Genomic DNA, 57,671 nt, shown 5'->3' on the forward strand with positions numbered 1-57,671 from the left:
CAGGGGCGGGCCGCCGCACACGGCAGGGGCGGGCCGCCGCACACGGCAGGGGCGGGCCGCCGCACACGGCAGGGGCCCGGCGCCGAAGTGCGGCGCCGGGCCCCTGCCGTCGATGGCGGCGATCAACTGGCCCCGGAGGCAGGCTCCTTGACCTCACCACTCGGCTGCGCGGGGACCGCCTTGACGGTGCTCGGGGAAGCGCCGGGGTCGACGGCGGCGACCGAAGCGGCAGACGCCGCACTCGTGTTCTCCTCGCCCGCGGTGTCTTCCTCCACGAACTCGATCTCCCCGTCCAGCATCTTCTTCGCCCGTACGGTGTCCAGCGCGCCCTCCCACTTGGAGACGGCGAAGACGGCGACGCAGTTGCCGAGCAGGTTGGTGGCGACGCGCATCGAGTCCATGATCCGGTCGACGCCCAGGAGCAGCGCGACGGCACCGGCGGGGATCGCCCCGAGCGAGGCGGCGGTGGCCGACAGGGCGAGGAAAGCCGAACCGGGGATGCCGGCCATACCCTTGCTGGTCAGCATGAGGACGAGGACGACGGTGACCTGCTGGCCGAGGCTGAGGTCCACCCCCACGGCCTGCGCGATGAACAGCGTGCCGATGGAGAGGTAGATGGACGCGCCGTCGAGGTTGAACGAGTACCCGGTGGGCAGCACCAGCCCCACCGCGTCGTCCCGCGCACCCGCCTGCCGCAGCTTCTGCATCATGCGCGGCATGACGCTCTCACTGGAGGCCGTGCCCAGCGCGAGCAGCATCTCGGCACGGGTGTAGCGGACGAACTTCCACAGGCTCAGCCCGGTCATCAGCTTCAGCGCGACACCGAGCAGCACGAGGAAGACAGCGGCGACGGCGTAGCAGAGGATGATCAGCTTGGCGTAGGTCTTCATCACGCCGAGGCCGTACTCCCCCACGAGGTGGACCATCGCGCCGAACACGGCGAGCGGGGCCAGCCTCATGACGAAGCCGACGATCGCGAAGATGACCTCCTGGGCCTGCTCGATGGCGGGCAGGATCTTCGGCACCTTGGTGTGGCCGAGGTGCAGCAGCGCAGCGCCGGTGAGGCAGGCGAGCACGAGCACCTGGAGCAGCGCGTTCTCGGCGAACGCGCCGATCGCGCTCTGCGGCAGCGCGTTCAGGATGAACTCGCCCGTCGTCGGCAGTTCGCCGCCCGCCGTCTTGGCGTCCACCGCCGATGTGTCGAGCTTCGAGGGGTCGACGTTCATGCCCACGCCGGGGCCGAAGACGTTGGCGGCGATCAGACCGATGAGCAGCGCGGCCGTGGACGCGACCTCGAACCAGATCAGCGCCTTGAGCCCGATCCGCCCGAAGGCCTTGAGATTGCCGGCCTTGGCGATGCCGACGACGACCACGCAGAACACCAGCGGCGAGATGACGGTCTTGATGAGCCGGATGAAACCGTCGCCGAGCGGCTGGAAGGTCGTGGCCGTGTCCGGCCACAACCTCCCGACAACGATGCCGAGCACCAGCGCGACAGCGACTTGGGCGAACAGTGAGGTACGCAGCATGCGTGCGACGCGTCGCGGCAGGGACGGTACGGACTGCGGCACGGGCACTCCTCCGATGGGACTTCTGTTATGCGGAAAAGCATTTCCGCGCTGATCACTATCGGGGAGTCGCCGCTCACGGGGAAGACCGCCGCGTTTCCGCGAGGTAAATCATCGAACAGACGTCACATCACACGCTTTTGGTGTCAGCAGGCCATTCGGTCCTCCGTCAGCACTCCCTGTACCGAGACCAGCGAACGGTCGTAGCAACCGCCCGTTCCGTACAGGCGGTAGCGCTCCCTGGTCGTACCGACGGCATGCCGCTGGTCACGCGGCACGAACGCCGTGTACGTGGCGTCACCCGTGTAGGTGTCGTCGAGCCGGGACCACGCGGTGCGCCGACCGCCGTACGTCTCGGTGACCGTCGCCCGGTCGCCGAGCGTGAGCACCGTCCGCAGCCGGTCGCCCGCGCCGAGCGTCGTCGTGCCGTCCATCGTGTACGACCGCTGGGTGCGGGTGGTTCGGGTCGGGCCGCGCCCATCGACGGTGACCGTCTCGTCGTCGCTCCAGCGCGCATCGAGGGCGTCGGGGTTCTCGCCGTCCGACCAGGTGTGCACGGAGGTGTTGGCGAGGCTCCGGCGCACGGTGGTCGTCACCCTGCCGTGCGAGGTGTCGACATGTCCGGTGACCGTCAGCCGGTGGCTCCCCTCGGTGTCGAGCCGGTGCTCCGTACCGGGTGTGTACGTGGATGCATTGGCGAGGTCACCCGCCCTCACCTTCGTCAAAGCACCGGTGACGTGTGCGCTCTTCTCGTCCTGCCAGACGAGCACGTTGACGGGGGTGCTCCAGCCGCTCTGCCCCTCGGGTACGCCGACGACGGAGACCTCGACCCGGTGCGGGCGCCCGTCGTTGAGGAGGCCGGCGAAGGGGGTGAGGTCGTAGCGGATGGGCTGGATGTCGAAGGCCCGGGGGCCAGGGATCACGTACCAGAGGAAGGGGTTGGACCAGCCACCGGTCCACACCGTCGGGAACGGCGCGGCGATCCCGGCCAGTTGCTCGTCAACCTTGATCTGCACCTCGCGGTACGGCCCGTCGTGAGCCTTGCAGGAGTACGGCGCCGTCTCGGGCACCGTCAGATACCAGTACTCCTCGCAGCCGCCGCCGGAGCCGGTGGCGTACACCTCGGCGACGACGCGTTCGCTGTTGCGCGGAGTGACGAGGGTGTTGCCGTCCCCGAGGGTGAGGACGCGGTCGGGGACGACCGCGGCGGCCTTCGCCATGGGCCTGCCCGCGTAGAACGTCAGCGTCACCTTGACGTCGAGGACGCCGGTGTAGGTGTCGTCGACGACATTGCCGATGAGCATCTCCACGGGCTGCGCCGCCCGCAGGGTGTCGCTGTAGCGGGTGACGTCCTTCTCGACGGACCACGCGATGCCGTCGGGCGAGGGCTGCGGGGTGGAGGTACGGAAGACCTCGACGCCGCCGATGTGGAGATAGCCGAGACGGTCGTACTGGCGGCCCTTGACCTTGCCGTCGAGGCGCAGGACGACCTTGCTCCAGCGCTTCCCGCACTCGGCCGGGGGCGCGTAGGTGCCCTTGTAGGGCGTGAAGTCCCTGAACTGCGCCTCGGCGAGCGTCACTTCGCAGGACTTCACGCCCTCGGGCCTGATGACGGGCGGGGCGGCGGTGACGGGGTCGTGCCAGTCACTGCCGAACTCGGCCGGGGCGTCGACCGCGGTGTCGGCGGTGGCGGCGGCCGTCGCGGCCACCGTGGCATCGACCGTCGCGGTGGCCGGCGCGGTGGCCGATGCGGTGGCCGATCGGGCCGGGGCGGCCCCCAGGAGAGTGCTCGCCAGGACGGTCGCCCCGGTGAGCATGGACATGATGATCTGGTTTCTCATGGCCGGAGTTCTACGGGCAGTGGACGCCGCGCACAATGACACCCCAGGCCACATGAGTGGCCGGAGACACCTCCTGGATCCGTGGCCGAGACCTCCTGGATATCAGGCCTTCAGCGCCGCCTTGTCCCCCATCACGATCACCGGGTGCGCGGCCGGATCGAGGGTGCGCAGCAGGTACTCCATCCCCGACTTGGACAGGCTGACGCAGGCCGACGTTCCGCTGCCGTGGTCCATGTGCAGCCAGATGCTGCCGCCCTTCGACTGGCCCTCGGGACGCGTCGGGTCGATCGGCGAGGTGCCCTTGACGCGGTTGTAGTCGATGGCGATGACGTAGTCGAAGTCGTTCCAGTGCGACTTCGCCCAGTAGTGCGGCGCCTGGAACGACGGCGACTGGCTGTACGGCAGCTTCGCCCCCGGATCGGCGAGGACGCCGCCCGCGTCACTGAGCGTGAACACGCCCACGGGGCTGCGCTTGTCACCCTCGTGGTGGTCGGCCGTCCAGCCCTTCTTGCCGTTGTGACCCAGCCAGGTCCTGGTCTCCTTCCAGGCGGTACCGCTCTTCGTGTACAGGACGATCTTGGAGTCGGCGTCGTTCACGCCCTCTCCGTAGACGGCCACGACCTGACGGGAGTCGGCGGGGATCCGCTTCTGAAGGCGGTCACCGACGTCGGGGATACGGGTCGGATCGGCCTTGCGCGCCTCGGAATGCCCGGCCCTGTCACCCGAGTGCGTGTCGCCCTTGCCCGCCCTGCCCGTCTCGTCCGAACCGCCGCACGCCGCAAGCGACACCACCAGCACCCCGCAGACCACCATCGCCGCCCCGGCTCGCCTCACGCCCTCGACCCCGCTCGCACCGCCGACCGCCCCACACCTCGTACCGCCTATTCGCATGCGCTCCATCGTCGCACCGCGCGCCTGCTCTCCGCGTCCACCGCCCCCGCGCGCCCGGCGTCACAAGGACGATGCAGGCCGAAACTTTGCCCGGCGACGGAAAACCGTTTGCCTCCGACCATGCGGTGACGCGAACCTTTCACGGCCGGTCGCCGGGCCTCGTCGCCCCTTTTGCACCCTTATCCCCCCTCCTCTGACACGACCCACAGGGACGTCATGCAGATTCAAGACCTTCCGTTCCAAGACCCCGGCGTGCCGGACGCACGCTCGGGTCCCCGATTCCTGTGGTGGCTGGGCCGCAACCAGCTCGGCGGACAGTTCAAGGCGCTGGCGTGGGGACTGCTGCACTTCACCTCCGTGGCCGGACTGCCGTTCTGTGTCGGGGTCGCCATCGAGGCCGTGGTCGCCCGCTCCGGCACCCGACTCGCCCTCGCGGGCGCGCTGCTGGCGCTGTGCGGCTTCACCATCGCGCTCGGCGACACCTTCCTGCATCGCACCGCGGTCACCAACTGGATCACCGCCGCAGCCCGCGTCCAGCAACTCCTGTCCCGCAAGGCGGCGCAGCTCGGCTCCGCGCTGACTCGCCGGGTGGCGGCCGGCGAGGTCATCGCCGTCTCCACCGGTGATGTCGAGAAGATCGGCTGGTTCGTCGAGGCCGTCTCCCGCTTCACCGCGGCGGCGCTCACGGTGGTGCTGGTCTGTGTCGCCCTGGTGGTCTACCAGCCCGCGCTAGGCATCGTCGTCGCCATCGGCGTGCCCGTGCTCGCCCTCGCCGTGCTGCCGCTGCTGCCCCGCGCGACCCGGCGCGCCGACGAACAGCGCGAGAAGGCCGGACGCGCCACCGAACTGGCCTCGGACACCGTCGCGGGCCTGCGCGTGCTGCGCGGCATCGGCGGCGAGGACCTGTTCCTCGACCGCTACCGCCGCGCCTCCCAGGAGGTCCGCCACGCCGCCGTCCGCAGCGCGCGTATGTGGGCCCTGATCTCCGCCATCCAGGTCCTGCTGCCGGGAGTGCTGATGATCGCGGTCGTCTGGTACGGCGTCGGTCTCGCCCGCGACGGCCGGATCACCGTCGGCGAACTCGTCACCGTGTACAGCGCGGTGATGCTGCTGGGATACCCCCTCAGGCACTTCGAGGAGATCGCGATGGCGTACTCCTTCTCCCGCCCCTCCGCGAAACGGGCCGCCCGAGTGCTGTCCTTGGAACGGGCCACCGCCACCGAGGGGTCACGCGAGGCCGCCGTGCCGTCCGGGGACCTGTACGACCCGGCGACCGGACTGCTCGCCCCCTCCGGCTGTCTCACCGCCGTGGTGTGCGGCGACCCGGACGCCGCCGGGCGGCTCGCGGAACGGCTCGGCGGGCACGCCCCGGAGGGGGGCATGTCGGTACTCCTGGCCGGTGTTCCCCTCGACGAACTGCCGCTCGACTCCGCCCGCACGGCCGTCCTGGTCCAGGACAAGGACCCGGTGCTGCTCTCCGGCACCCTCCGCGAGCTGCTCGACGTACCGGCCTCCGGCGGCGTCATCGCCGAGGAGGCACTGGCCGCCGCCCAGTGCGGTGACGTGCTGGAGGCCCTGGCGCAGGGCTCGTTGGACGCCGAGGACCCACTGGACGCACGCATCACCGAACGCGGCCGGTCCCTGTCCGGTGGCCAGCGCCAACGGCTGGCCCTGGCCCGCTCCCTGATCACCGACCCGGAGGTCCTGGTCCTCGACGAGCCGACCTCCGCCGTCGACTCCCACACCGAGGCGAGGATCGCGGACGGCATCCGGTCCCTCCGCGCCGACCGCACGACGGTCGTTTTCACCTCCTCCCCGCTCCTCCTCGACCTCGCCGAACGCGTGGTCCTGGTGCACGAGGGCGACGTCGCCGCGGTGGGCGTGCACCGCGAACTCGTGCGCAAGGAGCCGCGATACAGGGCCGTCGTCACCCGCGAGACGGACGAGGAGACCGCTTCGGACGCCCTGTGGAAGGACGGCGCCGTCCCGCGCGAGGACACCGTGCCGAAGGACCGCAGGACCGCGCTCAGCGATGTGCTGGACGAACTGGAAGAAATCGAGGAGACCGCATGATCGGCGTGGCGCCACCGACGTACGACCCGGCCGCCCCGACGACGGCGAACACCCTGCCCGTCGGCGCCCCCGCGACCGTCCGCGCCTACGTGGCCGAACTGTTCCGCCGCCACCGCCGGGCCTTCGCCCTGCTCATCACCGTCAACACCATCGCCGTCGTGGCCTCGATGGCGGGCCCCTACCTGCTGGGCGAGCTCGTCGAACGGGTCTCCGACGGGGCTCGCGAACTCCATCTGGAGCTGACCGCCGGCGTGTTCGTCGTCGCCCTCGTCGTCCAGGCGGTGTTCGTACGGGAGGTACGGCTGCGCGGAGCCATGCTGGGTGAACGGATGCTGGCCGATCTGCGCGAGGACTTCCTCGTCCGGTCGGTCGGCCTGCCGCCGGGGGTCCTGGAGCGGGCCGGAACGGGTGACCTGCTGTCCCGGATCACCACCGACATCGACCGCCTCGCCAACGCGATGCGCGAGGCCGTGCCGCAGCTGGCGATCGGCGTGGTCTGGGTGGCCCTCCTCCTCGGCGGGCTCGCCGTGACGGCCCCGCCGCTGGCGCTCGCCGTCCTGCTGGCCCTGCCCCTGTTGGTGGCGGGCTGCCGCTGGTACTTCAAACGGGCGCCCTCCGCCTACCGCTCCGAGTCCGCCGGGTACGCGGCCGTCGCCGCCGTCCTCGCGGAGACCGTCGACGCCGGACGCACCGTCGAGGCCCACCGCCTGGGCGCTCGCCGCATCGAGCTGTCCAACCAGCGCATCCGTGAGTGGACCGCATGGGAGCGGTACACCCTCTGGCTGCGCTCGGTGCTCTTCCCGGTCATCAACTTCACCCACACCATGGTCCTCGGCGCGGTGCTGATCGTCGGCGGTGCGTTCGTGCTCCAGGGCTGGATCGGGCTGGGCCAGCTGACGACGGGCGCCCTCATCGCCCAGATGCTCGTCGAGCCGGTGAACCTCATCCTGCGCTGGTACGACGAGCTGCAGGTCGCCGAGGTGTCGCTGGCCCGGCTGGTCGGCGTCCGGGACATCGAACCGGGCGCGGGCGACCCGGACGTGGCCCCCGACGGACGCCACGTCCACGCCCAACAGGTGCGCTTCGGGTACCGCGAGGGTGTCGACGTGCTGCGCAAGGTGTCCCTGGAGGTCGCGCCCGGCACCCGGCTGGCCCTCGTCGGCCCGTCCGGGGCGGGCAAGTCCACCCTGGGCAGGCTCCTCGCCGGCATCTACGCGCCCCGCGACGGACGGATCACCCTCGGCGGTGCCGAGCTGTCCCGGATGCCCGCCGAGGACGTCCGCTCCCATGTGGCCCTCGTCAACCAGGAGCACCACGTCTTCGTCGGCTCCCTGCGCGACAACCTGCGGCTCGCCCGCACCCACGCCGAGGACGCCGAGCTGTGGGCGGCGCTCGGCGCGGTCGACGCCGATTCCTGGGCGCGGGCGCTCGACGACGGTCTGGACACCGAGGTCGGCTCGGGCGGGTTCACGCTCACCCCGGCGCAGGCCCAGCAGATCGCGCTGGCCCGGCTCGTCCTCGCCGACCCGCACACCCTGGTCCTGGACGAGGCGACCTCGCTCCTCGACCCGCGTGCGGCCCGGCATCTGGAACGCTCCCTCGCCCGCGTCCTCGACGGCCGTACCGTCGTCGCCATCGCCCACCGTCTGCACACCGCCCACGACGCCGACGTCATCGCCGTCGTCGAGAACGGCCGCATCAGCGAGCTGGGCAGCCATGACCAGCTCGTCGCGGCGAACGGCGCGTACGCGGCACTGTGGCGGTCCTGGCACGGCTGAGCCGGTTCCTGACCGGCTCCGGGGGCCGCCGCCTCCGAGCCGGTCCTCACCGACAGCGCCGCCCGTCGAGCCGCCCGTCGATCGGCCGCGCTCTGTCGGCTGTCGCGCACGCCCTGTCGCGGGCCGGCGGGTGTTTCGCCGAATCGCCACCGGCTCGCGGGCCACGGCCGCCTTCTCCACGCCGTCCCCGGTCGGGACCGTCGGGGGCGGTGCGGGCGAGGGCGCCGGGGGCGGTGCGGGCGACGCCTCCGAGGGCAGTAAGGGCGACGGCCCCGAAGGCCGTGCGGGCGACGGCGCCGGTGACGCCGCACGGTCGCCGCACCGGCACGACGCGGGCCGCGCGGCCGAGGCCGGGAGCCCGCTCGCTTCGGGGGCCTGTCCCCTGACGTTGCGTGGTGCCGACGGCGAGTGGAACTCTGGTGGTGGGCACTGATTCGGGGGACGCCCGTGAACCGCCCGGTTCGCGGGGGTCGGACCGTCGCCCAGGGGTTCGCACGCCCACCGTCGCCGCACGGTGGCACCGGGCCCGTCCCACCACTGGAGGTACCCGTGGACAGAGCCGGCGGATGGGGAGACGACGTCTACCAGCCGGATGGATCGGAGATCCAGGACGACGCCGGGCTGCTGGACGCCGAGGACACCCTGGTCGCCGACGGTGTGGACGACCCGCTCGACCGGGGCTGGTCGCCACCGGAGCGACCATGGGCGGTGGAGCACACCGGTGTGACCGCCGCGGAGCGGCTGCGCGGCGAAACCCTGGAGCAGCGGCTCGCGGAGGAGCTGCCGGACGTCACCTCGGTCGACGGGGACGGCATCGGCGATGCCCAGGACACCGACGGTGAGCCTCTGGACAACGAGGTGGGAGGACTTCGCTCGGGCCGTCTCGTCGCCCCCGACGAGGGTGCGCACGAGGACGAGGAGAGCGGGCTGATCGCCACCGACGTGGGCATCGACGGCGCGGCTGCCTCCGCCGAGGAGGCCGCGATGCACATCGTGGACGAGGACTCGTTGTAGGGCTGCCCCCGCCCGGCCGCCCGCCCGCGCTGTCAGATGACGTTCAGGGCTGCGGCCGCTCCCACACCCCCGAGCACCATGAACACCGGCATGAGCACCCTCAGCTCCACCCAGCTGCCGGCCCGGAACCGCATCGCCTTGGGCGGGCCGATCGGGTACCAGCGCTTGCGGCCCACCGGTATCGGCCACAGGATCGGGCAGCCCGAGACGGTCAGCGAATCGCCGATGTCGTGCACCAGCGCGCCCAGCAGGATCGGCAGACCGAGCCACAGGTACTCCTGGCCCGGCTCCGTGAACAGCCAGTCCGCCCCGTTGCCCGGCTTGTCCAGGACACCGGCGATGATCCAGGCGCTGGTCGCCGCCAGCAGCCACACCAGCACGTCGCTGCTCGATCCGCGGGCCGCCCGCCACAGCAGTCCTTCGATCGCCAGCACCATGTGCACGAACAGGATCGCCAGCACCGCCCAACGGCCACCCAAGATCGCCATGGCGGAGGCTCCCGCGCCGAGCAGCACCGCCCACAGCCAGGTGTGGGTGAGCGTGCGGTGCCCGCCTGAGCGGCGTGGGTCGCCCTGCTTCTTCGTCGCCTTGTAGACGGCGTAAGAGAGCTTGTCGACGATCTCGCACACCCAGCGGGACAGCGGGCCGAAGGAGCGGGAGATCGTCGCCGCCTTGTGGTCCAGGTCCGGGGCGAGCGCGGCGCCCGCACAGATCAGCGCACCGGCCAGGAGGACCGGCCAGGGCATGGTGTGCCCGGTCGCGGCTGCTGCCGCCCCTACGCCGAGCCAGGCCGCGGCCCCGGACAGTGAGTGTGCTGGTCCCATCATGGCCGTGCCCCGCCCCATTCCTTCTGTGCCGCTGTCCAGTTGCCCCGGGCCGCTGTCCAGTTGTCCACGTGCGTCGACGCTCCGTCGGCGCCACAGCGTAGCGTTCGCGATCTTCGGCCGGGTATCCGATTCCCGCCTTGAGGGCGCGGGCAGGCAAGATGGGGGCGTGACCCTCATCGATCAGCTGCCGCGGACCGCCGACCCCGACGCCCTCTACGAAGCCTTCGAGTCGTGGGCCGTGGAACGCGGTCTCACCCTCTACCCCCATCAGGAGGAGGCGCTCATCGAGGTGGTCTCCGGCGCGAACGTGATCGTGTCGACGCCCACCGGCTCCGGCAAGAGCATGATCGCGGCAGGCGCGCACTTCGCCGCCCTCGCCCGTGACGAGGTCACCTTCTACACCGCCCCGATCAAGGCGCTGGTCTCGGAGAAGTTCTTCGAGCTGTGCAAGATCTTCGGTACCGAGAACGTCGGCATGCTCACCGGCGACGCGTCCGTGAACGCCGACGCCCCGGTCATCTGCTGCACCGCCGAGGTCCTGGCGTCCATCGCGCTGCGCGACGGCAAGGACGCCGACGTCGGCCAGGTCGTCATGGACGAGTTCCACTTCTACGCCGAGGCCGACCGCGGCTGGGCCTGGCAGATCCCCATCCTGGAGCTGCCGCAGGCCCAGTTCATCCTGATGTCGGCGACCCTCGGCGACGTCTCGATGTTCGAGAAGGACCTCACCCGGCGCACCGGCCGCCCCACCTCCGTGGTCCGCTCGGCCACCCGCCCCGTGCCGCTGTCGTACGAATACGTCCTGACGCCGCTGACGGAAACGCTCACGGAGCTGCTCGCCACCAAGCAGGCGCCCGTCTACATCGTGCACTTCACGCAGGCGCAGGCCGTGGAGCGGGCGCAGGCGCTGATGAGCATCAACATGTGCACGCGGGAGGAGAAGGACCGGATCGCCGAGCTGATCGGCAACTTCCGGTTCACCACCAAGTTCGGCCGCAATCTCTCCCGTTACGTCCGGCACGGTATCGGTGTCCACCATGCCGGGATGCTGCCCAAGTACCGGCGTCTGGTGGAGAAGCTGGCCCAGGCCGGTCTCCTGAAGGTCATCTGCGGCACTGACACGCTCGGCGTCGGCGTCAACGTCCCCATCCGCACGGTGCTGTTCACCGCGCTGACCAAGTACGACGGCAGCCGGGTGCGAACGCTGCGCGCCCGTGAGTTCCACCAGATCGCGGGGCGCGCCGGGCGGGCGGGCTTCGACACCGCCGGGTTCGTGGTGGCTCAGGCGCCCGAGCACGTCATCGAGAACGAGAAGGCGCTCGCGAAGGCGGGCGACGATCCCAAGAAGCGCCGCAAGGTGGTCCGCAAGAAGGCACCCGAGGGGTTCGTCGGCTGGACGGAGAACACCTTCGAGAAGCTCATCGCCTCCGACCCGGAGCCGCTCACGTCCCGTTTCCGGGTGACGCACACGATGCTGCTGTCGGTGATCGCCCGGCCCGGCAACGCGTTCGAGGCGATGCGACGGCTGCTGGAGGACAACCACGAGCCGCGCAAGCAGCAGCTGCGCCACATCCGGCGGGCGATCGCCATCTACCGTTCGCTGCTCGACGGCGGCATCGTCGAGAAGCTGGACGAGCCGGACGCCGAGGGCCGCATCGTCCGTCTGACGGTCGATCTGCAGCAGGACTTCGCGCTCAACCAGCCGCTTTCCACGTTCGCGCTGGCCGCGTTCGAACTGCTCGACCCGGAGTCGCCGTCGTACGCCCTGGACATGGTCTCCGTGGTGGAGTCGACGCTCGACGACCCGCGGCAGATCCTCGTGGCCCAGCAGAACAAGGCGCGCGGTGAGGCCGTGGCGGCGATGAAGGCGGACGGCGTCGAGTACGAGGAGCGCATGGAACGGCTCCAGGACGTCACCTACCCCAAGCCGCTGGAGGAGTTGCTCTTCCACGCGTACAACACGTACCGCAAGAGCCACCCGTGGGTCGGCGACCACCCGCTGTCCCCGAAGTCGGTGATCCGGGACATGTACGAACGGGCGCTCTCCTTCACCGAGTTGGTGTCCTACTACGAGCTGGCCCGCACCGAGGGCATCGTGCTGCGCTACCTCGCCGGCGCCTACAAGACCCTCGATCACACCGTCCCCGACGATCTGAAGTCGGACGACCTGGAGGACCTGATCGCCTGGCTCGGCGAGATGGTCCGCCAGGTCGACTCCAGCCTCCTCGACGAGTGGGAGCAGCTCGCCAACCCCGCGGAGATGACCGCCGAGGAGGCCCAGGAGAAGGCCGACCAGGTCAAGCCGGTCACCTCCAACGCGCGTGCCTTCCGCGTCCTCGTCCGCAACGCCATGTTCCGGCGTGTCGAGCTGGCCGCCCTCGACCAGGTCGACGAGCTGGGCGAGTTGGACGCCGAGTCCGGCTGGGACGCCGATCGGTGGGGTGAGGCGATGGACAAGTACTGGGACGAGTACGACGAGCTCGGCACCGGTCCCGATGCCCGCGGTCCTCGCCTGCTGATGATCGAGGAGGAGCCGCAGAACGGGCTGTGGCGCGTCCGTCAGACCTTCGCCGACCCGAACGGCGATCATGACTGGGGCATCAGCGCGGAGATCGACCTTGCGGCCTCCGACGCCGAGGGTCGCGCCGTCGTCCGGGTCACCGACGTCGGTCAACTGTGAGCACTGGAGAGTCCGGCAGATGACGACCAACCCCGCCGAGCGGCTCGTCGACCTCCTCGACCTGGAGCAGATCGAGGTCAACATCTTCCGCGGGCGCAGCCCGCAGGAGTCCTTGCAGCGGGTCTTCGGTGGCCAGGTGGCCGGCCAGGCGCTGGTCGCCGCCGGACGCACCACCGAGGGCGACCGGCCCGTGCATTCGCTGCACGCGTACTTCCTCCGCCCGGGGCGTCCGGGGGTGCCGATCGTGTACCAGGTCGAGCGGGTCCGCGACGGGCGGTCGTTCACCACGCGTCGGGTCACCGCCGTGCAGCAGGGCCGCACGATCTTCAATCTGACCGCCTCCTTTCACAAGCCTGAAGAGGGGAGCTTCGAGCACCAGCTGCCGCCGGCCCGCGAGGTGCCGGACCCGGAGTCGCTGCCGACGCTGACGCAGGAGATCACCGATCATCTGGGCGTGCTGCCCGAGCAGTTGCAGCGCATGGCGCGGCGTCAGCCTTTCGACATCCGTTATGTGGACCGGCTGCGCTGGACCCCCGAGGAGGTCGAGCACGCGGAGCCGCGCAGCGCGGTGTGGATGCGGGCCGTGGGCCCCTTGGGGGACGATCCGCTCGTCCACACCTGCGCGCTGACGTACGCCAGCGACATGACCCTGTTGGATGCCGTCCGCCTTCCCGTCGAGCCGTTGTGGGGACCGCGTGGCTTCGACATGGCGTCGCTGGACCACGCCATGTGGTTCCACCGGCCGTTCCGTGCGGACGAGTGGTTCTTGTACGACCAGGAGTCGCCGATCGCGGTGGGCGGACGTGGTCTGGCCCGTGGTCGCATCTACGACCTGGAGGGGCGTCTGCTCGTGTCGGTCGTCCAGGAGGGACTGTTCCGCAAGCTCGGTTCCTGAAGCGTCCGTCGGTCGGCGCCCGCGGTCGGTCGCATCGCGTCCGGTCGACGGATCAGGGGTGTCTGCGCGTCAGCCAGCCGAGCAGGCCGTGGCGCTTCTCGGATGCCGGACCCGGCGTCTCGGGGCGGTTCGTGGGACGCCTGACGTTCCTCGCCGGGCGCGGGGCCGGTTCCTTCCTGCGGGGCCTCGGCGCGAGGCGGTGAGCGCGGGCCTCGACGAGAGCCTGCCGGAGGTCCGCCCGGAGCCACTCGATCTCGTCGGGGTCGTCCGCCGTCATGATCGTGGCGGTGATCCGGGCGGCGGGTGAGTCGGCCGGCCCCTGGTCGGTCCGTGCGGGCCGGTGGCGGTTGAGATGGGCGCGCTCGTAGGGATCCCGGACGATCTCCGCGAGATGAACGGGATCGAGGAGGCAGGCCGGCGCGGCGGCGCGGGCCCAGGGGTCTTCGGCCTGCCGGAGCAGGAACCCCAGATGTCGTCCTCGCCAGTTCCTGGGCCGCAGGTCGAGGCCGTCGTCCAGTTGGGTCCTCAGCTCCTGGGGGAGGCGCCCCGTCAGCCAGGGGGCGTTGTTCTCGTCGGCGGCGAACCGCCGTACTTCTTCCGCCAGATAGAGCCAGACGACGGCACGGTAGCGGTTCAGATAGAACTTCACCGGTGTGACGAGTCCCAGCCGTGCGAGGCGCACGAAACGCGTCGGCGCCACCTCCAGGATCGCTGCGGCGTCCTTGGAGCCGACGGCTTCGACCCGTGCGCGCAGCGTCTGGGGGAAGCCCTCCTCGGCGCGGAGCCGGTCGATCTCGCTGCGGGCGACTCGGCGTCCTCCGCCTCCCTCGTCGGGGACGGTTCGTACGCATCCGAGGTGCACGGCGAGGTCGAGTTCGCTTCGTTTCAGGCTCAGTTCACGTGCGGCGCGGCCCTGGGTGAGGGGCCGGTCTGCCGCCCCGGCCGCTGCTTCGGCCGCGGTCGCCGCGGTGGGTGTGGCAGGTCGCGTGATGGTGTTGCCGGACATGGTGGTTCTCCCCCGTGTGGTGTCGCCGCGACGCCGGTGCGCGTCGCCTCGGGAAAACCGTAGCCCGTTCTCGGAAAGTCGTGGCGGGCCTGTGGATAACTTGCATCCGACGGCCGAACCCGCAGGTCAGAGGTCCCTTCCGGCGGAGGGTTCGGGCTGTCGGGCGTCCACGCCGAGGTGTTCGCCGACCCGGTTCACCATCAGGGTCATCTCATAGGCGATCTGGCCGATGTCCGCTTCCGCGGCACTGAGCACGCACAGGCAACTACCCGCGCCGGCCGCGGTGACGAAGAGCATGGCGTCGTCGAACTCGATCATCGTCTGCCGTACGTCACCGGCGCCGAAGTGGCGTCCCGAGCCCTTGGCGAGGCTGTGCAGCCCCGATGAGACCGCGGCGAGGTGCTCGGCGTCCTCACGCCTCAGCCCGGTACTGGCCGCGGTGACCAATCCGTCGCTGGACAGCACCAGTGCGTGCCGTACGGGTTCCAGGCGCTCGGTCAAGTCGTCCAGCAACCAACCGAGTCCCGCGTTCTGCGGCATTTGTCCTACTCCCCGTTTTCGTCGTTCCCCCTGGCGAGGAGGACCCGACGGTTCAGCCTTCCCCACTGCTGCCGCAGGAGCAAGCAGGATGGGGACATGGCAAAGAAGATGACCGACAAGGAATGGCGGGCCTTCGTCTCGCACGGAACTCGCACCGGAAAACTGGCGACCTCCCGTGCCGACGGACGCCCTCACGTCACGCCCATCTGGTTCTTGCTGCACGGTGACGAGTTGCTCTTCAACACCGGTAAGGAAAGTGTCAAGGGACGGAATCTGGCCAGGGACGGCCGCGTGGCGCTCTGTGTGGACTCCGATGTGCCGCCGTACGACTTCGTGGTGCTGGAAGGCCGGGCGGAACTCTCCGAGGACCTCGACGAGGTCCGGCACTGGGCCGCGCGCATAGGCGCCCGCTACATGGGCGAGGACCGGGCCGAGGAGTTCGGCGCTCGCAACGGCGTGCCGGGCGAGCTCCTCGTGCGGGTGCGCGTGGACAAGGTCCTCGCGTACTCCGCGGTCTCCGACTGAGCGCCGACCCGGTCTTCACCTGTCCGCACCGGGCCGATCGGGGTGCGTCAGCTCACCGAGTCGAGCAGCCGGGCGGTGTGCATCCGCCCGGCGTACTCGACGAGGCGTATCAGCACCTCCTTGCCGGAGGCGCGGTCCCGCGCGTCGCAGAGAACCACGGGAGTGCCTTGGTCGAGGTCGAGGGCGCGCGACACGTCGTCGGGGCCATAGGCGCCTGATCCGGAGAAGCAGTTGACGGCGACCACGAACGGGATGTGGCGGTGCTCGAAGAAGTCCACCGCAGGGAAGCAGTCCTGGAGTCGTCTCGTGTCCGCGAGGACGACCGCCCCCAACGCGCCCTGGGCCAACTCGTCCCACAGGAACCAGAACCTGTCCTGTCCCGGGGTGCCGAACAGATAGAGCGACAGGCCGGAACGGATGGTGATGCGGCCGAAGTCCATGGCCACCGTGGTGGTCACCTTCTGATCCACTCCGCCGGTGTCGTCGACCGACTGGCCGGCCTCGCTCAGGAGTTCCTCGGTGCGCAACGGCTTGATCTCGCTGACCGCCCCCACCAGGGTGGTCTTGCCCACCCCGAAACCACCGGCGACGAGGATCTTCAATGCCAGGGCGCCCGTGTCGCCGTCTGTCGTGTCGGAGTGCTCGGAGGCCATCGATCACTTCTCTCGGGAGTGCGGGGCAAGGTCGACATCGGTACTGCTGTGCGGAGCCAGCATCATGACAACTGCCGCTCCATAGTGGGGTGTTGGACCGGTTCTTCCTGGCATCGACCGACTCGTGCGCGTTCGATGCCCGGTTGGATGCACAAGTTCGTACGAGATCGACCCGCACCGCTGCCCACCCCTACCGTTCGTACTGTTGTTCACAACTACAGCGCCCTCAGTCCGGCGATCACCTCACGCAGGATGCGCTCGTCCGGCAGTTGCGCGGGCGGTACCGGCCGGCTGACCGTGACGTGGCGCAGTTCGAGGAGGTCACCGAGGAGTACGCGCACCACGCCGACCGGCAGGTCGGCTCCGGCGGCGAGTTCGGCGACCGACTGGGTCTCGGTCCGGCACAGTTCGATCAGCACGCGGTGTTCGGGACCGAGTGAGGTGTCCCCGTCGACGTCGGGTGCGCCGATGTGGAGGGACACCAGGGCGATCAGGTCGAAGCGGACCCCATTGGGGCCGGGTGCGGTGCGTCCGCCGGTCATCGCGTAGGGGCGGACGAGGGGTCCGGCCTCGTGGTCGTACCACTGGCTGCCCGGCGGCTCGTGGGGAGCGCTCGTGCTGTCCTCGGTCATGAGCACGGCTCGTTCCCGATCATCCGGCGACGGGTGGGCGCGAGCCGGCGCGAGGAGCGGTGTAGAGGTGCTCACCCACGCGTTTCACGAGCCGCGCCATCTCGTACGCCACGAGGCCGATGTCCGCGGTGACGGCCGTGAGGACGGCCAGGCAGGAGCCGTCTCCGGCGGCCGCCACGAAGAGGAATCCGTCGTCCATCTCCACCATGGTCTGGCGTACTCCCCCGGTGCCGAAGTGGCGGCCCGCCCCCTTGGCGAGGCTGTGGAAGCCGGAGGCGACGGCCGCGAGATGCTCGGCGTCCTCGCGTGCGAGGTCGGTCGACGCACCGACGGCGAGTCCGTCGTTGGACAGCACCACCGCGTGTCGTACCTCATGCACACGCAGCACCAGGTCGTCCAGCAGCCAGTCGAGTTCTCCGGACCGTCCGGTGGCCCTGGTGGTCGGGTCCTGGATCATGCGGGGTCTCCTTCGCTGCTGTCTCTGCCCGTCGCGGGGCCATGGGTGACGCCTCGTCCGGGTGCCCTGCCGCCGCCTCGCGCCCAACCGTCGCGGTAGGACGCCATACGGTCCCGTACGAGTTCGGGGGTGCGGTCGTCGTCGGCCCCGTGGCCCGGGGCCGGTTCCGGCCTGCCGCTGTGCCGGTCGCGCAGTTGGGGGGCGAGATGGGCCTGCCGTGTCCGGCGTGGCAGTTCACCGGTGGGGTCCGGCTCCTGCGGGGGACGGTGCTGCCGCAGGGCGGTGACGCCGGGCGGGGGCGGTTCGGGCGGGGCGCCCGCCGTGGACTCCACGGCGGAGGCCACGGGAGCCATCAGTGCCCGCCGGTCGACGGACTGCTCCACGGGGTCCTGGCGTGGACCGGCGTGCACGCGCGCGTACTCCCGTTGCTCGGGCTGCCGCTGTGCCTCGACGGTGGCTCCGAGGGATCGTGCCGTCGTGCCGTTGTGCAGCAGAGCGGTCGGCAGGAGGACCACGGCTGTGGTGCCGCCGTAGGGAGAGGGCCTCAGATGGACCTTGATGCCGTGGCGGGAGGAGAGTCGGCTCACCACGAACAGTCCGAGACGGTCGCTGTCGAAGAGGTCGAGGGCTTCCGACTGCTCGATCCTGCGGTTGGCCTCGTCGAGGGTCTCCTTGCCCATGCCGAGTCCGCGGTCCTCGACCTCGACGGCGTACCCGTTGCCGACGGGTTCCCCGGTGATCCGCACGCGCGTGTGCGGTGGTGAGAACTGGGCGGCGTTCTCGACGAGTTCGGCGAGAAGGTGGATGAGGTCGGCGACGGCTGCTCCGGCGATCCCCACCTCGGGCAGTTGCCGTACCTCCACGCGCGCGTAGTCCTCGATCTCGGAGACGGCGGCGCGGACGACGTTCGTCAGGGAGACCGGCATGCGCCAGGCCCGGCCCGGTGCCGCCCCCGACAGGATGATCAGGCTTTCCGCGTGGCGTCGCATCCGAGTGGTGAGGTGGTCGAGCCGGAAGAGGTCGCTGAGCTCGTCGGGGTCCTCGGACCTGCGTTCCATGCTGTCGAGGAGGCTCAGCTGACGGTGGACGAGGACCTGGCTGCGGCGGGCGAGGTTGACGAACACCCCGGAGATGCCGCCGGCCAGTTCGGCGCGCTCGACCGCGGCGCGCAGGGCGGCCCGGTGGACGACGCGCAGCGCCTCGGCGACCTGGCCGGTCTCGTCCTCTGCGGCGAGCCCCGGCGGGGCCTCGGCGTCGATGTCGATCTCCTCTCCGGCCCGCAGTTTCCGCATGGCGTGGGGCAGTTTGCGGCGGGCGATCTCCAGGGCTCCGTTGCGCAGGCTCACCAGCTCGACGACGAGTCCGCGCCCGATGCGTACGGAGATCACGAGCGACGCGGCGACGGCGGCGAGACCGAGGAGCACGGCGGCACCGGCCGGGGTGAGCAGCGCGCGCGTGAACGGGTCGGCCCGCTCGGCGACGTCGCGCCCGGCGTCGGCCTCGATCCTCCGCATCCCGTCCCGCACGCGCGTGTGGGCCGACTGCCAGACATCCTCCGGGGCGGCGGTCAGCGCCTTGGTGCCGGGACGGCTTGCGAGCACCTTGTCCTCGACGGCGCTCAGGTCGGTGTAGGCGGCGCCCTCGGCGAGTTCGCCCCATGCCGCCCGTTCGGGGCCACGGAGGTCGGCGGCAGCGGCTTCGGTCAGGGTGCGGCGGGTGCCCGCGGCGCCGACGAACAGGCGCAGTCTTTCGCCGTCGAGGGTGCCGGAGGGCCGTGCGCCGGCCAGCAGCGCGTCCTCCTGGGCGAGGGCCTCGGCCGCGCGGGAGAACTCGAGCAGCACGCGCGCGTCGGAGCCCGCTTCGGCGTCCTGGATGCCGCTGAGGGCGCCGCCCACACCGAAGGCCGTGGCGATGGTCGTGGTGTACCTCTGGTACGTCTCTGCCCAGCCGCTGCGACGGTCCAGCACCGACGCGCGCAGGGGGCGCAGTCGCTCGGCACCGGAGACGAAGGCCGCGAGCCGCTCGGCGACCCCGGCGGGCAGGCCGAGTCCGTCGGCGACAGTGTGCCGGCCGCCCAGACGCAGTCGGGCGACCGCGCGATCGGAGGCCCGAGAGCGTGTCTGCAGGTCGCTCCCGTGTGCGTCGGAGGGCCTCGTGGTGTACCGCACTGCGGCGGCACGCTCGGCCTGGAGCGCGGCGACCGCGTCGGCGACCGGGGCGCGCACGGAGGCGTCGACGCGCTGGAGCTGCCGAAGCCGGGCGACGTCCTGAGCGGTGGTGACGGTGGCGTACGCCCACAGGGCGAGCAGGGAGACGACGGGCACCATCAGCAGGCAGATGATCTTGGCTCGGACGGTGCGGGGGCGTATGTGCGGGCGGCCGGCGCGTCTGGGTGGTCCGGTTGTGGGAGAGCCGGTCTCGTCGGGGGCGAAACCCTCGTCGGCCGGTGGTCCCGCGTGGGCGCGGCGTCCGCGCGCCGCGGGCCGGGGTGGCGTCTCGGCGCCGGTGGTCGAGGTCCTGCCGGGTGTACGCATGGCCTCCTCGCTCGGAGTGGTCTGGGTGTGCCTTCGTGCCGCCGAGGTGCGCTGCTAGTGGGCGGCGGCGCTCCCGACGGGCCGTTGGGCCGACGCGGAGGCCTCGCGTTCCCCGGCCGTCGGCGACAGCGCGACGAACGCCGAGGTGAGGAAGAGATAGGACCCGAGGCCGACGGCGAGGGGGAAGATGAACTGCATCGCCGTGGCCCCGGGCAGGCTTTCGCCGGAGGGAGCGACCTCCACGCGCACCGCCCACATGGCGGTGTAGTGCATGCTGCTCACCGCGCCGCCCATCACCAGGGAGGCGACGGTGACCGCGAGGGGCGACCTGATGTTGAGCGCCGCCCACAGTGCGGCGGTGGCCGCGACGACGGCGATCACGACGGAGAGCGCGACGAGCGCCGGGTCGTAGGTCACCTCGCCGTGCATCCGCACCGCCGCCATGCCCAGGTAGTGCATGCTGGCGACGCCCAGTCCGGTGGTGAGACCGCCGAGAAGAAGCGCCCGTCCGCGGTTGCGGCTGTAGCCGACGGCGAAGACTCCGCCGCAGACGACGGCCATGGCGACGAGCAGGCTGAGGATGGTCAACGGCACGTCGTAGCGGAGTTCGGTGCCGCTCACACCGAAGCCGAGCATGGCCACGAAGTGCATGGTCCAGATGCCGGTGCCGATCGCGGACGCGGCGGTGACGAGCCAGTTGCGGCGGGCGCGGCCGGTGGCAGCCAGCGCACGGACGGTGCAACGCAGTCCGAGTGCCGCGCCCATGCAGGCCATCACGTACGACAGCACGGGGGTCAGCCAGCCGAAGGTGGCGTGGTCCAGGTGTCCCATGGCTCCGGGACGCTAGTGGGAGCACAGGTGCACGAAGGGGGCGCATTTCGAAAAGTGGTGGAAGGTGGCGCATAAATGCGTCGGAACGATCGCCTTACGTTCGAACATGCACACCGCCCCCGCTCACCCGACGGTGGGGGATCATGCGGAGCATGAGCGACGACCACACCCACGTCCAGGAGTTCTTCACGGCACGGGCCGCCGACTGGGACGCCCGGTTCCCCGACGACGGGCCTGCCTACGCCGCCGCCGTCGCCGACCTCGGCCTGCGGCCGGGTGACCGGGTGCTCGACGCGGGCTGCGGCACGGGTCGGGCCCTGCCGCCGCTACGGGCGGCCGTGGGACCCTCCGGCGTGATCCTCGGGGCGGATCTGACCCCGGCGATGCTGGAGGCCGGCGTACGAGCCGGGCGGCACCTCGACGGGCAGCTGCTGCTCACGGACGTGGCGGCACTGCCGTTGCGCACGGGGTCCCTGGACGCGGTGTTCGCCGCGGGGCTCATCGCACATCTCGCGGACCCGGCGGGGAATCTCCGGGAGCTCGCGCGGGTGGTCCGGCCGGGCGGAACGTTGGCGCTCTTCCACCCGATCGGCAGGGCCGCGCTCGCGGCGCGCCAGGGGCGGCAGATCACCCCGGCCGATCTCCGGGCGGAGGCGAACCTCGGCCCGCTGCTGACCGGTTCGGGCTGGCGCATGACGTCGTACGTCGACGAGGACAGCCGATTCCTCGCGCTCGCCGTACGCACCGCCTGACCCGCGGCGCAGCCCCTGACCGGCACAGTCCCAAGATCGCGACGTCGCCGCTCGGCCCCGGCCCCGACCCGAGGACGGACCCAGGGACGGACCCTCTTCTGTCGCCGCGCCTCCGTCGCTACGTTGAGTAGGAACACATGAACGTTATGTGAAGACCGAGATGGGGGAAGGTAGCCCTTATGTTCGACAGGCTCCGTAAGTCCTTCGACCGGTTCCTCGACTCGACGCGCACCGAAGCGACATCGCAGGGGGAGAAACGCACGCACAACCTGTTCGAGGCGGCGGCCGCCTACATCTCGGCGTGCGCCGACGACGACCAGGACCGGATCGACGAGACCGTGACCTGGGTGTCGCCGGAGGCGCTGTCGTTCGGCGTCAGCGAGCTGGCGTGTCGTGCGGTCATAGCGTTGGCACGTGAGCGGGACGAGTCGCCGCAGACGGTGGCGCGGTCGCTTCTGGGGCTGCCCGCCGCCTGAAGGGGTGAGACGCACCGGTCGATTCGCCCCTGTCCGGCCGGAACCGCAGCTCTGCGTGGGTTTCACTCTCGTGACAAGCGCCCGCCGGGCGCATTAGGGTGCGCCGACGGACGAGCGAGAGCAATGGGAGGCCGGCATGGCCGGGACGGACGATGACGCCGTCGCCGCCGGGGACGACGACGCACTGTATGTGCTGACGGCGGTGCTGCTCACGCCCGCGAACTTCCCCAGCGTACTGGGCGACGACTACCCCGAGGCCTGCGCGGCGCTCGGTCTCGCCCCGCTCGCCGACGGTTACGGGATCGTCCTGGGCCAGGACGGCGACGGCGCCCGGTGGACGGTCGCGGTGGACGACGTGTCACTGGTCGCCGTGGCTATCGCCTCGTGGGACTGCGGTATGGAGTACGACCTGTCGCCCGACGAGGACTCGGTGGTGGCCGCGCTGCCCGGCTGGCCCCTCGCGGTGGCCGTGGCCGCTCCCAATGTGCCGGCTCCGCATGACCCGGACCCGGAAGTCTCCGATCTGCCGCCGCTGAGCCCGCCGGACACCACGGTCTGGGGGCCCGCACAGCGGCGCCTGGGCGCCGATGAGATCGCGCTGCAGTGGAGCACCTGGCGGGAGCAGATCGACGATTCCGCCTTCACCGGACAGAACGGCGCGAGCGCGGCGGCAGCCGGAGACGCCGCCGAATCCGGCCGCGACGAGGGCGGCGTCCGCTCGGGCATCCGTCGAGTCCTCGCCGAGGCACGCGCCTATGTCGAGTCGCCGCCGCCCCTTGGACGTGTGCGCTCGTCGTTCGCGCCGGGTGACGCGCGGACTCTCCGTGCCGACGGTCCCGGGTGGTCGATGGTGGCCAGGACCGACGACATCGCCTTCGTCCTTCTCGACGACGAACCGGGGGAAGTGCTCCCGGTGGGGCGGGGCGAGGAACTGCCCGGCCTCCTGGAGTCCCTCGACAAGATCGCGGTACGCCCCAACTGAGTGCGGGCTCGCCCCAGACTCTGCCGCGTGTCACCGGCCCGGCCGCGGGCCGGTGACACCTCAACGCCCGAGCTCCTTGCGGCCGACCCGGCGCAGCCTGCGTCGCTGCGAGGGGTCAAGCGTCAAGTACGCGGCCGTGGGGATTCCCAGGACTATCAGGAGATTGGCCCAGAACGGGAACGGCAACAGGAACAACAGGACGATCCCGATTGCCGCACCCCCCGCGACGATCTTCGTGCTCTTCGACATCTCCGTCGCCTCCTTCGCGGCCCGCTGCCGCTCTCTGTCCTGAAAACGGGCTGCCGCTCCCCGCAGTTCCGGACCACGACCCTGACGCAACCCTGACTCCGCCCCCGGCGCAACCCTGAGACGCCTTCGACTTTTCTCGGCATCACCCTTACGCCGCGGCTCGACCACCTCGAATCACGCGCCCGGGACGTTTGAAGTGCGGTACCCTCGGCGATTCCGTATGCAGTAGTCAAATTTGAGGAGTTCAGCATCTCTGTGCCGATGAACCTCGCGGCGTCCCCTGCCGATGTCTCCGAGCTGGCCCGATGTCATGCCGCTTTCGTGGCCGACGACCCGGCCCGCACCGGCCGTTTCGTCTTCCGGCGTACCGATGGCGCGGCGCCTCCGCCCGTCGCGGTGGGTTCCGCCGGGGAGTCGACGGTCGTCCGGCCCGGCGAGACGGGCGTCGAGCTGGTGACGGTTCCCGTCGTGTCGCTCCCGGTGAGCGCCGCCCTGCCGGTGCTCACGCGCGCGCGTGCGACGGCGGGCGCCGACCGGTCGACCGTCTTCTGGGGCACCGCCGCCGTCCTGGCCCTGCAACTCGTCGCGCGCGGACTTCTGTTGCCCGGTGTGACCGCCGCGGGCCATGACGCATGGCGGATCGGCCCACTGCGGGCGGAGGACCTGGAACGGGTCCGCGAGCTGGCGGCGGCGATGCCGCCGGAGGCGCACGCCGTGCCCGTCGACCACACCGCGCCACTGCGTCTGCCGGACCCCGAGCGGCTGCTGCGCGCGTTCCTCGACACGGTCGCCGACTCGCTGCCCCGCTCCCCCGCCGCCGCCCTCGCGGCAGGTGGCCCTGCCTTCGCGGCACGGGAACCGCAGTCCGTGCCCGAGCAGCGCGCCTGGGCCACCGATGTCGCAGCCGGTCACGACGCGGGGGTTCGCCTGTCGCTGCGCCTGGAGGTCCCCGGACTGGCCTCGGCCGACCCGGACGAGAACCGGTTGTCGTTCCGGGCCGTCCTCCAGGTGCACAGCGTCAGCGACCCGGCGCTGGTCGCGGACGCCTCCGCCGTGTGGGCCGGTGCCGAGGCGTTCGGCCCGCGCGCGCGGATGGACGCCCTGCTCGCGCTGCGCCACGCGGCTCGCGCTTGGGCCCCGCTCTCCCCGCTGCTCTCGGCCGCCGTGCCGGACGCGGTGGATCTCGCCGACGAGGAGGTCACCGACCTGCTGGGCGAGGGGGCTCGGACGCTGGCCGCCACAGGTGTCGACGTGCACTGGCCCAAGGAGCTGGCACGGACGTTGACCGCCCGCGCGGTCATCGGTCCGCCGGACGGCGAACAGCACGACGAGCAGGCGGCCGATACAGGCAGCCCCACCACGACCGGTCCCGGTGGGTTCGCCTCCGGCACTCCGTCGTTCCTGTCGGCCGACGCGCTGCTCACCTTCGACTGGCGGTTCTCGCTGGGCGATCAGCGGCTGACCCGCGAGGAGCTGGACGCGCTCGCGGAGGCGAACCGCCCCATGGTGCGTCTGCGTGACCAGTGGGTCCTCGTCGACCCGGAGGAGATCCGCCGCGCCCACGCGCAGCGGGACCACAAGCTGTCCCCGGTCGACGCGCTCGGCGCCGCCCTGACGGGCTCCACCGAGATCGACGGACGGATGGTCGACGTGCTGCCCACGGGCTGGCTGGCCACTCTGCGGGAGCGGCTGTCGGACCCGGAGGGGCAGGTACCGGTCGGGCAGCCGTCGGGGCTCTCCGCGACCCTGCGCGGCTATCAGCTGCGGGGTCTCGGCTGGCTGGCACGGATGACGTCGCTGGGGCTGGGCGGCTGCCTCGCGGACGACATGGGGCTCGGCAAGACGATCACCCTGATCGCCCTGCATCTGCACCGGCAGTCCGACGCCTCCTCCGCCGGCCCCACGCTCGTGGTCTGCCCGGCCTCGCTGATGGGCAACTGGCAGCGTGAGATCGAGAAGTTCGCGCCCGGTGTTCCGGTGCGCCGCTTCCACGGCACACGGCGCAGCCTGGACGCGCTGGCGGACGGAGAGTTCGTTCTCACCACGTACGGCACGATGCGGCTCGACGCGTCACGGCTCGGCGACATCCCCTGGGGCATGGTCGTCGCGGACGAGGCACAGCACGTGAAGAACCCGTACTCGGCCACGGCGAAGGAACTGCGCACCATCGGGGCACGCGCGCGCGTGGCGCTCACGGGCACGCCGGTGGAGAACAACCTGTCCGAGCTGTGGGCGATCCTCGACTGGACGACCCCGGGGCTCCTCGGCCGGCTCGGCGCCTTCCGCACCCGGTACGCGCAGGCCGTCGAGGGCAGCCGGGACCCCGCCGCCGCGGAGCGGCTCGCCCGCCTCGTACGGCCGTTCCTGCTGCGGCGCCGCAAGTCGGATCCGGGCATCGCCCCGGAACTGCCGCCGAAGACCGAGACGGACCGCGCCGTGTCGCTGACCAGGGAGCAGGTGGGCCTGTACGAGGCATTGGTCCGCGAGACGATGGCGGAGATCGCCCGGGCCGACGGCATGGAACGGCGCGGACTGATCGTGAAGCTGTTCACCGGGCTCAAGCAGATCTGCAATCACCCGGCGCAGTTCCTCAAGGAGGAGCGGCCCCGGATCGCCGGCCGGTCGGGGAAGTTGGAGCTGCTGGACGAACTGCTGGACACCATCCTCTCCGAAGGGGCGAGCGTGCTGGTGTTCACGCAGTACGTGGGGATGGCGCGGCTCCTGGAGCGCCATCTGGCGGCGCGTGGCGTGCCGACGCGGTTCCTGCACGGCGGCACATCGATCCCGGAGCGCGAGGCGATGGTCGAGAGCTTCCAGAAGGGAGGAGTGCCCGTCTTCCTGCTGTCGCTGAAGGCGGCCGGTACCGGTCTGAACCTGACCCGCGCCGAGCATGTCGTGCACTACGACCGCTGGTGGAACCCCGCCGTCGAGGCCCAGGCGACCGACCGGGCCTACCGCATCGGCCAGACGCGGCCGGTGCAGGTGCACCGGCTGATCGCGGAGGGCACCATCGAGGACCGCGTCGCGGACATGCTGGTCCGCAAGCGTGCGTTGGCCGAGGCGGTGCTCGGTTCCGGCGACACGGCCCTCACCGAACTGTCCGACGCCGAACTGTCCGACCTGGTGGAACTGCGAGGGGACGCACGATGACGGAACGCAGCGGACAGAACGAGGAACGCACGTTCGCCGCGCTCGCGCCGGTGCACGGGCGTGGATTCGCGCAGACGTGGTGGGGCCGGGCCTGGCTGAAGGCGCTGGAGGACGCAGCGCTGGACTCCGGGCAGCTCAAGGAGGGGCGCAGACTCGCGCGCGCGGCAGCCGTGGGCGCCGTGGCGGTGCGCCCCGGACGGGTCACCGCCGTGGTCCAGGACCGGGACGGCACGGCCCGTCGCGCCGATGTCCTGCTCCAGCAACTGTCCGAGGAGCACTGGGGCCGTTTCCTCGGGATGGCCGCGGAGCGGTCGGGGCACATCGCCGCCCTGCTCGACCGTGAGATGCCGCCGCATCTTGTCGAGGACGCGGCGACGGCCGGGGTCGACCTGCTGCCCGGGCTCGGAGACCTGGAGGCGGAGTGCGACTGCGGCGCCTGGGACCACTGCGGGCACACCGCGGCGCTCTGCTATCAGGTGGCGCGACTGCTGGACCAGGATCCGTTCGTCCTGCTGCTGATGCGGGGCCGCGCCGAGCGGGCGCTACTGGACGAGCTCCAGGTCCGCAGTGCCGCCCCCGAGGCCGAGGAGCGGAGCGCACGGGAGAGCCCCGAGGACGGCCTGGACGCCGCCGAGGCGTACGCGGCCGGGGACATCCTGCCTCCGCTCCCGGAGCCGCCCGGGCTGCCCGCAGATCCCGGTCTGCCACCGTCCCTCGACACCGAGGTACCGCCGGGGCCCGGTGTCGACCCGGGCGCGCTGGAGTTCCTGGCGGCGCGGACGGCCCAGGAGGCCCACAGGCTGCTGGCCGAGGCCCTGCGCGACGGCCATGATCAGCAGGCTGTCGCGTCAGAACCCACACCGGATCAGGACGCGGTGCGCCTGGCCGCAGGCGACCCGGAGCCGAGCGTCGCGGCACGGCTCGCGGAGGGCTCCGGGCGTGGCCGGGAAGGGCTGGCGCTCGCGGTCCGCGCCTGGCGGTACGGCGGTGCGGCCGGGCTCGCCGTCCTCGACGAGGAGTGGCATGTCCCGGCGGAATCGCTCGCACGCGCGCGTGCCGCCCTGGAAGCGGCCTGGGACGACGACGAACGGCCACGGCTGCGCGCCGCCCACAACCGCTGGACCGCGGTCGGCGGCTCCGCCCAGCTGCGCCTCGGACGGGACGGCCGCTGGTGGCCGTACCGCAAGGAGCGGGGCCGCTGGGCACCGGCGGGCCCGGCCGCCCACGATCCGGCGACGGCACTGGCTTCGGTCGACACCGAGGCCTGAGCGTGTCACGGAGGCGCAAGCCCGTGGGAGAAGCGCGCGGGCCTCGGCAAGGTGACCGCCCCTCCCGGGCGGCGGGCCGAACCCGCCGCCCGGAACGACGGGAGGCCCGCCACCGCTGCGAGCGGCGGGGGCCTCCCTCACGCGCGCGTGATCAGCCGCGGGCACCCAGCAGGTGGTCCATCGCGAGCTGGTCGAGCTGCTCGAAGGCCATACCGCGGGCCGCTGCGGCCTCCGCGTCGAAGTCCTCGAACGCTGTGGGGTCCGCGAGCAGCGCCTGCAGACCGTCGGCGGCGGTCGGCTGGGCCAGCTGGTCCAGGCGGGCCGCGCGCAGGGCTTCCTGGACCTGCGGGTCGGCACGGAAGGCCGTGGCACGCTCCTTCAGGATGAGGTAGTTGCGCATGCAGCCCGCGGCCGACGCCCACACCCCGTCGAAGTCCTCGGTGCGCGGCGGCTTGAAGTCGAAGTGCTTCGGCCCCGCGTAACCGGCGCTCTCCAGGAGGTCGACCAGCCAGAAGGCCGAGCGCAGGTCACCGGCGCCGAAGCGCAGGTCCTGGTCGTACTTGATGCCGGACTGGCCGTTGAGGTCGATGTGGAAGAGCTTGCCCGCCCACAGGGCCTGCGCGATGCCGTGCGGGAAGTTCAGCCCGGCCATCTGCTCGTGGCCGACCTCGGGGTTCACGCCGTACAGCTCCGGGCGCTCCAGACGCTCGATGAAGGCCAGGGCGTGACCGACCGTGGGCAGCAGGATGTCGCCGCGCGGCTCGTTCGGCTTGGGCTCGATCGCGAACTTCAGGTCGTAGCCCTGGGAGGTGACGTATTCGCCCAGAAGGTCGAAGGCCTCCTTCATGCGGTCGAGCGCCACGCGCACGTCCTTGGCGGCACCGGACTCGGCGCCCTCACGGCCGCCCCAGGCGACGTAGATCTTGGCGCCGAGCTCGACCGCCAGGTCGATGTTGCGGATCGTCTTGCGCAGCGCGTAGCGGCGGACGTCCCGGTCGTTGGCGGTGAAGGCGCCGTCCTTGAAGACGGGATGCGTGAACAGGTTGGTGGTGGCCATGGGCACCGTCATGCCGGTGGTGTCCAGGGCGGCGCGGAAGCGCTTGATGTGCTCCTCGCGCTCACTGTCCGAGGACCCGAAGGGGATCAGGTCGTCGTCGTGGAAGGTCACGCCGTAGGCGCCCAGGTCGGCCAGACGCTGCACCGTCTCCACAGGGTCGAGGGCGCGCCGGGTGGCGTCGCCGAACGGGTCCCTTCCCTGCCAGCCGACGGTCCACAGACCGAAGGTGAACCTGTCCTCGGGGGTGGGCTGGTAGTTCATGCCGCGGCTCCTTGCGCTCCGACCATTTCGTCATGGCGATTTACAAATTAGTATGCGGACGCGTCTCTGGGAAGACAAGATGTCGCCCGTCGGACGCATCAGCCGCGTCGGCGGCAGTCACGAGCCCGCTTGAGAGGGAGAGCCCGATGTCAGCAGCCGAGGGTCCGCTCGTCGTCGGTGTGGATTCGTCCACACAGTCCACCAAGGCCCTGGTCGTCGACGCGTCGACCGGACGGGTGGTCGCGAGCGGGCAGGCCCCGCACACCGTGTCGTCCGGCGCGGGCCGGGAGAGCGACCCGAGGCAATGGTGGGACGCGCTGTGCGAGGCGTTGCGCCAGTGCGGTGAGCCCGCCCGGGAGGCCGCGGCGGTGTCGATCGGCGGTCAGCAGCACGGCCTGGTCACGCTCGACGCCCAGGGCGACCCGGTGCGCCCCGCGCTGCTGTGGAACGACGTGCGTTCCGCGCCGCAGGTGCGCCGGCTGGTGGCGGAGCTGGGCGGCCCGAAGGCCTGGGCCGAGCGCACCGGAAGCGTCCCCGGCACGTCCTTCACCGTCACGAAGTGGGCCTGGCTCGCCGAGAACGAGCCCGAGGCGGTCCGCGCCACCGCCGCCGTCCGGCTGCCGCACGACTATCTGACCGAGCGCCTCACGGGCCAGGGCACGACGGACCGCGGTGACGCCTCCGGCACCGGCTGGTGGGCTTCCGGAACGGAGGGGTACGACGAGGAGGTCCTCGCCCATGTGGGCCTGGACCCGGCGTTGCTGCCCCGTCTGGTCCGACCCGGCGAGGTCGCCGGCACCGTACGGGACGCCCACGACCTGCCGTTCGCGAAGGGCACCCTCGTCGCCCCGGGCACCGGGGACAACGCGGCCGCCGCGCTGGGCCTCGGCCTGCGGCCCGGCACACCGGTGCTGAGCCTCGGCACGTCCGGCACGGTGTACGCCGTGTCGAAGCACCGCCCGGCCGACCCGACCGGCACGGTGGCGGGCTTCGCGGACGCCCACGGGGACTGGCTGCCGCTGGCCTGCACCCTGAACTGCACCCAGGCCGTCGACCGCGTCGCCGCGCTGCTGGGCCTGGACCGCGAGGCCGTGGAGCCCGGCACGAGCGTCACCCTCCTCCCCTACCTGGACGGCGAACGCACCCCGGCCCTCCCCCACGCCTCAGGTCTCCTGCACGGGCTGCGGCACGACACGACCGGCGGACAGCTCCTCCAGGCCGCGTACGACGGTGCCGTGCACTCGCTGCTCGGTGCCCTCGACCTGGTGCTCGACGCGGACGCGGACCCTTCGGCTCCGCTGCTGCTGATCGGCGGCGGCGCGCGGGGCACGGCGTGGCAGCAGACCGTGCGACGGCTGTCGGGGCGTGCGGTGCAGGTCCCGGAGGCCAAGGAACTGGTCGCGCTGGGCGCGGCAGCGCAGGCCGCGGGGCTGCTCACCGGCGAGGACCCGGCCGCGGTCGCCCGCCGCTGGGACACCACGCGCGGGCCGGTGCTGGAGGCGGTGGAGCGGGACGAGGAGACGCTGGCCAGGATCTCCGGGGTACTCTCCGACGCGGCGCCGCTGCTGGAGCGCGAGCCTGGCTGCCGCTGACCGGGCAAGGGGCGCCTGAAGTGGGGAGATACGCTTCCGGCATGATCTGAGGGGCATCAGCCACGACACTTCGAGAGGAACCGGGGGAGGTATGACCGCACCGCTGCACGAGGCGCACCCGAGCAGTCCCGGCCGCCGCCTGCCCGACACCCAGCAGGGCATGCGCCGCCGCAACCTCTCCCGGGTCATGCACACCGTCAACGCCGAGGGCCCGCTCTCCCGTGCGGCGGTGGCGTCGCGCATCGGCCTCACCCGGGCGGCTGTGTCCACGCTGGTGGACGAGCTGATCCGGGCGGGGCTCCTGGAGGAACTGGGTCCGGAGCGTCCCGGCCGGGTCGGCCGCCCCGGTTCGGCGCTCGCTCTCAGCGGACGTGGTCCCGCCGGAATCGGCGCGGAGATCGGCGTCGACCATCTCGCCGTGTGCGCGGTGGACCTGCGCGGCGCGGTACGCGCGCGTGCCGTGCGGCACGGGACCAACCGCGGCCGCGCCCCCGAGCCGGTGATCGACGAGCTGACGGCGCTCGTACGGCAGGTCGTCGCCGAGGCCGAGAAGGAGGGCCTGTGGGCGGCGGGCCTCGCGGTCGCCGTGCCCGGACTGGTGGCGCGGGACGCCCGCACTGTGGTCCGTGCCCCCAACCTCGACTGGCGGGACACGGACCTCGGCGCACTGCTCCCCGACGGGCTGGCGCTGACCGTCGACAACGAGGCCAACTTCGGCGGCCTCGCCGAACTCTGGCTCGGCGCCGCGACGCCACGCGACTTCCTGCATGTCTCCGCGGAGATCGGTATCGGTGGCGCGGTGGTCGTGGACGGCCGGCTGCTGCGGGGCACCCGAGGCTTCGCGGGCGAGCTGGGCCATGTGCCCGTACGACCGGAGGGCCCGCAGTGCGCGTGCGGGGGGCGTGGCTGTCTCGAGCAGTACGCCGGCGAGGAGGCCGTGCTGCGTGCGGCCGGGCTGGAGCCGGGCGAGGACCGGGTGGAGCTGCTCGCGGAGCGGGCCGCCGCCGGGGACCAGGAGGTACGTCGGGCGCTGCGCGGCGCCGGTACCGCGCTGGGTATCGCGCTGACCGGCGCGGTCAATCTGCTGGACCCCGAGACGGTGGTCCTGGGCGGTGCCCTGGCCGCTCTCGCACCCTGGCTCGTCCCGTCACTGGAACGTGAGCTGGCCGGGCGGACAGCGGGACCCGCATGCGCCGTGACCGTGTCGCGCCTCGGCTCCGAGGGACCGTTGCTGGGCGCGGCCCATTCGGTGGTACGGGCGGTGCTCGACGACCCGGCGACGGCCGGGGTGCGGGCGTAACCGCAGAGGTCCCCAGCGGTTACGGGCCAAGAGCGCGGGTGCGCCGAAGAGGGAGAACCAGTCCTCGAGTCCTGGGCTGCCCCGGCCCTCTCACCCCTGAAGGTGGCGGAGTTATCCACAACGGCTCGCTTTTCCACCGTTTTCCCCACGCCTCGACGGCGTATCGGCTGATCGCCGTACCGTGAATCACGTGAGGCGCAGCCGTTCGACCTGCGGATGCGTCTCACACACGGGCGCCCCTCCCCGCATATCGGATTCAGCCTCCTCTGAAAGGCAGACACCATGGAGCGAGCCGAAGCGTTGCCGAGCAGGCGGCGGCTGCTGAAAGGCACCGCTTTCGCCGCGATCCCCTACGCGTTGCTCCCGAGTCCCCGCGCCACTGCCCACCCAGCGCCCGTGGACCATGCTTTCGCCCTGTGGGAGCCGGCGAGCGAGGCAAACTACACGGCGGCGGACCGCCCGACGAGCCACTCCGTCGACCTGGTGATCATTCACGTGACGCAGACGACCTACAAGAACACGATGCCCGTCTTCTGGGACCCGGCGAAGCAGGTCTCCGCGCACTACGTCCTGCGATCGGCCGACGGCAGAGTCACCCAGTGCGTCCGTGAGCGGGACATCGCCTGGCACGCGGGCAACTGGGACTACAACGCACACAGCATCGGCATCGAGCACGAGGGCTGGGTCGAGCGCCCCGCGTACTTCACCGGTGCCATGTACGCGCAGTCGGCGGCGCTCGCCTCGGAGGTCTGCGACAGGTACGGCATCCCCAAGGACCGCGACCACATCATCGGCCACCACGAGGTGCCGGGCACCGACCACACCGATCCCGGGCCGCACTGGGACTGGGCCCGGTACATACGTTTGGTCAACGCCGGCTGAGGCCGTGGAGGCGGATCCCGCCGGGTATGTCTCATGGCTTGTCGGGCGCAGGTGCGAGGTTGACGATGGACCCTGCCATGCACGGAATGCCGGGAGGCCGAGTTGACCGATTCATGGGTGGCTCTGGAGCCGGGAGCCGACCCTGTCGAGCGAGTGCGGGTGCTGCGCCGAGCGCACGAGGCGTTCACCCAGGGCGGCGCGGTGACGCGGCCGGTCCGTTCCGTGGTGGCCGACTCGTGGCGCCGCTCCGCGAAAGCCGGCGTCGGACCGGAGGGCACCGCGCGTGTGGAACTGACGGACGGCGACCTCGGTTCCTATCGTGCGGAGCATCCCCTGGCCAGGGTGATGCCGCTGGTCCGTGAGTTGCTGGGCACGTTCGCGGCGGACGGCGAGCATCTGCTGGCCGTGTGCGACGCGCAGGGCAGGTTGTTGTGGGTGGAAGGACATCCGGCGACCAGACGCCGGGCGGACGGGATGAACTTCGTGCCGGGGGCGCGCTGGGCTGAGGCCGAGGTCGGGACCAACGCGCCGGGTACGGCCGTCGCCGTCGACCGGCCTGTGCAGGTGTTCGCGGCGGAGCACTTCATACGGCAAGTGCAGCCGTGGACGTGTGCGGCGGCGCCGGTGCACGATCCGCGCACCGGGCGGGTGCTCGGCGCGATCGACATCACCGGTGGCGACCGGCTGGCACACCCGCACAGTCTGGGTTTCGTGCAGGCGGTGGCTCGGGCCGCCGAGTCCCAGTTGGCCCTGCTCGCACCGCCCGGCGCCCCTGGTGACGCACTGGAGCTGACGGCCCTCGGTCGGGACGAGGCCCAACTCCTGCTGGCGGGAAGGAAGGTGAGGCTCAGCCGACGACACAGCGAGATTCTGGTGCTGCTCGCCCGGCATCCGGAAGGGCTGTCCGGCGACGAGTTGCTCTGTGCCCTGTATGAGGACGAGTCGGTGACGCCGGTGACGTTGCGGGCCGAGCTGGCGAGGCTGCGCAGACTGCTCGGCCCCGGGTTGCTCGGTTCGCGACCGTACCGGCTGATGGTTCCGGTGGAGTCCGATGTGGCGGTCGTGGAGCGGAGGTTGGAGACGGGTGCGGTGACAGCGGCCGCGACAGCGTACGGGGGCCCGCTGCTGCCTGGTTCGCAGGCCCCGGCGGTCGCCCGACTGCGCCACAGGCTCACCGAGGGACTGCGCACGGCTCTCATAGCCCGCCGCGATCCCGACCTGCTGGCCGACTGGGCGCACGCGCCCTGGGGCGAGGAGGACCTCGACATATGGCGCGCACTCGCGGCCGTACGCCCCACACCGGCAGTACGCGCACGGTTGCGGGAACTGGAGACGGAGCTGAGGGCGCCGGCGGGCTGGGCACACCGGAGACGTACCTGAGAAACGGCGGGGCGGAAGGGCGGAGGGGAGGGAGGGGGGAGGAGGGAGGAGGGAGCTGCGTGCGGGAGGGCAGAGGCGTCCTTGCCACGGACCGCAGCGCAACGTCGTTGCAACCGTCGGATTCCTAGCCTCCACACGAGAGCCGCCCAACGGCGGGTGGCGCTTCTGGGGAGGCAGGTATTCCATGACCCGTTTCGCAGCACCTGGTACGGATGGTGCGGTCGTCTCCTACGAGGCGCGGTACGACCACTTCATCGGCGGTGAGTACGTGCCACCGGCGCGCGGGCAGTACTTCGAGAACCCGAGTCCGGTGAACGGGCTGCCGTTCACGGAGATCGCGCGGGGTACGGGTGAGGACGTGGAACGGGCGCTGGACGCGGCGCACGCGGCCGCGCCCGGCTGGGGTCGTACGTCGGTGACGGAGCGTTCGGACATCCTGCGGAAGATCGCCGACCGGATGGAGGCGAACCTGGAGAAGCTGGCGGTCGCCGAGAGCTGGGAGAACGGCAAGCCGGTGCGCGAGACGCTGGCCGCCGACATTCCGCTCGCCATCGACCACTTCCGGTACTTCGCGGGGGTGGTGCGCGCGCAGGAGGGTTCGCTGGCGGAGCTCGACAACGACACGGTGGCGTACCACTTCCACGAGCCGCTGGGGGTGGTCGCGCAGATCATCCCGTGGAACTTCCCGATTCTCATGGCGACGTGGAAGCTGGCGCCGGCGCTGGCGGCGGGCAACGCGGTCGTGCTCAAGCCGGCGGAGCAGACTCCGGCGTCGATCCATGTGTGGATGAGCCTGGTCGCGGACCTGCTGCCGCCGGGTGTTGTGAACATCGTCAACGGGTTCGGGGTGGAGGCGGGGAAGCCGCTGGCGTCGAGCTCGCGGGTGGCGAAGGTGGCGTTCACAGGTGAGACGACGACCGGACGTCTGATCATGCAGTACGCCTCGGAGAACATCACGCCGGTGACGCTCGAACTCGGCGGCAAGTCACCGAACATCTTCTTCGACGACGTGTGCTCGGCGAACGACGACTTCCGCGACAAGGCCCTCGAAGGCTTCACGATGTTCGCGCTCAACCAGGGCGAGGTGTGCACGTGCCCGTCGCGGGCGCTGGTGCAGCGTGGACACTACGCCGAGTTCCTCGAGGCGGCCGTGGCCCGCACGGAGCAGATCAAGACGGGGCACCCGCTGGACACCGACACCATGATCGGCGCGCAGGCGTCCAACGACCAATTGGAGAAGATCCTCTCCTACCTGGACATCGGCAGGCAGGAAGGCGCCAAGATCCTCACGGGCGGAGAACGCATCGAGCACGGTGGCGAGTTGAAGGGCGGCTACTACGTCCAGCCGACGATCTTCGAGGGTGACAACCGTATGCGGATCTTCCAGGAGGAGATCTTCGGGCCGGTCGTGTCCGTCACGTCGTTCGACGACTTCGACGACGCGATCAAGATCGCCAACGACACGCTGTACGGCCTGGGGGCCGGTGTGTGGACGAGGGACGCCAACACGGCGTACCGAGCGGGCCGTTCCATCCAGGCGGGCCGCGTCTGGACGAACTGCTACCACGCGTACCCCGCGCACGCCGCGTTCGGTGGCTACAAGGGCTCGGGCATCGGCCGCGAGACCCACAAGATGATGCTGGACCACTACCAGCAGACGAAGAACCTTCTTTGTTCTTACAGCCCTCAGAAGCTTGGTTTCTTCTAGAGCCTGAAGTCGGGTTGCTTGGAGGCATCGTTGCGCTCCAAGCAACCCGTCATAGAAGATACTCACTGTAATCAATTGGGTTTCCAGAGCTACAGTCTGGCGTCCAGGGGAGTTCCCACCGGACCATTCGCGGACCAAAGATCTCCGAAGGACCCAACCCACGAGCCGCCCCTCATGAGCGCAGCGATCCGTCGATACCGGTAAGCAGCGCCGAACCGTCGGCACCCGTACTTCCGTGTCAACGCCTCCACGGGCGGCGGCAAGTCGGTGACTCTGCGGTCATCGCCCTCCTCTTGAGGGCCAAGCGCTACCGGGCGCGCCGGGTGGTGAAGGGCTGACCTTGTGGAGGCGGTGGTTGAGGTCGAGGCCGCTGTCGAGCATCGCGAGGACATCGAGGTGGCGGTCGGCGGGCACGGTCGCCACCCGGCGGCGGTCGCGGCCGACGCGGATGGTCGGGTGGGCGCTCGCTGGGCCGTGCGACGCTGACCGGGCCGTCGGGGGTCCCTGCTGCCAGCCGAGTTAGCGGGGTGGTGGCGGCGCGGTTGTCGAGGAGCTGGTTGATCGGGTCGGAGGGGGTTCGGACGTAGTCGAGGAGGTCCTGGATCTCGTAGTCGTTCGCCTCGTACCGCCGTGCCCAGCCGTCGATGTGGTGCTGGGCGGTCCACTGCCGCAGGCCGGCCGACCGGTGCCCCAGGCGGGCGGCGTCGCGGCCGAGGAGGTGGGCGATGCGTCGGGAGGTGATGCCGGAGGTGAGCAGGGTCAGAGCCTGCTCGGTGTAGACGCCGTGGCGGATGTGCCAGGCGGTGTGCGTGTTGAGCCTGGGTGCGCCGGGAGAGAGCGCAGGGCCGGCGGGTTCTGCGTGAGCGTGGCCGCGGGCCTGCTGCGGGTGGGGGGCCACCAGCCGTATGGCACAGCGACTGAACGGTCATGATCGGTGACGGCTACCCACCGTCACCACCGAATACGGCCAGACCTACATCTCGAACAGTTGCAGCTGCCCTTCAGTGTCGACGTCGAGTGCCTCCGACTCCAGGTTCGGCACAGGCTGTTCCACCGGCGATGCGTTCTGCGCGTCATCCAAATCGTCCGAAGCACCGGATTGGCCCGCCGCCCCTGCGTCTGCCGTGTCCGCATCGTCGTCCTTCGGTGTCGGCAGGACGTGCTCCTGTGCCATGCCGGCCAGGTGAAGTGGCAGGGGCAGGGCAAAGGCCTGGTCGTAGTCCGAGGGCTGGCGCAGAACATGGGTGAGGAGCGCGAGGGACCTCGGGTCGTCGCCGTCGTCCCGATGGCAACCGACGACGGCGATCTCCAGCAGCCCCGGCATCCAGGCCGCCTGGCCGGTGTCGATGGTGGGTTCACCCTTGCGCTTGCCCTGGGCGATCGGCCGGGGCGAAAGCTTGTCGGCGGTCACCGCCGCGTGCTTGAACTGCACGGGCTTGGCCGTCGTACTGAAGAACACGCGGGCGTCTTCAGCGGCATCCTCTGGCACCCACAAGCCCTGCTGGATGCCGTTCGCCTTGCCCTCCGGGGCTCTCCCCCACCACTGCGGAGTCTCGTTCCGGGCGCCTGCGCGGATCCGGACCATCCGCAGGTCGGGGTCGAGGCGACGAGCGGGAGCAAGGCCGTCCTGCAGGCGATCCCGTTCGATCCTGCCGTCCTGGAGCCAAGCTCAGTGCGAGCGGGCGTTGTGCGCCTCGGCGAACAGGACGGTTGGTGCGGTGCGCAGGGAGGCACGCAGACCCTGAAGCCACTCGGCGGCCTCACGGCGCTGCCGTTCGCGTTCTTGGTAGCGTTTCGGGCGCTCGGTCCCACTTTCCGTCTGCACCTCAGAGGTGTCGGCCTCGTCATCCTGTGAGCTACGCCGGCTGGGCGGAACCGGCTTGACCTCAGCTTTTGTGGTCAGCCTCAGCAGGAGTTCGGGGTAGGGGGCCCAGGCCCCTGCGCCGGAGCGTGCCTCGGGGTCCCAGCCTTCGACACGGGCCGCGTCGGTGCCGGCCGGATCGGGGGTGATCATGACGCCGACAGGGAGGTACGCTGCCCAACGATTCCGGGTCGTACGGTTCTTGCGGACCCAGGCGGCTGCGGTCGGCGACGGGCCATCTGGCGATCGCGGCCGGGTGGCTGTCCTACGATTCCGCCCCGCCGACGCCCGCAGCCTCTACAACGAGGCGTTGGCCGCCGCCCGGGTCGCCCACGACCCGGGCCTTGAGGGGCACGCCTTCGGCTGCGTCTCGCTCCTGGCCAAGGCATCAGGCCGTCCCCGTGAGGTGATCTCCGCAGCCCAGGGCGCGCAGACAGCGGTGAGTCGTACGGCTCGGCGCGGATGCTCTCGTTGTTCGCGATGCGGGAGGCCGGTGGCTGGGCGCTGCTGGGCGACCCGAGCGCCACAGATCAAGCGATCGTGCGTGCTCACCGGCTCTACGCCAAGGGGCCGAGCGACGCCGATCCTGACTGGCCGGAGTTCTACACGCCCGCCGAACCGGCCGGGCTCGAAGCCCTCGCGCGGGCAGACCGCGACCAGCACGAAAGGGCCGCGGCCGGCTGAGCAGGCCGTCTTGCCGCACGGCGATCAGTTCGCACGCAATCGGGCCTTGTACCAGGCCCGACGTGGCCATCCCACATGCGGTGCGGAGTCGCTCATGGGGTGCGGGGCCTTGGGACGGCTGGTACGTCATCGCTCCGGTGGACGCGTGTCACAGCTTGCGCGTGCGACGGGCGTGGACCGTTCACGGGCGATGACGCGATCTTCCGCTGCATTCGGAATCAGGTCTCCGGGGCCAGGCAGGCCGGGACGAGGTTGGCGGAGGGCGCCGGGTCGGCGAGCTCGGCGGCGGCGCGTTCCGGGCCGAGGAAGGGGGCCAGTACGGAGAAGGCCAGGCCGGGCAGCAGGCCGGGCAGCTCGGCGGTTCGGTCGGCGGCGATCCGCCGGTAGATCGCGGAGTACACCCCGCCGATCACCATGTCGACCAACTCCTCGGTCGGAATGGGAAGTTCGGCCTCGTGCAGGTCGGTGAAGAAGTCCCGGAAGCGGGCCAGCAGCTCCTCGCGTGCCTTCCGCCCGGCCGGGCCGACCGCGTCGATCTCCACGATGGCCATGGCGGCGAAGTCGGGCGCGTTGGCGAGGATGCCGAGCAGCGCGCCGAGCCCGGCGCGCACCCGGCCCGGCCAGTCGGAGGCCTGGGTGTGGGCCTCCTCCATGGCGCTGAAGACCAGGGAGGTGCCGTACTGGTGGGCGGCGAGGAAGGCATCCTCCTTGCCCTTGAACAGCTCGTAGAAGACCGGCCTGGTCACGCCTGCCGCCTGGCAGATGTCGCTGACCCGGGTGCGGGCGTAGCCGACCTGGGCGACGGTGCGGACGAAGCCGTCCAGGAGCCGGTCGCGCTGGTTGGCGGCGACCACCTCGGGCGGGGTGCGGCGCGGTCCACGCCGCAGGGAACGCTCCGGATCGCGTCCCGCGCGGGTACCGGGCAGCACCAGTGGAGGCCGTGCCGACGAGCCTGCTGCCATTCCGCATCCTTCCTCGAACTTGGGCGCGCGCCTTCTTGTACGCGTGCCTTGACTTGAATACCCGTCAGGTTTACAACTCTCACAGGTTTTCTTCTCGTGCGGCCCGCGGTCGTAGAGCGGCCGGGGCCGTCAGTGTCACGCACCCTGCAAGGCCGCAACAAGTGCACCGAGTCTCTGACTCCACGTCAGAGATCGGGCCGCTCCGGCCGTTCCATCTCACCCGGGAACGGCAATGCGCGGGCCGCTGGCCCACTCCCCCGGGGGCAGCGACCCGGCCCTGCTCGTCACCCATGCCAGTAGAAGAGGAACCCGCATGCGCCGATACGCCCTTTCCACCCTGGTCGCCGCAGCCGCCTCGACGGCCCTGGCCGTCCTCCCGGCCACCGCCGCCTCGGCGGACACTGCCGTGCTCACCTACGGCAGTGCCGCCGGCAACGCCGTCTCCGTCGGCGACGTACTCACCGCGTCGTTGGCGCGCGGCACCAACGCCACCCTCGCCACCAGCAGCAACGGCACCTCCGGCATCACCTGCACCGAATCGACACTCTCCGCCACGGTGACGGCGAACCCCGCCGCCCCGGGCACCGCCACCGAGTCCGCGACCTCACAGACCTTCAACGGCTGCACCAGCAACGTCTTCGGCGTCTTCGGGGTACAGAGCATCACCGTCGATGACCTGCCCTACAAAACAGCCGCCTCCTCCGACGGCACCGTCACGGTGACCGCGGCGCCGGGCAGGGCGATCCAGACCACGGTGGCGCTCTCCACTCTGCTGGGCTCCATCACCTGTGTCTACCAGGCGCCCAGCCTCTCCGCGGTGAGCTCCAACAGCGACAACAGTCTGACCTTCACCAACCAGAAGTTCACCAAGGTCTCCGGCTCGGCGCTGTGCACGACCAACGGCTACTTCACCGCCACCTACGCCCCCGTGGTCGACAGCAGCGTCAGCGACTCTCCCGCCGTCTACACCAACTGACAGCCTGTCCGAGAGGAACCCCGTGAAACTGGTCCCGTTCCGAGCGCTCACGGCGATCATCGCCGTCGTCATGGCGACCGCCCTCGCCACCCCGGCTCAGGCTGATTCCCAGAACCCCTACGAGCGCGGCCCGGTCCCGACCCTGGAGAGCATCACCGCCGAAACCGGTCCCTTCGCCATCGGCTCGGTCACCGTGCCGGCAGGCAGCGGCCAAGGCTTCAACAGCGGCACCGTCTACTACCCCACCGACACCAGCGAGGGCACCTTCGGTGCCATCGTCATCATGCCCGGCTTCCTCGCCTCGCAGTCGGACATCGCCTGGTACGGACCCCGGCTGGCTTCCCAGGGCTTCGTGGTGATGACCCTGAACACCAGGGCGCTGTGGGACTTCCCCACCGACCGCAGTAGGCAGCAACTCGCCGCACTCACCTATCTGACGGCCCAGAGCACGGTGAAGAACCGGATCGACCCCGACCGGCTGGCCGTGATGGGCTGGTCGATGGGCGGCGGCGGCTCGCTGCAGAGCGCGGCGAGCACCCCGTCGCTCAAGGCGGCCATCCCGCTGGCACCCTGGGACCTCGGCAACGTCTCCAGCCGGATCACGGTCCCTACCATGATCTTCGGCGCCGACGGTGACACCGTCGCCTCCGTCGACGACTTCGCCCTGCCCTTCTACAACGGGCTGGCCAACGCCCCCGACAAGTCACTCATCGTGCTCAAGGACACCGACCACTTCACCTTCACCGACCCGAACACCACGATCGCCCGGTACAGCGTTTCCTGGCTGAAGCGCTTCGTCGACAACGACACCCGCTACGACCAGTTCCTCTGCCCCACCCCCAACGACCCCAAGACCGTCGTCCTCCAGATCACCTGCCCGCTGTAACCCCAGCGGATGCAACCCAGCGCAAGCGCGGCAGGCACGGGCCCCCACGGCCATCCGTGCCTGCCGCGAACGCGACCAGGACGGCGGCGGGCAGGGGCGAATCGGACACGGCCCCGGAAGGGGTCCGTGGTCTCTCGCGGGTTTTCTCCCGATCTGCGACATGGAACCTTCAAGTCCCATCGTCCAAGGTCAGCGCCCCAGGACGGCTTCACCGCCCGCCGTGGGGCGGGTAAAGGGACAGAGCGAACGCCCCGTAGCCCTTGATCAACACCGCGCCACGGGGAGGCAACGCAGGAGGGGAGGTCAGCTGCGAGAGGCCGCGGGCAGACGTGCGGTCACGGCCGGCGGTCATGCCGATTTCCGACATCAACGACATGGCCGAGCTCTGCGGCGACCGGGTCCGACTCATTGCGGCTCCTGTTCACCGATCGATGTCGGGGGTGCAGCCAGATAACTGACTACCCATTAGTATCTGACGGGTCATCAGCTCCAGAGCGCGCGGCGTGCGCCGAATCCGCTCGTCCCGATCGCACACCCCCCTCGATCGCACAGAGGAGCCTCCCCCCATGACGCACACCGTTATCGGCGTCAGCCCGTTGGGTGCACCGGACCCCCGCCTCGCCGCCGCCGTCTGCCGGGCCGGTGGGTCCGGTGTCCTCGACCTCGGCCCGGGCGCCCGCGCCGCCCGCGAGGCCCTGACCCTCTTGCGGCAGTGGGCCCCCGGCCGCCACGGCGTGCGGGTCCCCGCCGACTGTGCGCTGCGCCCCGAAGATCTGTGGGCCCCGGCGCCCGCCGAAACGCGGCGCACCACGGACCCGGCCGCCGGACCGTGCACCGTGCTCCTCGCCCCCGACGCGCCCTGGACCGTCGCCGAGGTCCGGGCCGCCGCCCGCGCCGCCACCGCGGACCCCGCCGTGCTCGCCGAGGTCCGCAGCCCCGACGAGGCCGTCCGGGCCGTGGCCGACGGTGTCACCGGGCTCATCGTGCGCGGCGAGGAGTCCGGCGGCCCCTGCGGCGAACACTCCACCTTCGTGCTGCTCCAGCGCGTTCTCGGCGCCGTACCGGCCGACCTGCCGGTGTGGGCCTGCGGCGGCATCGGGCCGCACACCGCGGCCGCCGCCGTGCTCGCGGGCGCCCGCGGAGTCGTACTGGACATCCAGCTCGCACTGCTCGACGAGGCCGGTACGGCCCCTGCGGCCGCCGGCCTGCTGCGCGCCGCCGACGGCACCGAGACCGTCGTCGTCGACGGCTGCCGGGTGCTCGACCGGAGCCGCCCCGGCCTCCCGGCCGTCCTGCGCGACCGGCCCCTGCCGCTGGGCCAGGATGCCTTTCTCGCCGCCCGGTTCGCCGAGCGGTACGGCACCGTGGACCGCGCCCTCGCCGCCGTCACGGAGGGCATCGACGCCGCCGTGGCGGACGACGGCGCCGTGCTGCGCGGCGGCTCGCCGATGTGCCGGGCGCTCGGCACCGCGCTGCCGGTCGTCCAGGGCCCGATGACCCGGGTCAGCGACCAGGCGCGGTTCGCGGCGGCCGTCGCGGACGGCGGCGGACTGCCGGTCGTCGCGCTCGCCCTGGCCGGGCCCGAGCAGACCCGCACCCTGCTCGAGCAGACCAGGTCCGCGCTCGGCGACCGCTCCTGGGGTGTCGGCATCCTCGGCTTCGTTCCGGAAGAGATACGCACCGCCCAACTGGAGGCCATCCGTGAGCTGCGCCCCAGCCACGCCGTCATCGCGGGCGGCCGTCCCTCCCAGGCGGCCGCTCTGGAGGCCGACGGCATCCGTACCTTTCTGCACGTGCCGTCACCCGGGCTGCTCGGCCAGTTCCTGGCGGCCGGCGTCCGGCGCTTCGTCTTCGAGGGCGCCGAGTGCGGCGGGCACATCGGGCCGCGCAACAGCTTCCCTCTCTGGGAGGCGCAACTGGCCGTCCTGGAGGACTTCCTCGACGCGGCGGCCGACGACGGTCACACCGATGGCGGTGACGCCGCCGACCCACAGGACGTACAAGTGCTGTTCGCGGGTGGCATCCACGACGAGCGCTCCGCCGCCATGGTCGCCGCGCTCGCCGCCCCGCTCACCACCCGCGGTGCCGTCGTCGGCGTTCTGATGGGCACCGGCTACCTCTTCACCGAGGAGGCCGTCGAGTGCGGCGCCATCCGGCCGCTGTTCCAGCGCGCGGCCTTGGACGCCACGTCGACCACGCTCCTGCACACCGCGCCCGGCCACACCACCCGCTGCCTGCCCAGCGCGTTCAGCGACACGTACCAGGAGGTCAAGGAGGAGCTGCGGACTCAGGGAATACCCGAGCGGCAGGTCTGGCAGGAGCTGGAGCGGCTCAACGTCGGCCGCCTGCGCATCGCCAGCAAGGGCGTCGAGCGGGTCGGCCACGAGCTGCTCGACGTCGACGAGGAGCGCCAGCGCGAAGCGGGCATGTTCATGGCCGGCGAGGTCGCCGTGCTCCGCTCCGCCGTCACCACCGTCGACGCCCTGCACCACGCGGTCACCGACGGGGCCGCCGACTTCTACGGGCGCCGCACCGCCGAACTCGCCGCTGACGTCCGCCACGCGGGCGGTACGGTACCCGAGCGGAACCCGGCCCCCGCTCCCGAACCGCTCGACATCGCCGTCGTCGGCATGGCCGGCATGTTCCCCGGCGCCGCCGACCTGCCCGCCTACTGGGCCCAGGTGCTCGCCGGCGCCGACGCGATCACCGAGGTCCCGGACACCCGCTGGGATCCCGCGCTGCACTTCGGCGCGGACGCCGAGGCGGACGACGTGTCCGCGTCCAAGTGGGGCGGTTTCCTGCCTCCGATCCCCTTCGACCCGCTGGCCTACGGAATCCCGCCCGCCTCCCTGGCCGCCATCGAACCCGTCCAGCTCCTCGCCCTGGAGGCGGCCAGGCGGGCGCTCGCCGACGCCGGGCTCGACCGCCGGGCCTTCCCGCGCGAGCGGACCTGCGTCATCTTCGGTGCTGAGGCGGGCAGCGACATCTCCGGCGCCGCGACGCTGCGCAGCGTCCTGCCCTCGTACATCGGCCGTCTTCCCGAGGACCTGGAGGAGCAGCTCCCGAAGCTCACCGAGGACTCCTTCCCCGGCATGCTCGCCAACGTCATCGCCGGCCGGATCGCCAACCGGCTCGACCTCGGCGGCGCCAACTACACCGTCGACGCCGCCTGCGCCTCCTCCCTGGCCGCCGTCGACGCCGCCTGCAAGGAACTGGCCTTCGGCGCCGCCGACGTGGCCCTGTGCGGCGGCGCCGACCTGCACAACGGCATCAACGACTACCTGCTCTTCTCCTCCGCGCACGCGCTGTCGCCCACCGGCCGCTGCCGTACGTTCGACGCGGCCGCCGACGGCATCGCACTCGGCGAGGGCGTCGCCTGTCTCGTACTCAAGCGCCGCGCCGACGCCGAGCGGGACGGCGACCGGATCTACGCCGTCATCGAGGGCGTCGGCAGCGCCAGCGACGGCCGCTCCCTCGGCCTGACCGCGCCCCGCCCCGAGGGCCAGCGCGCCGCCCTGGAACGCGCCTACGCGCAGGCCCGCGTCTCGCCCGCCGAGGTCGGCCTGATCGAGGCCCACGGCACCGGGACCGTCGTCGGCGACCGCACCGAACTCAGCACGCTCACCCGGCTGTTCGAGGAGGCCGGGGCCGCGCCCGGCAACTGCGTCGTCGGCTCCGTCAAGTCCCAGATCGGGCACACCAAGTGCGCCGCCGGTCTCGCCGGACTGATCAAGACCGCGCTCGCCCTGCATACCGGCGTGCGCCCGCCCACCCTGCATATCGACGTGCCCAACCCCGTCTGGACCGGCCCCGACAGCCCATTCGTCTTCCACAGCGAGGCCCGGCCCTGGGCCGAGCCCGCCGCCCGCCGCGTCGCCGGGGTGAGCGCCTTCGGATTCGGCGGCACCAACTTCCACGTGGTGCTGCGGGCCCACGCCGACGCCGGAGCGCCGCCGCGCCAGAGCCACGACGTCTGGCCCGCCGAGCTGTTCGTCTTCCGCACCCGCGCGGCGGCCGAGGAACTCGCCGGCCTCGCGGCGAGCGGCCACTGGCGGCTGCGGGACCTGGCGCGTACCGCTGCAGAGCGCGCGGAGACCGGCCCGGGCCCGCTCCTCGGTGCCGTGGTCGCCGAGTCCGTCACCGAACTCCCGCACCTGATACGGGACCTCCTCGACGGCACGCCCGGGAGAAGCGGAGTGTTCCCGGCCACAGGCGCCCCCGCCGGGGCAGCCGACGGCGACGGCGACGGCGACGGCGACGGCGACGGCGACGGCGACGGCGACGGCGACGGCGACGGCGACGGCGACGGCGACGGCGACAGCAACAACCGTGGCAAGGTGGCGTTCCTCTTCCCCGGCCAGGGCAGCCAGCGCCCCGGCATGTTCGCCGAGCTGTTCACCGCCTTCCCCGAACTCGGCCGCCACCTGCACCACGCCCCGGCCGCCGCCCTCTTCCCGCCCGCCGCCTTCGACGCCGCCGAACGCGCCGCACAGGTCGCCCGGCTCACCGACACCCGCCACGCCCAGCCCGCGCTCGGGGCGGTCGGCCTCGCCGCGTACGACACCCTCACCGCGGTCGGTGTCCGCCCCGACATGGCCGCAGGGCACTCCTACGGCGAACTCGTCGCGCTCTGCGCCGCGGGCTCCCTCGACCCCGACACGCTCGGTGACCTCAGCCGGGAGCGGGCCGAGGCGATCCTCGCCGCGACCAGCACACAGGGGCCCGATCCCGGCACCATGGCCGCCGCCGCGGCCTCCGCCGAGCAGGTGACCCGGGTGCTCGCCGGGGCAGGCCTGGCCGAGCGGGTCGTCGTCGCCAACCACAACGCGCCCGCGCAGAGCGTGCTCTCGGGCCCGAGGGACGCCGTCGCCGAAGCCGTCGACGCGCTCACCGACGCCGGGTTCGCCGTCCGCCCGCTGCCCGTCGCCTGCGCCTTCCACAGCCCGCTGGTCGCCGGGGCCGTGTCCCGCTTCGCCGAGATCCTGACGGCGTACGCCGTACGCGGCCCCGAGTTCCCGGTCTGGGCCAATCTCACCGGCACCCGCTATACCGGGGACCCCGCCCGGATACGGGCCGGCCTCGCCGAGCAGATCGCCGCCCCCGTCCGTTTCGCCGAGCAGATCGAGGCGATGTACGACGCCGGGGCGCGGATCTTCGTCGAGTGCGGGCCCGGCACCGTGCTCACCGGTCTGGTCGGCCAGATCCTCGGCGACCGGCCGCACGTCGCCGTCCCGTTCGAACCCCGCCCCGACGCGGGCCTGCGCGGCCACCTCGAGGCCTTGGCCCGGCTCGCCGCGGCCGGTGTCCCGGTGGCGCCCGCACGGCTCTTCACCGGACGCGACACGGTACTCGCCGACCCGGCCGCCGTGCCGGAGCGGCCCGGCTGGACGGTCGACGGTCACCTCGTACGCACGGCGGACGGCCAGCCGGTGCCGGGAGCGCTGCGCCCGGCCCGGCGCATCTCGGGCATCCCGCGGGCCGGAGAGCGGACCGGTGAGGCGACGACGACGGGCGAACGGGAAGAACTGCTCCGGGAGTTCCTGCGCAACAGCCGGGAGATGCTGGCCGCACAACGGGACGTGCTCCTCGGCTACCTCGGGGCTCCGCCCGCGCCGCAGGCGGCTTTGCCGACCCCCGAACCCCTTCCGGCCCCGGCTCCGGCCGCTCTCGCTGCGGCTCCGGCCCCCGCTCCCGCTCCGGTGGGGGTGGATGTGCTGGCCGAGGTGCTGGCGGTGATCGCGGAACGAACGGGATATCCGGTGGAGATGGTGGGGGCGGAGTCGGATCTGGAGGCGGATCTGAGTGTGGATTCGATCAAGCGGACGGAGATCGCCGGGGAGCTGGGACGGCGGCTGCTGGGTTCGGGTGCGGATCTGCGGTCGTTGCCGGACGCGGACCTGGAGGAGCTGACCCGGGAGCGCACCGCCGCCGGGATCGCCGACTGGCTGCGGGCCCGCGCGAAGGCGCTCGCCGACCCGGCCCCGGCACCCGCCCTCGCCACCTCGGCCCCCGTCGCCGAGGAGTCCCCCGCCCCGCTCACCGGCCAGGCTCCCCACCGCTATCTGCTGCGGCCCGCCCCGCTCGACCCGGCGCCCGTGCCCGGCGCCGAAGGCGCGGCACAGCTGCGCGGGAAGCGGTTCCTGATCGTCGCGGACGACACGCCACTCGGACGGGCCCTTGTCACCCGGCTCACCACCCTCGGCGCGCTCGCCGCCCGTGTCGGCCCGGACACCGCACAGCTCGCCGGGCACACCGGCCCGGTCGACGGAGTGCTGCACCTGGGCGCTCTCGCGGGTGCGGAACAGCAACTGCTGCCCGCCCAGCTCACCGTGCTCCAGGAACTGCTGCTGCGCGGCCCGCGCCGGCTCCTCTGCCCCCGCCTCCCCGACGACACCAGCGGCATCGACGGCTTCGTGCGCACCGCGGCCCGCGAATACCCCGACACCGTGGTCCGCGCCGTGGAGCTCGACCCCGACGAGCCCGCCACCGAGCAGGCCGAGGCACTCGTCGGGGAACTGCTGGCGCCCGACCGGGAGCCCGTCGTGCTGCGCACCTGCGGGCTCCGCCGCGCCCCGGTACCGTACGAGAGCCCTCTGGGCCCGCCCGTCTCCTCCGGCGCCGGGCCCGCCTCCTCCGGCGCCGCCGCAGTCGCGGCACTCGGGCTCGGCCCTGAGTCGGTCGTCGTCCTCGCGGGCGGCGCGCGCGGCATCACAGCCCGGTTCGCCCTCGCCCTTGCCGGCGCCGCACGCTGCCGGGTCGAACTGCTCGGGCGTACGCCGCTCTACGACGGCACGGGCGGGCACCACGAGCTGGCGCACGCCACCGACCTGCCCGCGCTGCGTGCGGCGCTCGCCGCCCGGGGCGGTCTGAGCACCGCCGAGATCGACCGCGAAGCGGGCCGGGTCCTGGCCCGCCGCGAGATCGCCGCGACCCTGGCCGAGGTACACGACGCGGGCGGCCGGGCCAGGTACCGGGCACTCGACCTGCGGGACGCGGAGGCCGTGCAGCAGGCGGTCAAGGAGACGTACGCGACGTACGGCCGGATCGACGGGGTCGTACACGCCGCCGGAGTGATCGAGGACCGGCTGCTCGCCGAGAAGGACCCCGTCTCCTTCGAACGGGTCTACGGCACCAAGGTGGACGGCGCCCGCGCACTGCTCTCGGCTCTCCGGCGACTTCCCCAACTGCCCGCCTTCACCGTCATGTTCGGCTCCGTCTCGGCGGTGTACGGCAACCGCGGCCAGGCCGACTACGCCGCCGCCAACGACGCACTCGCCCGCCTCGGCCGCCTCTGGCGCGCCGGCACCGGCAGCCGTACCGTCACCGTGCACTGGGGCCCGTGGGCACCGGCCGGGGCGCACGGCGGCATGGTCGGCCCTGAGCTGGGCCGGGAGTACGCACGCCGCGGCATCGAGCTGATCGACCCGGAGGAAGGCGTGCTCGCGCTGCTGCGGGAGCTGGCCTGGGGCGAGCCGGAGACCGACGAGGTCGTCCTGACGGCGTCGGGCCGGTGAGCCCCACGATGCGACCGACCGCCCCGCAGCAGCGGCAGCCCGTCGCCATCGTCGGCATGGCGGTGACCCTGCCCGGCGCCTGTGACCTGGCCGCGTTCTGGCGCAACCTCGTCACCGGCGCAGACGCCATCTCCGAGGTGCCCAGGGCCCGCTGGGACGCGGACACCTACTACGACCCGGACGGACGGCGCGGCCTCGATGGCGTCTACTGCCGCCGCGGCGGCTTCGTCGACGGGCTCGACGCGCTCGCCGCCTTCGACCCGACCGTCTTCGGACTCATGCCGGACTCCGTGCCCGGCACCGAACCCGACCAGCTGATCGCACTGCGCACCGCCGCGGCCGCGCTCGCCGACGCGGGGGAGGCCGCACTGCCCGAAGACCGCTCCCGGGTCGGTGTCGTGCTCGGCCGCGGCGGTTATCTGAGCGACGGGCTCGCCCGACTCGACCAGCAGATGCGTACGTCCGCCCAACTGGTGCGCACCCTGCACGAGTTACTGCCAGAGCTGGACGGCGAGCGGCTCGACGCGGTACGGATGGCGTTCACGGCAGCGCTCGGCGGGGAGCAGAGCCCCGAGTCGGTGATCGGCCTCGTGCCCAACTTCGCGGCGTCCCGGGTCGCCAACCGGCTCGATCTGCGTGGCCCCGCCTACACCGTGGACGCGGCCTGCGCCTCCTCGCTCGTCGCACTCGACCAGGCCGTCGGCGCGCTCGCCGCGGGCAGCTGCGACGTGATGCTCGCGGGGGGCGTACACCACTGCCACGACATCACGCTCTGGTCCGTCTTCAGCCGGCTGCGGGCGCTGTCGCCGTCCCAGCGGATCCGCCCGTTCCACCGGGACGCGGACGGCGTGCTGATGGGCGAGGGCACCGGCGTGGTCGTACTCAAACGGCTCGCGGACGCGCGGCGCGACGGCGACCGGATCTACGCCGTGGTCCGCGGCGTCGGCGTGGCCGGCGACGGCCGGGCCGGCTCCCTGGTCAACCCGGACCCCGGCGGCCAGGCCCGCGCTGTCCGGCTCGCCTGGGCGGAGGCGGGGCTCGACCCGGCGGCACCGGGGTCGCTCGGCCTGCTGGAGGCGCACGGCACCGGAACCCCCGGCGGCGACCGGGCCGAACTGGCCGCGCTGGCCGAGGTGTTCGGGCCGCCGGGCCCGGACGCCGGGCCCGACGCCGTGATCGGCTCCGTGAAGTCGATGATCGGCCACACGATGCCGGCGGCGGGTGTGGCGGGCCTCGTCAAGGCGGCCCTGGCGGTGCACCACGGCATGCTCCTGCCGACCCTGCACTGCGACGACCCGCACCCGGCGCTCCGCGGCACCCGCTTCGCTCCGGCCCAGCAGGCCCGGCCCTGGGACGGGGACGTCCGACGTGCCGCGGTCAGCGCCTTCGGCTTCGGCGGGATCAACGCCCACGTCGTCCTGGAGTCGGTACCGGAGCCCGTACCTGCCCCCGCATGGGCGCCTGCCCCGGCGTCGGCTCCCGCGCCGGCATCGGCTCCGGCCGTCGCGCCTGCGGCCCCGGCACCCGGCGGACCGGGCGCTGGGCCTGCTGCCTGCGCGGACCGTGCCGAAGTGGCCGAGCCGCCCCGGCTGTTGCGGGTCGCCGCCGCGACCCCGCAGGACCTCGCCGAACTGCTCGACGCCGACGACACCGAGCTGCGCGCGGCCGCCGCCGAGGGCGGAGCGAGGGGAGCCGGGGGCGCCCGCGTCGCCGTCCTGGACCCCACCGACCGCCGCCTCGCCCTGGCCCGCAAGGCAGTCGCCCGCGCCCGGGCATGGGGCGGCCGGAGCGACGTCTGGTGCGCGCCGCGGCCGGTACTCGGCATGGGCGGCGGGAAGATCGCCTTCCTCTTCCCAGGGCTGGAGGCCGAGTTCGAGCCGCGGGCCGAGGACGTCGCCCGTCACTTCGACCTGCCGGCGCCGCACTGGCCGGACGCCCGCGTGGGCGACGTCGCCCGGCACGGCGCGGCCGTCGTCGGCCTCGGCCGGCTACTCGCCGGAGCGCTCGCCCGGATCGGCGTCCGGCCGGACGCGCTGGCCGGGCACAGTGTGGGGGAATGGACGGCGATGGCGGTCGGCGGGATGTACGCGGACGCCGAGGTCGACGCGTTCCTGCGGGACTTCGACCCGGCCACGCTGCGCGTCCCAGGGCTCGCCTTCGCCGCGTTCGGCACCGGTGCGGACCAGGTGGACGCCGAGCTCGCGGCGTACCCGGACGTCGTCGTCTCGCACGACAACGCGCCCCACCAGACCCTCGTCTGCGGGCCTCACGACCAGGTCGAGGCGCTCATCGGGCGGCTGCGCGGCGCGGGAGTGCTCGGTCGGCTGCTGCCCTTCGAGTCCGGCTTCCACACGCCGATGCTCGCCCCGTACCTCACCTCCATCGAGAAGGCCGCGCGCGGCTTCACGCTGCACCCGCCCCGGGTGCCCGTCTGGTCCGCCACGACCGCCGCGCCCTTCCCGGCCGACGAGGCCGCGGCGCGCGCGCTCTTCCTGCGCCACCTGCTCGAACCGGTCCGCTTCCGGCACCTCACCACGGCCCTGTACGACGCCGGGTTCCGGGCCTTCGTCCAGCTGGGCCAGGGCCAGCTGCCGGCTCTCGTGGACGACACCCTCACCAGCCGCGCGTGCCTGACGCTCAGCGCCAACACGCCCCGGCACAGCGGGCTTTCGCAGCTGTACCGGGTGGCGGCCGGACTCTGGTCGCACGGTGCCGAGCCGGACTTCGCGGCACTGCGGGCGGGGGCCACGCCTCGGTCGACGGCGGCGCCTGCCCGTACGGCGGAGACCGTCCCCTCGGCCACGGAGAGCCCGCGAGCCGTCCCCGCCCCCGTCACCGTCCCCCTCACCCTCGGCTCCGGGCTCGTCTCGCTCGACGCCGCCACCCGGGACCGGCTCCGCAGCACCCTGCGCGCGGCACCCGCACCCGGGATGGACCGGCTCGCGGCCGTGGCCGCGCGGAGCCCCGTGGCGGCCGAACTGCGCTCGCTGCTCGGCGAGACGGCGGACACGGCAGCGGAACTGGCGGAGCTGTTCGCCGCGGCAGCGGCCCCGCGCCGCACCGCGCCCGCGGCGCCGCCCCCCGAGCCCTCGGCGACCGGGGCGGTGCCGCCTGCCGCCGCCCCCCGCGCCATCACCCTGCGCATCGCACTCGACACCATGCCGTACCTCGCCGACCACTGTTTCTTCCGGCAGCCCGCGCACTGGCCCGAGATCGCCGACCGCTGGCCCGTGGTGCCCGCCACCACCCTGGTGCAGCACATGATCGACGCCGTGCCCGGCCCGGGGAGGGCCGTGGCCGTGCACGACGCCCGGTTTCTGCAGTGGACCGTCGCCGCCCCGCCCACCGAGGCCACGGTCACGGTCCGGCCCGAGGGACAGGGGCGGTACGCCGTGGAGTTCGGGCGCCACGCCCGCGCCACGGTCGAGACCGCCCACGGGCACGACACCGCGCCCCGCCCACGGCCGTGGCGGACGGACGCCCCGGAGAGCCGTCCGGCTGTGTCCGCGCGGCAGATGTACGACGGCCGCTGGATGTTCCACGGGCCGCGGTTCCGCGGCGTCACCGAGATCGGCGCGCTCGGCGAGCGGCACGTCCGCGGTGTCCTGACCACCCCGTCCGCGCCCGGCGCGCTCCTCGACAACGTCGGTCAGCTGCTGGGCTACTGGCTGATGGCCACGCACCCCGACCGCACCATCGTCTTCCCGACGGGCGTCGAGGAGATCCGTTTCCACGGCCCGCCACCGGAACAGGGCACCACACTCGACTGCCACATCAGGGTCACCACCGTGACGGACACCGCGCTGGTGGCTGACGCGCAGCTCGCCCGCGACGGCGAGGTCTGGGCCGAGATCCGCGGCTGGCGGGACCGGCGCTTCGACTCGCCGCCCGAGGTCGATCCGGTCAAACGATGGCCCGAGCGCAACACTCTGTCGGTCACCCAGGAGGGCGGTTGGCAGCTGGTCTTCGAACGCTGGCCCGATCCCGCATCCCGCGAGATATACATGCGCAGCCAGCTCGCGGGCCCTGAGCGCGAGCAGTACGCCGGGCACCCCCCGCGCGGTCGGCGCCAGTGGCTGCTCGGCCGTATCGCCGCCAAGGACGCCGTACGCCGCCACCTGTGGGCGCACGGCGCGGGCCCCGTCTTCCCTGCCGAGATACGGGTCGCCAACGACCCTGGCGGCAGACCGCGCCCCGAGGGCGTACACGGCAGAGAACTCCCGCCTCTGGAACTGTCGCTCGCGCACTGCCGGGAGGCCGCCGTCGCACTCGTCCGGCCCGCCGCCGACAGCCCTGGCACCGGCACCGGCACCGGCATCGACATCGAGGAGATCGTCGAGCGCCCCGAAACGGCCTACGACGCCATCCTCGCCCCGGACGAGCGGGCGCTCTTCACCGGGCTCGGCGGCGGCCCCGGCCCGCTGACCCGGTTCTGGGCCGCCAAGGAAGCCGCGGCCAAGGCCGAGGGCACCGGACTGGGCGGCCGACCGCGGGACTTCACGGCGGTCGAGGTCGAAGAGGGCGGCCGTGCCCTCACGGTCCGGGCACCCTCCGGCCGGCTGAGGCGCATCCGGCTCACCGATGTGACCAACCCGCCGGGGCTGCCCACCCGTACCTACACCGTCGCTTGGACCGAGGAGAGCCCATCATGACCAGCCCCGCGACCACCGGCCCCGCGTACGCCGCCGTCCTCGCCGAGATCACCGACGCTCTGCGCACGGTCCTCGACGACCTCGAACTGGACGACACCCCGATCACCTCCGACACCCGCTTCGTGGAGGACCTCGACCTGGAGTCCATCGACCTGGTCACGCTCACCGCCGAGCTGGGCGGGCGCTACGGCGACCGGGTCGACTTCCCCGCCTGGTTCGCCTCGCTCGAACTTTCCGACATCATCGGACTGACCGTCGGACAACTCGTCCAGTACATCGCGGGGTGCCTGCGGTGACCACGATCGAGGCGGGCGGGATCCGGCTGAACGTGGAGCGGCTGAGCGGCGCACCCACCCCGGCACCGGGCCCGCCCCAGACGGTCGTCCTCGTGCACGGCATCGCCACCGACAACCTGACCAGCTACTACTTCACCATCGCGCCCGCGCTCGCCGCAGCCGGACACGACGTCGTGATGTACGACCAGCGCGGCCACGGCCGCAGCTCCCGCCCGCCGCGCGGCTACAGTGTCGAGGACTTCAGCGGCGACCTGGACGCGCTGCTCGACGCCCTCGCCCTGGAAGGGCCCGTCCACCTGATCGGCAACTCCTTCGGCGGCACCGTCGCCCTCGCCTACGCGCTGCGCCGCCCGGAGCGGGTCGCCGGCATCCTGATGCTCGAGTCCGAGCCGCCGACCGCCGCCTGGGCCAAGAAGATGAGCGGCATCCTGGCCGGCTCCGCCCACCAGCTCCACGACGAGCGCACCCTGCCGTGGATCGAGGAGACCTACGGCCGCCACGAGGCCCGCCTGGTGCGCTGGGCCACCCGGCTGCTGCACGGCACCTCCATCGCCGAGGACATCGCGTCCTGCCCCGTCCCCGCCGAGGAGTCCTGGCAGAGCCTGCACGTGCCGGTCTGCGCGGTGTACGGCGCTGCCTCCGACCTGGCCGACACGGCGCCCTGGCTGGAATCGCTGCTGCCCCGCTGCCGCACCGTGACGGTGCCCGGGCACGGGCACTCCGTGCTCGTCGGCACCCCCGAGACGGTCGTCCCGCTGCTGCTCGACTGGCTACGGGACGGCCACCGGGAGCTGGTCGCGCCGTGAGCCGCTTTCTGTTCGTCGTGCCGCCCCTGGTCGGGCACGTCAACCCGGCGGTCAGCGTGGCCGCCGAGCTGACCAGATGCGGGCACCGGGCCGCCTGGGCCGGACTGCCCGGGTTCGTCGGGGAACTGGCCGGGCCCGACGCCGAGGTGTACCCGTGCGACGTGCCCACGCTCCCGGAACGTCCTGCTGCCCTGCGCGGTGCCGCAGCCTTGCGCTTCCTGTGGGAGGAGTTCCTCGTGCCGCTCGCCGGGGCGATGGCGCCCGGTGTGCGCCGCGCGGTCGAGGGGTTCCGGCCCGATGTCGTCGTCGCCGACCAGCAGACCCTCGCCGGTGCCCTCGTCGCCGAGCGCCTCGGGGTGCCGTACGCCACCGCGTCGACCACCCCGGCGGAGTTCAGCGACGCCCTGGACGGCATGCCGAAGGTGGCTCGGTGGACCGCCGGGCTCGTCGCGGATCTGCGCGCCCGCCTCGGCGACCCGGGGCGCACCCACGATCCGCGCTTCTCCCCCGACCTGGTGCTCTCCTTCACCACCCCCGAACTCGCGGGCCCGGGCCCTCGGCTGCCGCAGCTGCGGTACGTCGGTCCGGCCTTCACCCGGCGCCCGGCCGCCGACTTCCCCTGGGAGTGGCTCGACGAGCACCGGGCCACCGTCCTGGTCTCACTCGGCACCGCCAACACCGGCCTGGGGGCGCGTTTCCTCGCCGAGTGCGCGGCCGCCGCGCGGGAGCGCGGGCGGCGGCTGCAGGCGGTAGTCGCCGACCCCGGGGGGGTACTCGACCAAGAGTCCGACGCCGACCTCCTGGTGCTGCCCCGGATCCCCCAACTGCCGCTCCTGCGCCGGGCGTCCGCGATGATCAGCCACGCCGGGCAGAACACCGTCGCCGAGTGCCTGTGGCACGGCGTACCGCTGGTGGTCGCGCCCATCCGGGACGACCAGCCACTGATCGCCGGCCAGGTCACCGGCGCCGGCGCCGGAGTGCGGGTGCGCTTCGGGCGCGCCGACCGCCGGCGGATCGGTGCCGCCCTCGACGCCGTACTCGACGGGCCCGCCTACCGCGCGGCGGCCCGGCGCGTCGGGGACTCCTTCCGTGCGGCGGGCGGGGCGGCTGCTGCGGCGGCGTACCTGGAGAAGTTCGCGGCACAGAAGCCATGGGGGCCGCAGGAGTCACGGGAGCGGTGAGCGACCGACCGGCACGGCGACCGCTGTGCCGAAGAGTGGAACGAGAGGAGACCACGGACATGGCCACCACGAACCGGCCCCCTGACACCCCCGGCACACCCGCCCCACCGTCCCCTGCTTCCGACGCCGAACGCGTCGCCCGCCTGCGCCCCGCGTACCAGGCAGAGCTGGCCGACGGCATCGCCCGGTTCTTCGAGCCGCGCCGCACCGACTGCCCCTGGTGCGGCGCGCGGCAGCTGCGTCGCCGCCTGCGCACCAAGGACCACTTGCAGCGAAAGCCCGGCACCTTCACCCTGGACCAGTGCCGCGACTGCGGGCACACCTTCCAGAACCCGCAGCTCAGCGCGGCCGGACTGGACTTCTACTACCGGGACTTCTACGACGGCCTGTACGCCGAGAAGATCGGCGGCGCCCTGGACAGCGACGCCGCGAGGAAACGCAACCACGACCGGGCCGTGGCCATGCGGCGGCACGCCCGGCCGAAGCGCTGGCTGGACGTCGGCACGGCGGGCGGTGACTTCTGCCTGGCGGCCAAGGAAGCACTGCCCGGCACCTCCTTCGACGGGCTCGACATCGGCGCCCATGTGCTCGGGGCGCAGCGGTCGGGGCGCATCGAGCGGGCCTACCAGGGCTTTCTGCCCGACCTCGCGGACGAACTCGCCGGCCAGTACGACGCGGTGAGCATGTTCCACTGCCTGGAGCACACCACGGACCCGCAGGCCCAACTGGCCGCGGTTCACACCGTGCTCCGCCCCGGCGGCCACCTGATCATCGAGGTGCCCAACCCGGAGTCGCCCTTCGGCCGCCTCTTCGGCGGGTACTGGCTGCCGTGGTTCCAGCCTCAGCACCAGCACTTCGTGACCATGAGGAACCTGCGCCGGGCCCTCACCGAGCTGGGCTTCACGGTGGTGGCGACGGACCGCGAGGAGTCCCATATCCCCGTGGACTTCACCGCGCTCGTAGGGCTGTACGTGCTGCGGCTGCTGCCGTTCCGCGACGAGCCCTGGCTGCCCGAGCCCCCGGGCCGTCTCGGCGCCGCGGTCACGAAGACGGTGTTCTGGGCGGGCATACCGTTCTGCTTCCCGATGTACGCCCTGGACCGGCTCCTCGCCCCGCTGATCCGCCGCAGTCGCTTCTCCAACGCCTTCCGGGTGATCGCCCGCCGCGAGGAGTGACCAGCCCGGCATGAGCTGGGACTGGAGAAGATGAAAGACGCCATGGGGAAGGTGGCCCCTTCCTACGGAAGTCCGCCGCCGCGACCCCAGGGACACCCAACAGCAGATGCTGAACCTACTGGTGAGCTACTCGCCGAAGAAGCTGGGCTTCTTCCAGAGACACGAAAGAAGGCGCCTGACCTGGTCCTTTACCTGCCAGGCGCGGATGATCCAGGTGTCGTCGGCGCTGACCGGCTCGTCGATCCGCTCGTCGGCGCCGAGGCGATCGGTGCGTCTGATGCCAGGGCGAAGAGGGCACGATCCGCGCCGCGCTTCATGTCTCCAGGTTCTCGAACAGCACCATCCCGGCGGCCGTGTTGGATGCGGGGACGTGGTAGGCGTCGTGCACGCGGCGGATCCGTGGCCCGAGGGCGCCGCGCATGATCAGCCACATGATGAGCTCGATGCCTTCGGAGCCCGCCTCGCGGATGTAGTCCTCACGGGTCAGCGCGGCCAGCTTCTCCGGGTCGTGTTCGATGGCGTCGAGGTACATCCGGTCGAAGTCCTGGTTGATCAGTCCGGCGCGGGCGCCCGCGAGCTGGTGGGACATGCCGCCGGTACCGAAGACGGCGACCTTGAGGTCCTCGGGGAAGGAACGGATTGCCTCTCCGAGGGCCTTCCCGAGTGCGAGGCAGCGCGCCGCCGTGGGTTGCGGGTACTGGATGACGTTGACCAGGACGGGAACGACAGTGCACGGCCAGCTCTCCCCCGGGTCGGGGCAGTACACCGACAGCGGAACGGTCAGACCGTGGTCGACGGCGAGGTCCTGGAACACCGTGATGTCGAAGGAGGAGTCGACCAGGCTCTCCACGAGGTGGTCGGAGAACTCCGGGGCGC

At 72.0% G+C, this 57,671-nt stretch carries 40 protein-coding genes and 1 pseudogene (1 of these 41 running past the window's edge); 25 read left to right on the top strand and 16 right to left on the bottom strand.

The window, feature by feature from the left end; all coding sequences use genetic code 11:
* Positions 1-122: 122 nt before the first annotated feature.
* From M8J73_RS24980 to M8J73_RS24990, 3 genes are all read right to left on the bottom strand, one after another.
* On the bottom strand, positions 123-1,571 hold the full coding sequence (locus tag M8J73_RS24980; protein ID WP_055542226.1) for a cation:dicarboxylate symporter family transporter: 1,449 nt from the start codon (positions 1,569-1,571) through the stop codon (positions 123-125).
* 143 nt (positions 1,572-1,714) lie between these two features.
* Complete coding sequence (locus M8J73_RS24985) at positions 1,715-3,409, bottom strand: peptide-N4-asparagine amidase (protein WP_055542227.1); 1,695 nt, start codon at positions 3,407-3,409, stop codon at positions 1,715-1,717.
* Between the two features lie 102 nt (positions 3,410-3,511).
* Positions 3,512-4,222 carry a L,D-transpeptidase family protein gene (locus M8J73_RS24990; protein ID WP_206188019.1) on the bottom strand — a complete coding sequence of 237 codons (711 nt, stop codon included), beginning with the start codon at positions 4,220-4,222 and terminating at the stop codon, positions 3,512-3,514.
* A gap of 294 nt (positions 4,223-4,516) precedes the next feature.
* Between M8J73_RS24990 and M8J73_RS24995 the strand changes: the two genes are divergently transcribed.
* The 3 genes from M8J73_RS24995 (at position 4,517) to M8J73_RS25005 (ending at position 9,165) form a co-directional block, all read left to right on the top strand.
* A complete protein-coding gene (locus tag M8J73_RS24995; protein WP_055542228.1) occupies positions 4,517-6,373 on the top strand; it encodes an ABC transporter transmembrane domain-containing protein in 1,857 nt (618 codons plus the stop codon).
* Complete coding sequence (locus M8J73_RS25000) at positions 6,370-8,151, top strand: ABC transporter ATP-binding protein (protein ID WP_055542229.1); 1,782 nt, start codon at positions 6,370-6,372, stop codon at positions 8,149-8,151. Before M8J73_RS24995 ends, M8J73_RS25000 begins: the two co-directional genes overlap by 4 nt.
* A 549-nt stretch (positions 8,152-8,700) precedes the next feature.
* Positions 8,701-9,165 carry a DUF5709 domain-containing protein gene (locus M8J73_RS25005; RefSeq protein WP_249829079.1) on the top strand — a complete coding sequence of 155 codons (465 nt, stop codon included), beginning with the start codon at positions 8,701-8,703 and terminating at the stop codon, positions 9,163-9,165.
* Between the two features lie 32 nt (positions 9,166-9,197).
* On the opposite strand, the gene M8J73_RS25010 is transcribed toward M8J73_RS25005, so the two are convergent.
* On the bottom strand, positions 9,198-9,992 hold the full coding sequence (locus M8J73_RS25010; protein ID WP_055541719.1) for a metal-dependent hydrolase: 795 nt from the start codon (positions 9,990-9,992) through the stop codon (positions 9,198-9,200).
* A gap of 166 nt (positions 9,993-10,158) precedes the next feature.
* On the opposite strand from M8J73_RS25010, the gene M8J73_RS25015 reads away from it, so the two are divergent.
* Positions 10,159-12,672: a DEAD/DEAH box helicase gene (locus tag M8J73_RS25015; RefSeq protein ID WP_055541718.1), complete on the top strand. Its 2,514-nt coding sequence runs from the start codon at positions 10,159-10,161 to the stop codon at positions 12,670-12,672.
* A gap of 19 nt (positions 12,673-12,691) precedes the next feature.
* A complete protein-coding gene (locus tag M8J73_RS25020; RefSeq protein WP_055541717.1) occupies positions 12,692-13,567 on the top strand; it encodes an acyl-CoA thioesterase in 876 nt (291 codons plus the stop codon).
* A 52-nt stretch (positions 13,568-13,619) separates the two neighbouring features.
* Here M8J73_RS25020 and M8J73_RS25025 read toward each other — a convergent pair whose 3' ends face one another.
* Both M8J73_RS25025 and M8J73_RS25030 read right to left on the bottom strand, forming a co-directional pair.
* Entirely contained in the window at positions 13,620-14,573 is a 954-nt protein-coding gene (locus tag M8J73_RS25025; protein WP_055541716.1) for a DUF6397 family protein, read from the bottom strand.
* A gap of 126 nt (positions 14,574-14,699) precedes the next feature.
* The gene (locus M8J73_RS25030; RefSeq protein ID WP_055541715.1) at positions 14,700-15,113 is read right to left on the bottom strand and encodes a roadblock/LC7 domain-containing protein; all 414 of its coding nucleotides are present in this window, start codon (positions 15,111-15,113) and stop codon (positions 14,700-14,702) included.
* Between the two features lie 96 nt (positions 15,114-15,209).
* Between M8J73_RS25030 and M8J73_RS25035 the strand changes: the two genes are divergently transcribed.
* Positions 15,210-15,638: a PPOX class F420-dependent oxidoreductase gene (locus M8J73_RS25035; protein ID WP_055541714.1), complete on the top strand. Its 429-nt coding sequence runs from the start codon at positions 15,210-15,212 to the stop codon at positions 15,636-15,638.
* 47 nt (positions 15,639-15,685) lie between these two features.
* Here the strand turns inward: M8J73_RS25035 and M8J73_RS25040 are convergent, their stop codons facing one another.
* The 5 genes from M8J73_RS25040 to M8J73_RS25060 all read right to left on the bottom strand — a co-directional run bounded on the left by M8J73_RS25040 (position 15,686) and on the right by M8J73_RS25060 (position 20,745).
* Complete coding sequence (locus tag M8J73_RS25040) at positions 15,686-16,291, bottom strand: GTP-binding protein (RefSeq protein ID WP_055541713.1); 606 nt, start codon at positions 16,289-16,291, stop codon at positions 15,686-15,688.
* 215 nt (positions 16,292-16,506) lie between these two features.
* On the bottom strand, positions 16,507-16,923 hold the full coding sequence (locus M8J73_RS25045; RefSeq protein WP_055541712.1) for a DUF742 domain-containing protein: 417 nt from the start codon (positions 16,921-16,923) through the stop codon (positions 16,507-16,509).
* A gap of 19 nt (positions 16,924-16,942) precedes the next feature.
* Positions 16,943-17,380: a roadblock/LC7 domain-containing protein gene (locus tag M8J73_RS25050; protein ID WP_055541711.1), complete on the bottom strand. Its 438-nt coding sequence runs from the start codon at positions 17,378-17,380 to the stop codon at positions 16,943-16,945.
* Positions 17,377-19,914: a sensor histidine kinase gene (locus M8J73_RS25055; protein ID WP_249829080.1), complete on the bottom strand. Its 2,538-nt coding sequence runs from the start codon at positions 19,912-19,914 to the stop codon at positions 17,377-17,379. Before M8J73_RS25055 ends, M8J73_RS25050 begins: the two co-directional genes overlap by 4 nt.
* 54 nt (positions 19,915-19,968) lie before the next feature.
* Positions 19,969-20,745, bottom strand: a complete 777-nt coding sequence (locus tag M8J73_RS25060; protein ID WP_055542843.1) for an MHYT domain-containing protein — start codon at positions 20,743-20,745, stop codon at positions 19,969-19,971.
* Positions 20,746-20,897: 152 nt separating this feature from the next.
* On the opposite strand from M8J73_RS25060, the gene M8J73_RS25065 reads away from it, so the two are divergent.
* From M8J73_RS25065 to M8J73_RS25075, 3 genes are all read left to right on the top strand, one after another.
* Positions 20,898-21,497 carry a class I SAM-dependent methyltransferase gene (locus M8J73_RS25065; RefSeq protein ID WP_055542844.1) on the top strand — a complete coding sequence of 200 codons (600 nt, stop codon included), beginning with the start codon at positions 20,898-20,900 and terminating at the stop codon, positions 21,495-21,497.
* 179 nt (positions 21,498-21,676) lie between these two features.
* A complete protein-coding gene (locus tag M8J73_RS25070; RefSeq protein WP_055542845.1) occupies positions 21,677-21,973 on the top strand; it encodes a hypothetical protein in 297 nt (98 codons plus the stop codon).
* Between the two features lie 136 nt (positions 21,974-22,109).
* Complete coding sequence (locus M8J73_RS25075; protein WP_055542846.1) at positions 22,110-22,955, top strand: hypothetical protein; 846 nt, start codon at positions 22,110-22,112, stop codon at positions 22,953-22,955.
* A gap of 60 nt (positions 22,956-23,015) precedes the next feature.
* Here M8J73_RS25075 and M8J73_RS25080 read toward each other — a convergent pair whose 3' ends face one another.
* Complete coding sequence (locus M8J73_RS25080) at positions 23,016-23,204, bottom strand: tail-anchor membrane protein (protein ID WP_055521015.1); 189 nt, start codon at positions 23,202-23,204, stop codon at positions 23,016-23,018.
* Between the two features lie 261 nt (positions 23,205-23,465).
* Between M8J73_RS25080 and M8J73_RS25085 the strand changes: the two genes are divergently transcribed.
* Together M8J73_RS25085 and M8J73_RS25090 are read left to right on the top strand one after the other, a co-directional pair.
* A complete protein-coding gene (locus M8J73_RS25085; RefSeq protein ID WP_249829088.1) occupies positions 23,466-26,354 on the top strand; it encodes an SCO1167/SCO6262 family helicase in 2,889 nt (962 codons plus the stop codon).
* Positions 26,351-27,622, top strand: coding sequence for a hypothetical protein (locus M8J73_RS25090; RefSeq protein WP_055542285.1), 1,272 nt, complete (start codon positions 26,351-26,353; stop codon positions 27,620-27,622). The genes M8J73_RS25085 and M8J73_RS25090 overlap by 4 nt, the downstream gene beginning before the upstream one ends.
* Before the next feature lie 151 nt (positions 27,623-27,773).
* On the opposite strand, the gene xylA is transcribed toward M8J73_RS25090, so the two are convergent.
* Positions 27,774-28,940: a xylose isomerase gene (gene xylA, locus M8J73_RS25095; RefSeq protein WP_055542286.1), complete on the bottom strand. Its 1,167-nt coding sequence runs from the start codon at positions 28,938-28,940 to the stop codon at positions 27,774-27,776.
* Positions 28,941-29,086: 146 nt separating this feature from the next.
* Between xylA and xylB the strand changes: the two genes are divergently transcribed.
* The 5 genes from xylB to exaC all read left to right on the top strand — a co-directional run bounded on the left by xylB (position 29,087) and on the right by exaC (position 35,802).
* Entirely contained in the window at positions 29,087-30,532 is a 1,446-nt protein-coding gene (xylB, locus tag M8J73_RS25100) for a xylulokinase (protein ID WP_249829081.1), read from the top strand.
* A 91-nt stretch (positions 30,533-30,623) separates the two neighbouring features.
* A complete protein-coding gene (locus M8J73_RS25105) occupies positions 30,624-31,832 on the top strand; it encodes an ROK family transcriptional regulator (RefSeq protein ID WP_249829082.1) in 1,209 nt (402 codons plus the stop codon).
* Positions 31,833-32,114: 282 nt separating this feature from the next.
* Complete coding sequence (locus tag M8J73_RS25110) at positions 32,115-32,714, top strand: N-acetylmuramoyl-L-alanine amidase (protein ID WP_055542701.1); 600 nt, start codon at positions 32,115-32,117, stop codon at positions 32,712-32,714.
* Positions 32,715-32,816: 102 nt separating this feature from the next.
* Positions 32,817-34,094, top strand: a complete 1,278-nt coding sequence (locus tag M8J73_RS25115; RefSeq protein WP_206188050.1) for a helix-turn-helix domain-containing protein — start codon at positions 32,817-32,819, stop codon at positions 34,092-34,094.
* 184 nt (positions 34,095-34,278) lie between these two features.
* Complete coding sequence (exaC, locus tag M8J73_RS25120; RefSeq protein ID WP_249829083.1) at positions 34,279-35,802, top strand: acetaldehyde dehydrogenase ExaC; 1,524 nt, start codon at positions 34,279-34,281, stop codon at positions 35,800-35,802.
* Between the two features lie 973 nt (positions 35,803-36,775).
* On the opposite strand, the pseudogene M8J73_RS25125 reads toward exaC, so the two are convergent.
* Positions 36,776-37,816: pseudogene (locus M8J73_RS25125) on the bottom strand (RNAseH domain-containing protein).
* Between the two features lie 309 nt (positions 37,817-38,125).
* Between M8J73_RS25125 and M8J73_RS25130 the strand changes: the two are divergent.
* Complete coding sequence (locus M8J73_RS25130; protein ID WP_157873232.1) at positions 38,126-38,347, top strand: hypothetical protein; 222 nt, start codon at positions 38,126-38,128, stop codon at positions 38,345-38,347.
* Between the two features lie 218 nt (positions 38,348-38,565).
* On the opposite strand, the gene M8J73_RS25135 is transcribed toward M8J73_RS25130, so the two are convergent.
* Positions 38,566-39,309 carry a TetR/AcrR family transcriptional regulator gene (locus M8J73_RS25135; protein ID WP_063799266.1) on the bottom strand — a complete coding sequence of 248 codons (744 nt, stop codon included), beginning with the start codon at positions 39,307-39,309 and terminating at the stop codon, positions 38,566-38,568.
* 313 nt (positions 39,310-39,622) lie between these two features.
* On the opposite strand from M8J73_RS25135, the gene M8J73_RS25140 reads away from it, so the two are divergent.
* The 8 genes from M8J73_RS25140 (at position 39,623) to M8J73_RS25175 (ending at position 56,795) form a co-directional block, all read left to right on the top strand.
* A complete protein-coding gene (locus M8J73_RS25140; protein ID WP_055540771.1) occupies positions 39,623-40,285 on the top strand; it encodes a hypothetical protein in 663 nt (220 codons plus the stop codon).
* Between the two features lie 22 nt (positions 40,286-40,307).
* Positions 40,308-41,171 carry a poly(ethylene terephthalate) hydrolase family protein gene (locus M8J73_RS25145; RefSeq protein ID WP_240501559.1) on the top strand — a complete coding sequence of 288 codons (864 nt, stop codon included), beginning with the start codon at positions 40,308-40,310 and terminating at the stop codon, positions 41,169-41,171.
* Positions 41,172-41,737: 566 nt separating this feature from the next.
* Positions 41,738-48,685, top strand: coding sequence for a type I polyketide synthase (locus tag M8J73_RS25150; protein ID WP_249829084.1), 6,948 nt, complete (start codon positions 41,738-41,740; stop codon positions 48,683-48,685).
* An 8-nt stretch (positions 48,686-48,693) separates the two neighbouring features.
* Positions 48,694-53,337: a type I polyketide synthase gene (locus M8J73_RS25155; protein ID WP_249829085.1), complete on the top strand. Its 4,644-nt coding sequence runs from the start codon at positions 48,694-48,696 to the stop codon at positions 53,335-53,337.
* Complete coding sequence (locus M8J73_RS25160) at positions 53,334-53,633, top strand: acyl carrier protein (protein ID WP_055542743.1); 300 nt, start codon at positions 53,334-53,336, stop codon at positions 53,631-53,633. The genes M8J73_RS25155 and M8J73_RS25160 overlap by 4 nt, the downstream gene beginning before the upstream one ends.
* Positions 53,630-54,439 carry an alpha/beta fold hydrolase gene (locus M8J73_RS25165; protein ID WP_240501745.1) on the top strand — a complete coding sequence of 270 codons (810 nt, stop codon included), beginning with the start codon at positions 53,630-53,632 and terminating at the stop codon, positions 54,437-54,439. The genes M8J73_RS25160 and M8J73_RS25165 overlap by 4 nt, the downstream gene beginning before the upstream one ends.
* Positions 54,436-55,620 (top strand): glycosyltransferase, encoded by a 1,185-nt coding sequence (locus M8J73_RS25170; protein WP_249829086.1) that lies wholly within the window; start codon positions 54,436-54,438, stop codon positions 55,618-55,620. The genes M8J73_RS25165 and M8J73_RS25170 overlap by 4 nt, the downstream gene beginning before the upstream one ends.
* Before the next feature lie 59 nt (positions 55,621-55,679).
* Positions 55,680-56,795 (top strand): class I SAM-dependent methyltransferase, encoded by a 1,116-nt coding sequence (locus M8J73_RS25175; RefSeq protein ID WP_249829087.1) that lies wholly within the window; start codon positions 55,680-55,682, stop codon positions 56,793-56,795.
* Positions 56,796-57,108: 313 nt separating this feature from the next.
* On the opposite strand, the gene M8J73_RS25180 is transcribed toward M8J73_RS25175, so the two are convergent.
* A protein-coding gene (locus M8J73_RS25180) for a class III extradiol dioxygenase subunit beta (protein ID WP_249829089.1) crosses the window boundary here: on the bottom strand, positions 57,109-57,671 show its 3' portion. It continues 277 nt past the right edge of the window; the window shows 563 of its 840 coding nt (coding positions 278-840); the start codon falls outside the window, past its right edge; it ends in the stop codon at positions 57,109-57,111.

The sequence above is a fragment of the Streptomyces neyagawaensis genome (assembly GCF_023516595.1).
Classification (GTDB): Bacteria; Actinomycetota; Actinomycetes; order Streptomycetales; family Streptomycetaceae; genus Streptomyces; species Streptomyces neyagawaensis.

Bases quoted from the DNA above. Each gene is read 5' to 3' on its own strand.
- M8J73_RS24985 (WP_055542227.1), bottom strand. From the start codon at position 3,409: ATGAGAAACCAGATCATCATGTCCATGCTCACCGGGGCGACCGTCCTG.
- M8J73_RS24990 (WP_206188019.1), bottom strand. From the start codon at position 4,222: ATGGTGGTCTGCGGGGTGCTGGTGGTGTCGCTTGCGGCGTGCGGCGGT.
- M8J73_RS24995 (WP_055542228.1), top strand. From the start codon at position 4,517: ATGCAGATTCAAGACCTTCCGTTCCAAGACCCCGGCGTGCCGGACGCA.
- M8J73_RS25000 (WP_055542229.1), top strand. From the start codon at position 6,370: ATGATCGGCGTGGCGCCACCGACGTACGACCCGGCCGCCCCGACGACG.
- M8J73_RS25010 (WP_055541719.1), bottom strand. From the start codon at position 9,992: ATGATGGGACCAGCACACTCACTGTCCGGGGCCGCGGCCTGGCTCGGC.
- M8J73_RS25020 (WP_055541717.1), top strand. From the start codon at position 12,692: ATGACGACCAACCCCGCCGAGCGGCTCGTCGACCTCCTCGACCTGGAG.
- M8J73_RS25025 (WP_055541716.1), bottom strand. From the start codon at position 14,573: ATGTCCGGCAACACCATCACGCGACCTGCCACACCCACCGCGGCGACC.
- M8J73_RS25030 (WP_055541715.1), bottom strand. From the start codon at position 15,113: ATGCCGCAGAACGCGGGACTCGGTTGGTTGCTGGACGACTTGACCGAG.
- M8J73_RS25035 (WP_055541714.1), top strand. From the start codon at position 15,210: ATGGCAAAGAAGATGACCGACAAGGAATGGCGGGCCTTCGTCTCGCAC.
- M8J73_RS25040 (WP_055541713.1), bottom strand. From the start codon at position 16,291: ATGGCCTCCGAGCACTCCGACACGACAGACGGCGACACGGGCGCCCTG.
- M8J73_RS25045 (WP_055541712.1), bottom strand. From the start codon at position 16,923: ATGACCGAGGACAGCACGAGCGCTCCCCACGAGCCGCCGGGCAGCCAG.
- M8J73_RS25050 (WP_055541711.1), bottom strand. From the start codon at position 17,380: ATGATCCAGGACCCGACCACCAGGGCCACCGGACGGTCCGGAGAACTC.
- M8J73_RS25055 (WP_249829080.1), bottom strand. From the start codon at position 19,914: ATGCGTACACCCGGCAGGACCTCGACCACCGGCGCCGAGACGCCACCC.
- M8J73_RS25060 (WP_055542843.1), bottom strand. From the start codon at position 20,745: ATGGGACACCTGGACCACGCCACCTTCGGCTGGCTGACCCCCGTGCTG.
- M8J73_RS25065 (WP_055542844.1), top strand. From the start codon at position 20,898: ATGAGCGACGACCACACCCACGTCCAGGAGTTCTTCACGGCACGGGCC.
- M8J73_RS25070 (WP_055542845.1), top strand. From the start codon at position 21,677: ATGTTCGACAGGCTCCGTAAGTCCTTCGACCGGTTCCTCGACTCGACG.
- M8J73_RS25075 (WP_055542846.1), top strand. From the start codon at position 22,110: ATGGCCGGGACGGACGATGACGCCGTCGCCGCCGGGGACGACGACGCA.
- M8J73_RS25080 (WP_055521015.1), bottom strand. From the start codon at position 23,204: ATGTCGAAGAGCACGAAGATCGTCGCGGGGGGTGCGGCAATCGGGATC.
- M8J73_RS25085 (WP_249829088.1), top strand. From the start codon at position 23,466: ATGAACCTCGCGGCGTCCCCTGCCGATGTCTCCGAGCTGGCCCGATGT.
- M8J73_RS25090 (WP_055542285.1), top strand. From the start codon at position 26,351: ATGACGGAACGCAGCGGACAGAACGAGGAACGCACGTTCGCCGCGCTC.
- xylA (WP_055542286.1), bottom strand. From the start codon at position 28,940: ATGAACTACCAGCCCACCCCCGAGGACAGGTTCACCTTCGGTCTGTGG.
- xylB (WP_249829081.1), top strand. From the start codon at position 29,087: ATGTCAGCAGCCGAGGGTCCGCTCGTCGTCGGTGTGGATTCGTCCACA.
- M8J73_RS25105 (WP_249829082.1), top strand. From the start codon at position 30,624: ATGACCGCACCGCTGCACGAGGCGCACCCGAGCAGTCCCGGCCGCCGC.
- M8J73_RS25110 (WP_055542701.1), top strand. From the start codon at position 32,115: ATGGAGCGAGCCGAAGCGTTGCCGAGCAGGCGGCGGCTGCTGAAAGGC.
- exaC (WP_249829083.1), top strand. From the start codon at position 34,279: ATGACCCGTTTCGCAGCACCTGGTACGGATGGTGCGGTCGTCTCCTAC.
- M8J73_RS25130 (WP_157873232.1), top strand. From the start codon at position 38,126: ATGCTCTCGTTGTTCGCGATGCGGGAGGCCGGTGGCTGGGCGCTGCTG.
- M8J73_RS25135 (WP_063799266.1), bottom strand. From the start codon at position 39,309: ATGGCAGCAGGCTCGTCGGCACGGCCTCCACTGGTGCTGCCCGGTACC.
- M8J73_RS25140 (WP_055540771.1), top strand. From the start codon at position 39,623: ATGCGCCGATACGCCCTTTCCACCCTGGTCGCCGCAGCCGCCTCGACG.
- M8J73_RS25150 (WP_249829084.1), top strand. From the start codon at position 41,738: ATGACGCACACCGTTATCGGCGTCAGCCCGTTGGGTGCACCGGACCCC.
- M8J73_RS25155 (WP_249829085.1), top strand. From the start codon at position 48,694: ATGCGACCGACCGCCCCGCAGCAGCGGCAGCCCGTCGCCATCGTCGGC.
- M8J73_RS25160 (WP_055542743.1), top strand. From the start codon at position 53,334: ATGACCAGCCCCGCGACCACCGGCCCCGCGTACGCCGCCGTCCTCGCC.
- M8J73_RS25175 (WP_249829087.1), top strand. From the start codon at position 55,680: ATGGCCACCACGAACCGGCCCCCTGACACCCCCGGCACACCCGCCCCA.